We start from the raw sequence: 55,770 nt of genomic DNA on the forward strand, positions 1-55,770 counted from the left end.
TCTGCTTGAAACGATGGAAGAGGCATTTCCTTTTCCGTTAACCGAAACGGCCAGACTCGATGCACAATACATGAATGAGCGGTTTGTAAAACCGCAGAATACGGTCATAATCGGTGCTTACATCGACGGGGTCATTGCAGGCACGATAGCCGTCAGGCCGTATGATGATAGAATTGCTTCCATAAAAGGCAGGTATTATTTGGAGGAAACATGCGAAATTATTAAATGCTATGTGGATCCTTCCATGCGCAAAAAAGGGATAGGCACTGCGCTATTAACCGAGCTTCTTCATTTTTGCAGCCGGCAGCATTACCATATGCTTTACCTGCATACTCAGTTGTTTCTGGAAGGCGGCCTTTCTTTTTGGAAAAAGCATGGTTTTGAAGTAACAGCAGAAGAAAAGGATGAGTGGGAAACGGTACACATGGAAGGGAAACGGATGGAAGTAGCCCGGATATTAAAAGAAGCAGACATGAATGCAGCAGGAAGATAAAGAGCACCGTCTATTTTGCTTTTGATACATAAGCTTTTCCGGATGATACTGGAAGCGTTCGTCCGGCCCTTTATGCAAATGCTCGAAACCGTGTCTGTCTCAAAGCTGCTTCTGACTATGCAGAAGAAAAGAACCCATATGGCTGTTCTTCTGAATGAGTGTGGCGGAACAGCTGGACTTGTGACGGTTGAAGACATTATTGAAAAAATCGTTGGAGAAATTCAGGATGAATTTAATATCGAAATCAGAAAAGCGGACTCTGCTACAGAAACCTTTGCTTCCCATAAAAACAACAGCAGGTTGTGAACTTTTTTTTACAATTTCAGTGAAAATCGCTTGATTTTTTTTAGGAAGGGAGTATGATAATCTCAATAAGGAGATGATTACATGATTGCAGCACATTTTCTACAAAGCTTCCGCTTTGTCATGATGGGAGCAATGGGGCTTACAGCATTAAGTCTGGTCACTTTCCAGTGCGTTGAATTGTATCACGCATTGATGACAATGTTTCACAAATAAGCAGTACGTATATAAAAAACCGTTCTCTATGGCAGAGAACGGTTTTTTGAATAGGGAGAGACGGTTTTTTCTTACGAATAAACAGAACAAAACCGATGGCACGTGAACCATCGGTTTTAGTCGTTCATTTCCCACGCTACTTTCAGGGAATCTGTAATATACTCTGCAACTTCTTCTTCATTAAGCTGATCTGTAGACATCTTGGAACTGTGGTCAGCATAGATCATTTTCCGTTTGTTAAACAGCTCTTCGATTTCTTCCAGACTGCGGCCCTGGAGAACCGGCCGGTTATCAACAATCATGTGCAGGCGTTCTTTCCAGGAGTCCCACGAAATATCCAGATAAAAAACAATACAGTTGGCCATACAGGCTTCGCGGACTTCTTCCTGCATAAAAGCGCCTCCGCCCACAGAAATAACCTTTAATTTCTGCCGGGCATAATGCTGGATCAGCTGCTTTTCTTTTTCGCGGAATTCTTTCTCCCCGATGGTTTTGAAAATTTCCGGCACCGGCATCTGGTATTCCTGTTCGATGACTTCATCAATATCTATGAAAGACCGGTACAGCTTCTTTGCTACAAGCTTGCCTATAGTTGTTTTGCCAACGCCCATAAAGCCGATAAACACGATGCTTTTTTCTCTGAGTGCCCGTTCGTTTGTCTGCATAAAAAGCTCTCTTTCCTTTATAAGAATGTCATTTCCAGCTTATCTTCTAAAATGAATTGTACCACATCCGGGTCCGGACACGCCAAAGCCTTCCTCTGGAAAACCGGTGATTATTCCATGCAGAAAAGTGGAATAGGTGGAAGAAGACATACATAAGAGAGAGGGGCTGTCAGATATGATGGACAAGACTGAAGCAATTATAGAACATTCTCTGTATTCATTAATGGAAAATAAAAAATTTCTTCCTGATTTACAGGAAGAAGACAGAACTAAAGCTTTTTCTTCCCTGCTTTCTATACTTTCTACTCCAAACCACATTCATAAATCCTTTCTCCGGGTGACGCTCCGAGATGGAAAGGTAGTGCGGATTCCTGCTTTCCGGGTCCAGCACAACAATACGCTGGGTGCTTACAAAGGAGGCATTCGTTTTCATGAAAGCGTAAATGAAGAAGAGACGGTTACTCTTGCTTCGTTAATGTCTCTTAAAAATGCCCTTCATGATGTACCGTTCGGCGGTGCCAAAGGCGGCATCTCCATCAATCCGAGAGATTATAATAAAAAAGAGCTGAATCTTATCTGCAAAAAATACGTGCAGTATTTTGCTGATATTCTCGGGACGGATAAGGATGTGCCGGCACCCGATGTGGGATCAAGCGAAAGGGAAATGGACTGGATGATGGCTGAATTTAAAAATATTCATCCCGGGCAGTCCTACCGCGGAAGCTTTACTGGAAAAAGCGTTTTGAATGGAGGATCGCTTGGGCGTAAAGAAGCAACGGGAAAAGGCGTTTACTTTACCTTTCGCTATATTCTTCATGACTTTCTTAAAGAACATAAGAGCGATTATCCGGACAGCACAAACGCTTTTTTGAAAACAGCCGTACGCTATACGGACAAGCCGTTAAAAATTGCGGTGCAGGGATTTGGAAATGTTGGTTCCGTTGCTGCGCTGGAGGCATATTACTGCTCTCATTTAAACAATAAAGTGGTCGCCGTTAGCGATAGAAATGTAACACTTTATAATGAGAATGGTCTGGCTGTACCTGAACTTGCCGCCTTTACGAAGGAAAACGAAGGAGATCTTCCCCAAACTTCCGAGGAAATCAAGGAGCTGGGCATAAAAGCTGATATTATGGAACGCGACGACATCATTACAATGGATGTTGATGCTTTATTTTTTGCAGCACTTGGTAATGTAGTAGATGCAGCCAATATGAAAGACATTAAAGCGGAGCTGCTTGTTGAAGGAGCCAACACACCTATTACAGCAGAAGCGGACAAGTACCTAAGCGATAAGGGCACTGTGATTATTCCGGACATACTGGCTAATGCCGGCGGTGTTATTGTTTCCTATTTGGAGTGGCTGCAGGGAAGAGAGACGACGATGTATACGGAAGAAGAAGTATTTAAGCAGCTGATCGATAAAATGCAGTATACGATGGATACGATTCTTCCGCAGTTCTTCGGCGATCCTTTTTCCCTTCGCCAAAACTGCTTTATTCACTCTGTCACCAAGCTCTCCACTATTTTGTATATCCGGGGAAAGCTTTACTGACAGAGAAGCAGATTCATTTTCTCCCTATTTGATTGGGCGTATAATAGATGTACACCAAGAGAAAAGGGGGCAGAACAATGGATATTTCCTTATATAAAGATGTCATTAAAGATGAGCGCGGCAATTATTACAGAGCGATAGCCTACCGTAAGAAAAAATTAGTGCTCGTTCACGCGTTTATCGATCTTTCGTTTGATACTATTCTGGAGTTTACGAAGAGCTTTCAGGAAAAGTATGGCGCATACGAGCACCAGTTTTTGGGCAAACAGCCGATGGACAGACTGCGTCATGACTATATGTTTGCCCTTGAAAATCGGGATGGGATGCGGCTGTACACCCTCGAAGAAGTTGAAGAATATTATGATATCGAATTTATAGATGCTATTGAGTTTTTCCGCCATACTCAGGCGGGAAGGCCTGCTCTGTAATGAAGAAGCTGGGAGAATGGCAGAAAAACACCCGGAGCCTTTTCGGGGCTCCGGGTGTTTACATACAACGTAATAAGTGGGGTGAAACAAAAAAGCAGTATAACGCCGGCCTAATGCTGCGCTGTATTATTTCTTTTTGGCATAAGCTCCGTTCAGGCGCAGGATATTATCAATCTTTTTCGTGTTCGGCCCTACGACACTTAGCGTTTTATCTTTAATGCTGATAACGGTATACGGAACAAATTTCTGGCCCGCTTCCCCGAATTCCTTATTTGCTGCCGGATTGTTCACGATATCTTTTTCGGTATAGGAAATCTTCTGCTCCTGCAGCCACGTTTTGACTTTCAGGCAGGATTCACAGTTTGGCTGGGTAAATACATCAATAGAATAACTCATTGATCTTCCTCCTTCGTTTATTTAGAAGATTCATTTTTGTTGGCGTTGGCTTCCTTAATAGCATTCCATTCTTTTACGATAAGAATGCAGGGAATGACAGAAGCTAATAAAAAAGCGATCATCCAAACCGTATCGCCTTCCTGAAAATGATTATAGGCAAAAAACAGCCCAAATCCAATAAACAATCCTAAATACAGCATTTTGCCGATTTGTACAATAGAAATTTCCATGCGGACACCTTTTCCTTCCGGATATTTTTCCCTCAGGCATTTTATTTTAATACTTGTAAGTATACCAAACAACCCGTATGGGAGCGACACTCCTGTTCTTTGATCCGGTTGATTGGTCCGGGGGGTTTCAAGGAGGCGGAAAAAGGATACATAGAATAAAGATAGATTAAATATGCCGGTGAGGTCCAACCACATAACATTGGCATAAAGATGGAGGAGAAGTTATGAAAAATATTTCAAACTGTACCTGGAGCCTGATCGCGGTTTTTGCTGCTGTAGCAGCGGTCGTGCTGGCAGCCAGCCGCAAAAACAACCAAAAAGAACTGCCGCAGCGCTCAGAAGAAGAAACAATAAGCAATTCCCCCAAAATAGATAAAAGAGAAAGTGTGGACGCTGAAACAGATCCTTCAGAAGAAGGTCTCTCCCAGCTTGATTCTGCCCATAAATCAGAATGGCAGGCCAACGGCTTTCCTCAAACCCATAAAGGGCTGAAAGAACTGGAAGAAGCTGAAAACAAAAACAAGTAACAGCGTGAAGCCGTCCTGGAGAAGGATGGCTTTTTTTGATGGCGCCGTTTTTTATAAAAGAGGTGTTAGCGCTCTTCGTTTTGGGAATACAAAAGTCATGAACGATAAAAGGAGAGATAAGTAAATGGAAAGAGTATATGTAACAAACGCTTCGACTGCAGAAAGAAACCTGGCCTTTACGAAAGCGGTGCTTGAAAGTGGAGACGCCCACAACACAACAGACCAGCTTCTTCACATAGATGGTCTCCTTGATCCAGAAGATTTGGAAGGAAAAGAATTTCAGCTGACGTTTAAGACAGACAAAAATGAAGAATTAACAAAAAAAGTAAAACACGATACATCATTTCAGCCTAACTATGGCCAGACGACATTTATTATTCAACCGTAACAAACAGAGAAGCTGCCCCTTTCCGGCAGCTTCTTTTTTCGTTGGATGACTTATAATTGTCAATTTTACTATGATTTCCTGTGATTTAGATCACACTGTTATGTACAAAGACCTATTATACTAAAGGTAGATAGAAAACTACCTTTGAAAGGGGTAATGATCAATGGAAAACTACCAAAAAATTCTGGCAGCCGTGGACGGATCGGAAGAGTCTAAAAATGCTTTCAAAAAAGCAGTCGCTTTGGCTAAAAAAGAAGATGCGGAGCTTATTATCTGCCATGTCGTCGATACCAGCTCCTATAACAGAATTGAACATTACAGCTCCGCCTTTATTGCAGGTCTCGAAGACTATGCCAAAGAACTTCTTGATGACTATGAGAAGCAGGCCAACGAAGCCGGAGTGAGAAAAGTAACACCGGTACTCGAGCACGGTTCCCCTAAAGTGAAGATTCCAAAAGAAACAGCCGGAAAGCACGAAGCAGACCTCATTGTGGCAGGCGCTACCGGTCTCGGAGCAGTAGAACGGTTTATTATAGGAAGTGTTTCCGAACAAATTGCAAGACGGGCCAAATGTGATGTCCTGATTGTTCGAATGACTGAACAGGATAGTTAACAGAATTTTCCCAATTTACAGCATACAAAGGAGTACCGTACCTGTTATGATTAGGGTAAATAGTAAGGGGGAGTGATAACCATGACCTTTGCTTCTTCCATTGAAAGCCGGGCGCGATTGAAGAACAGCCAGGCCGTTCGTGATTTTTTGTATGATGATCCATTCCGCCGGCTGCAAAGCCGGATGCAGCGGCCGGTGATTCATAAGTGCCGCGGGAGCTATCTTTTTTTCGAAGGCGATCGAGCTGACGAATTTTACTTTATTCGAAAAGGGAAGGTCAAGCTCCAAAAAACGACCTCAGACGGCCGGGAAATTATCTATTCCGTCATTAATGAAGGAGACCTGATCGGGGAGTATTATGGCGAAATCGACGGTTCTTACAGTTATGGCGCGGTAGCTTTGGAGAAAGTAGAGGCTTTGGTTATCTCTGCCGGCTCTTTAGAAGATTTGATGCGGGAATCGGGTGAATTTGCGGTTGAGTTTTCAAAATGGATCGGCAGAAAGCAGTATTTGTACCAGAAAAGATGCCGGGACCTGTTATTGTATGGAAAAAAGGAAGCACTTGCCTCAACGCTTCTGGAGCTCGATGCCTCTTTTGGCACTCCCTGTCCGGAAGGAAGAAGGCTGTCTGTCAGGCTGACGAATACGGAAATAGGTGCGTTAATCGGTCTGACCAGAGAAAGTGTGAACCGTTTTTTAAACAGCTGGAAGCAGGAAGGCGTGATTGATTTTCAGGAAAACCGTATTGTTATAAAAAATATTCATCATCTGCAGGCGTTGATGTCCAAATAGAGATGCATACTATATCAGAAAAACCGGTGATGTTGTCTTCACCGGTTTTTTTGCTATACTAAAGAATATGGAATAAAAAGGAACAAAGGGGTAATCAATGAAGCCGTTACTAATGAGAACAGCGGGACTGATCCTGTTTTTCATGGGATTTTTTCCTATTGCCGGAATTACCGGATATTATTTTTTCATGCCGGCCCAGCCTGTAGCTTTAGCGGCTACAGTAATGGGAAGTGCATTACTTATTCTGTCGTCGGTGTTCCGTCCAGCCCGGGAAGAATAAGCGCAAGCTGTTGAATAAAGAAAAGTTGTCAAAAATAGAGGAACTCTATACAATAGTACAGTGTAAGAAAATCGTATGTGTACTAAGCCTTACGAGTTTATATCTTGCAAATATAAAACAATAGGTGATAAAAGATGGAAGAAAAACAACAGTATCGGGTGTTATTATACTATCATTATGTAACGATCGAAGATCCGGAAACAAAAGCCGCTGCCCATTTGAACTACTGTAAGCATATTGGCTTAAAGGGGCGCGTCTTTATAGCGTCGGAAGGCATCAACGGCACCGTTTCCGGAACGGTGGAACAGACCGAAAAATATATACGCGCCATGCGCCATGATGAACATTTCGCAGACACTATTTTTAAAATAGATGAAGTGGAAGGCCATGTATTCAAAAAAATGCATGTCCGTCCCAAGCGTGAACTCGTTTCCTTAAGGCTGGAAGATGATATTGATCCTAAAGAGCAGACAGGGGATTATTTAAGCCCGAAAGAATTCTATGAAGCGATGCAGCGTGAAGATACGATTGTCCTGGACGCACGTAACGATTATGAGTACGATATCGGTCATTTTGAAGGGGCTGTACGCCCGGACATCCGCTCTTTTAAAGAACTGCCGGACTGGATAGAAGAGAATAAAGAACAGTTTGAAGGAAAGCAGATTCTGACGTATTGTACCGGCGGTATCCGCTGCGAAAAATTTTCCGGATGGCTTAAAGAAGAAGGATTTGAAAATGTGTCTCAGCTTCACGGGGGCATTGTTACCTATGGAAAAGATGAAGAAGTAAAAGGCGCCGGCTGGAACGGGAAATGTTATGTATTCGATGAGCGCCTGAGTGTGCCCGTAAATCAGCTCGAGCATGTTATAGTCGGGCGCGACCACTTTGACGGGCAGCCCTGCGAACGCTACGTTAACTGCGGCAACCCTGAATGCAATAAGCAGATCCTCTGTTCGGAAGAAAATGAAGCGAAATATATGAGAGGCTGCACGCATGAATGCCGTGTCACTCCGAGAAACCGTTATATTATTCAACATGAACTGTCTAAAGCAGAAGTGGATGAACGACTTGAACTCATCCGCCGGGAGAACGTCCAGCACGCATAGGAGCATAGGAGCATAATAGCATGAAGCCGAATGTCCGCCCGGCCTCATGCTTTCTTTCTATCATTAATAACTACATAGGAGTGGAATGGATGAATCAGGCATCTAACGAGCAGTCAAAGATAAATCAGATGGATAAACAAATAAAGCAGTCAGGCAGCGGGTATTCAAAAACGGTACTCGAAACGGTAAACGATGTATTTAACATAGATTTAATAGAAATTTCCGACCGCGGAGAAGGCAGGTACAATGAGCGTTACAGCGACCCGGTGATGGAGGCGGCAGGGAAAAATCGTCAGCCTATCACCGATATAGAGATTATGAAGCTGTCTAAATGGGACGTGCTGCAGGACTGCCTGGAGCAGGAAGCGTACCTGGACGGAGAAAAGGCACGGATGTGGATAGATGAGGTGTTTGGCATCAACCTTAAAGGTGTGGCATCATTGGAAGAAGCAAGGATTTCTGTTTATTCTAAAGGGATCTGGGTGTCCCGTCAGCCGGAAGACTTAATTGTTATTGATACAGGCAGAGGAGATATCGACGTGCACGTCTATCCTTCTCCTGCTTATACAGCAGCAAAAGGAACGTCAGAACTTCCCTCTTCCCTTCGGCAGGCCCTGCTGTCTCTCGGGTATATTCATTTAGAAGAGAGCCATTCGTTTTATTATAAAAATGAAAACAATGAAAGTGTGTCGACGTCTTTTAAGGGACGGACAATGGCTGTAATTTCGGAAGCTACGGCTTTTATGGCATAATAAAAGCCTCTGCACGTGGCAGAGGCGGATACTTTATGCTTTTTCTACAATATAGGCTTTTTTCTCAATATACTTTTTGCCGCCGATTTCTTTTGAGTGATCGAAGTAGCCCTGCACTTCGTGAATTACCTTGTATTGGCGTTTAGGATCGCTGAATAAGTAGTTTTCATTTGTAGCGATCAATGTCACGTGCGTATTTTCCACGAAGCTGTCCAGCTCTTTCGCTGTATAGTTGGCTCCTATTTTTAGTGATTGTCCTGCTTGGCTTCCCATAAAAAAATCCTCCTCATAATATCTTCTATTACTGCGCATTACCCGTTCTCCGGAAAAGTATGCAGATTTACCGGAATTTCTAAAAGGAGGAATAGAATGAATATAAGAAAAATGACCGAAGCAGATATACCAAATGTACAGGAGACAGCGGAAGCCTCCTGGCGCGAAGCCTATGAAGGCCTGGTCGAAAAAGAGGCGCAGGATCGTTTCCTCGAGTATGCCTACTCTTCCCAGATGCTGAAAATGAGGCTTAAGCGTTCCGCCTTTTTTGTAGCAGAAGAAAATGACCTCATCGCCGGATTTATTAACGTTACGTACCCAAACGGCGATCGGGAGAGCGTGCTGGCCGCTCTTTACGTGCGTCCTGAGTACCAGCGTAAAGGTATCGGAGAAGCCCTGTTCAGAGCCTGCTTTGATGTGCTCGAAGAGGCAGAGGTCCTTACGTTACATGTGGAGGCGGAAAACAAGAAAGGAACGGCGTTTTATAAAAAACATGGATTTGTTGAAGTAGAAAGAATGGAAGAAACGCTCGGTGATGATACGTTTCAATCTATTCTCATGAAAAAGTCTTTTTTATCATAAATAATGATCAGCCAGACGCAGCATGTGGCTGATTAAAGACAGCGCACCAAGTACAGCGAGCGTGAGCAGCAGTTTATTCTTCTGCCGGCGGCGTCTCTGATCCAAAAAAATAAATACAATACCGGCAAACAAAAGAGCCGGAAGAGCAAAACGGATCCATTCCATATGCAGGCTCCTTTCTATTTCTATTATAGGGAGAAACGATAGGGTCTGTAAATTCAGGCACGTTTTCTGCATAATCCGCTTTTTCTTCGGGAAAGGGAAAGCAAACAGGGTAAAGGGGCGGTCTAAGTGTATATTTTTTCTGAAGGAGACATCCGCAGCTGCGTAGAGCTCGATGAGAACATGCTTCACGTTATTGAAGAGGGGTTTGGAAAACTTGATAACGGCGAAGTGACGATGCCGCCTGTACTGCGGGTGGATATTCCTGAAAATAACGGAGAAGTGGACGTGAAAACAGCGTACGTGAAAGGATGGAGTCAGTTTGCTCTAAAGGCGTCCTCCGGATTTTTTAATAATCCCGAAAAGGGACTTCCGAGCTTAAGTGGTATGATGCTGTTGTTCAGTACGGAAACAGGCATGCTGGATGCGTTTCTTCAGGATAACGGCTATCTAACAGATATACGGACGGCATTAGCCGGAGCTGCAGCCGCCAAATATCTTTCTAAACAAGGGCCGGTCCGTGCCGGAATAGTCGGCACCGGCGCTCAGGCCCGCTTCCAGCTGCGTGCCCTTGCGCTTGTAAGGGAGATTGAAGAAGTACGTGTTTACGGACGGAAGGAAGAGCGGGTCCAGGCTTATATCGGAGAGATGGAAGAAGAGCTGAACATTCCGGTACAAGCCGCTGTTTCTATAGAAGAGACGGTCCGGAAAAGCGATATAGTCATTACAACGACTCCTGCCAAAGCACCGCTCATAAAAAAAGAATGGCTCCACCCGGGCCTGCATATTACTGCAATGGGGTCCGACGCAGAAGAAAAAAATGAAATAGCGCCGGACGCACTGGCAGCGGCAGATATCAAGGTGTGTGATTCCAAAGCCCAGGTGTTTCGTCTCGGCGAGTTCCATCATGCAGAATCGGCCGGACTGCTGGGTCCTGATGATCCTTCGATTGTAGAACTTGGCACGATTATTAACGGAAAAGCCCCCGGCCGGACGACCGGTGAACAAATCACGATTTGTGATTTAACGGGCACCGGTGTTCAGGATACGGCCATTGCGGTCCAGGCTTTCAAAAAGCTGCGGGCCGAAAACAAAGGCACCGTGTTTGGAGAGTAGAAGCAAGCAGGATGCGATGTCAGCCGATATCGCATCTTTTTATGTGTGTTTTCAAGGAAAGCCTCCGCTGTTTTGTGGATTGTGCTTGCAACGCCTGAAGTGACACGCTACACTTTATCATATTGGACGAAAAGGCAGAGTAACAGAGGAAGGGAGGAGAGCAATGGAACCTACCGCCAAAACACCAGTGAACGTGGAGATGGTAACAAAAATAACCCAGGACGGGGAAAAAGATGAAATTCGTCTTTCCACAAAAGGCAGCCTCGTTCACAAAAACGACTGGGTGTATGTACTTTTTACGGAAACAATGGAAGGCGTGGGAGAGGTGAACACCACGCTTAAAATAGGTACATCGGAAATGCTTATTCTCCGGTCCGGATCTGTTTCGATGCGCCAGGTATATATTTATGGGCAGATGACAGAAGGCACGTATGAAATGTCTTTTGGGAAATTTGCGACAGAAGTCCAAACCCATCACCTTGCCGCTTTATGGGAAGACAGCGGCAGAGCAGGCAGGATCAAGTTCGGCTATGACCTGAAGCTGCAGGGAGAAGAAGCAGGACGGTACGACATCACAATTGCGATAGAGGAGGAAAAATAAGTACATGAACATTGCAGAACAGATAAAAGATACGTTAAAGCAGGAAATTATAAAAGCAGTAGAAAAAGCCGGGCTCGCCTCGGGAGCAGATATTCCCGAGGTGGTGCTGGAAACGCCTAAAGATAAAGCACACGGGGACTTTGCTACCAATATGGCCATGAAGCTGGCGAAAATAGCCAAAAAGGCGCCGCGTCAAATTGCAGAAGACCTGGCAGCAGAGATAAATAAAGAAGCGGCTTCCATTAAGACAATAGATATTGCAGGCCCCGGATTTATTAACTTTTTCCTCGACAACAGCTACTTAAAAGAAATTATCCCGGCTGTGCTTCAGGAAAGAGAAGACTACGGCTGGACAAATCACGGAAACGGCAAAAAGGTGCAGGTGGAGTTTGTCTCCGCCAATCCGACAGGAGACCTTCATCTCGGCCATGCACGTGGAGCGGCTGTCGGCGACTCGATCTGCAACATTCTGGCTAAAGCAGGCTATGACGTATCCAGAGAGTATTATATTAACGACGCCGGCAATCAGATTAACAACCTGGCCTATTCCATTGAAGCCCGCTATCTGGAAGCGCTCGGCATGGAAAGCACAATGCCGGAAGGCGGCTATCAGGGAGCGGACGTCAAGGGTTTCGGCGAGGACCTTGCAAAGGAACACGGCGATAAATATATCAGTATAGACGAAGCAGAAAGACTCGCTTTTTTCCGGGAATACGGCTTGAAGCGTGAAATGGAAAAGCTGAAAGAAGCCCTGCAGGAGTTCCGGGTGGAATTTGACGTATGGTTTTCGGAAACATCTCTTTATGAAAACGGGAAAGTGAAAGCGATTCTGGACTTTCTTAAAGAAAAAGGCGAAACGTATGAAGAAGGCGGTGCTGTCTGGTTCCGTTCCACTGAATATGGAGACGATAAAGACCGCGTGCTTGTGAAAAACGATGGCAGCTTTACGTACCTCCTGCCGGATATTGCGTATCATAACGATAAGTTTGAACGCGGCTTTGAACAGTTGATTAACGTATGGGGCGCCGATCATCACGGGTATATCCCGAGAATGAGAGCTGCCGTGCAGGCGATCGGCTACGATAAAGACCAGCTTGCTGTAGAGATTATTCAAATGGTGAATTTATATGAAAACGGCGAACGTATCAAAATGAGCAAACGAACGGGAAAAGCTGTCACGCTCAAAGATTTGATGGAAGAGGTAGGCAGAGACGCCACCCGCTACTTCTTTGCGATGAGAAGCCCGGATACGCATCTTGATTTTGATTTGAGTCTCGCTAAATCAGAGTCCAACGAAAATCCGGTGTACTATTCCCAGTATGCCCATGCGAGAATTTCGAGCATTCTGCGTTCTGCAGAACAAAAAGGCATCCCGTATAATCCGGAAGCGGAAATTGATGGCATCGGCACCGAAAAAGAAATGGAGCTCTTAAAGAAAATCGGGGAGTTTCCAGAGACGGTCGTGTTTGCAGCAGAAAAGCGGGCGCCTCACCGCATCACGAACTACCTGCATGAACTGGCTTCTTCGTTCCACAGCTTCTACAACGCAAATCGTGTCGTAGATCCGGAAAACGTACCGCTTTCCCAGGCCCGCATGAAGCTGGCCGCTTCTGCGCAGTATGCCCTGAAAAACGGTATGAAGCTGATCGGTGTTCATGCTCCGGAAGAAATGTAAGATACTAAAAAAAGAAAATGACATGCTGAAGGTTTCGGTTCCCCATTCGTGGGAACCGGCCTTTTTTATTGGCGGCGGAAGCGTTTGAACAGCGGAAGCTTCCATAAAAAGGAGCGGGCCGGCTTCTGCTGTGGTTCCTGCTGTTCCTGATACGTTTCAAAAAACAAGTCTTTCACAGGGGTGGACGGGGGCACGGGCGGATCGAGTGTAACGAGATCGCCTTCTGTCATGTGAATCAGCTCCGTATGACATTCGGGCAGTTCTTTCACAAGGTCTGCCTGAAAAGCAAGCGCCCGCTGGAGGGTGGGAAATGAGGCTTCCAATATACCTGTGTCCTCCTCTGTAGACGGTGTCCGGGCTGCGGTTGTTTCAATCAGCGTTACTTTATAATGAGAGGGCATATTCATTCCTGCCTTTCCGATCGCTCAAGCGTTCTTTCTCCTACAATACCCGGAAAAGCAGATAGATAAGCCAATCGTCTCTCCGGCGGGTTTTTAAAGATTTTATTACAAAAAATTCAGGAGACTCGGCTACATTTTCATTTATGATACATTGAAAAAAGAAAAAGGGGGAGAGGACATTGGCAAAGAGAAAAACGAGCCTGTTGTCTATTTTTATTATATCGCTTCGTCTCGGCCTGACGTCATTTGGAGGACCTATTGCCCATCTGGCTTTTTTCAGGCAGGAATATGTAGAGCGCAGGCGCTGGCTGCAGGAAAAAGAATATGCAGACCTCGTCGCTTTGGCGCAGTTTATTCCCGGGCCGGCAAGCAGCCAGGTCGGAATGGGAATCGGGCTCATGCGGGGAGGGCTGGCCGGTGCATTCGTCTCGTTTCTGGGATTTACGCTTCCGTCCGTCGTTGTCCTTATGGTATTTGCTCTTGCTTTGCAAAGCTACGGGCTGGCAGACGCCGGCTGGATTCAAGGGTTGAAAGTCGTCGCCGTAGCGATTGTAGCCCAGGCGCTGATTGGAATGGGCAGAAACCTGGCGCCTGACCGGGAGCGGGCGACGATCGCGGTACTGACGATAATTGTCCTGCTTCTCTGGCAGACAGTATTCAGCCAGGTTGTTTTAATTGCAGCCGCAGGTGCTGTAGGTTACATATTGTACAAAGGAAAAACAAATGAACGTACCAGCCCCATGCCGGTACCTCTATCGAAAAAAACGGGTACGGCCTTTTTAGCCGTCTTTTCCGGCCTGCTCGTTATGCTTCCGCTTCTCCGCCCGGTAGTGAATACGTGGTGGTTTGATATGTGGGACAGCTTTTACCGGGCGGGAGCGCTTGTGTTTGGCGGAGGCCACGTGATGCTGCCTTTACTAGAGCGGGAAGTTGTGCCGGCAGGGCTGGTCACCGCCGATGAGTTTCTGGCAGGATACGGGATGGCGCAGGCAGTACCGGGTCCATTGTTTACTTTTGCTTCTTATTTAGGAACGGTGGCCTCCGGTATTCCCGGCGGAATAACAGCCACGGCGGCTATTTTTCTGCCTGCCTTTCTGCTGATTGCCGGGGTACTTCCTTTTTGGAATGCAGCAAGGCAGAGCCGGTCGATGCAGGGAGCGCTGTACGGCATTAATGCCTGCGTAGTCGGTATACTAGCTGCTGCATTCTATGACCCTATTTTCACAAGCGCAGTTCAAACCTCTATAGAGGCCGCGCTTGCAGTCCTGTTATTTGGGCTTTTGGTTTTCTGGAAAGCAAAGCCGTGGGTGGTTGTGCTGGCCGGCGCTGTACTCGGCCAATTATTACTTTAGAAAAGAGGGATAACAATGCATGCAGAACACATATTAAAAAAGTTATTTTTATGCGGCGAAACAGAAGCCGAAGAGGCGGCGCAGCAGATGCATCCCGACTATGTGATTGATCTGCGGGCAGAGGCGGAACTGCCTCTGCAGGGAGCGGTTTCCAAAGAAGGAACGGTGTCTTTTTCGCTGGTGAACGGCGGGCCGACACCGCTGGAAGAAATGCAGCGGGCGATTGCTTTTACAGCAGAAACGGTAAAAAATAACAAAAGCGCAGTGCTGCACTGAAAAGGCGGAAAAAGCCGCACAGGTAGTGTGGCCGCAGGTGTGTTATTGGAACTGGGGATTACGGAAAAAGTGCAGGAAGCAGAAGCGCTCGTACGGGGAGCCAGGCCGGAAGCGGTTCTGGATGTACATGCAAAAGAAACGCTGCGCAGGCTGTATGAATAGACAAAGGACCGGCCGCGGCCGGTCCTTTGTTATCGATTGGACATAAATTTAATCATTTCCGCCAGATCGCCGAGTATTTTTTCAAGCCGTTCAATTCGTTTTTCAAACCGCATCAGCAGATACATCGAAATCATAATAGGGAAACCGAAGTTGGCCAGCAGGTGGACAAACAATGGAATATCATACAGGCTGTTCATTAGAAGTCCTTTCCAGGCAGCGCTTGAGCTTGATAAGAGCCTGACGGTTGATTTTGGAAACGCCCTGCTGGGTAATAGCGAGACGGGCGGCTGCTTCCTTTGTTGTCAGGCCTTTATCGTATAAAAGCTGAAGCACTTCGATCTGTCTGGGCGTCAGGGATGACATCCCTTCGTAGAGCTTCCCATTTTCTATTTTTTCCCCAAGATGCGGTTTTTTCTCTACTACCTGCGTTTCCAAAGACTCTTCTTTGCCGTCTGCCGTTTCGGAAAAAAAGCTTTCTTCATAGTCTGATCCGCTGTCGCGGTAGACATGTTTGTCGGTATACTTCCGTTGCTTTTTATCAAACTGTACTGCTTCCCAGCGGATGGTTTTACTGACATACTGAAGCAGCCGGATACTGCTGAGAAAAGAATGAAAGGCGCGGTCGAGTTCTTGTTTTGCTTCAGATGAAGACTGGCAGACATGGTCAATAAACAGCCGCCGATGCGTCTCCTCCTTCAGAAATGACTGAATAAGCGGGTGATCCAGAACAGCACGCTGCTCCTTCAGGCAGGCTTCCATAGCAGGGCATGGGCAGTAATCACTAACGGTGAGATTTTCTATAAAATGGCAGGTCATGTTGATCCCCTCCTTACTCTATAAAGGGGAAAAACGACAGAAATAACAACCGGAATAAGAACACTTGTTCGTTTTTATGATTTATCTTTATAAAAAACGTGTTCCGCTCTTATTTCGTTATCATCCAAATGGAGGACGCCGAAGGAATAATAAGGCAGTTTTCTTTTGTCTGTCACCGATCCGGGATTAAACAACAGTGTTTTATTTACATAACGAAGCAGAGGCAGGTGGGAGTGGCCGAAAAGAATACAGTCCGGTGCTTTTTCTATATCAGCGAACGCTGCCACAGCCCTTTTTTCTGTCGTCTGCCTGTCACCGTGTCCGTGAACGAGGCCGAATGTCTGACCGCCGGCGGAAAAAATATCCCGTTCCGGGAGGCGGGTTCGTTCGTTTTCCCCGTCTGTATTTCCAGCTACTGCTTTCACAGGCGCAAAGCGTTCCAGTTCCTGTAAAAAAGAAAGCTCCTGAATGTCTCCTGTATGCACAATCAGGTCGCAGTTTTCTATTTCCTGCATTAATCTGGATGGAAAGCGGCTTCCTTTTTTAGGCATATGGGTGTCCCCTAATACGACAATTTTCATAAAAGCGGCTCCTCTCTTTAATAAAATACAGAAGTGAATAAAAAGTGTAGCAGGAAAGGGCGGGAAAATGAACTATACAGCGGCATTTGACCTGGGCACCACGTCCATTAAAGGGATTTTAATCAGTAAAGATGGTGTAATAAAGCATACAGCAGAACGAAAGGTTCATACGTATTACCCTGAAAAGGGGTACGTGGAACAAGATCCGCAGGAATGGTGGAAGCATTTTTGTTCCATCCTGAACGAATGGAACAGCAGTGGTGTATCCGCTGCGGACATTCTGGCTCTTTCTTTCAGCGGTCAGATGCAGGATTGTATTCCAATAGATGCAGAAGGCCGGCCGCTGCGACGGGCTGTTTTATACAGCGATGCAAGAGCGGGAAAGGAAGCAGAAGAGCTCTCCGATCTGTTTGCGACAGCAGAAAGCAATCCGTTTAATGGTACGATGCTGCCGCCCAAACTGCTGTGGATCAACCGACACGAGCCGGAAGTGGTTGAAAAAACAGCGTATTACCTGGTCGGGGCAAAGGATTATATTATTTTCAAACTGACTGGACAGGCCTGCACGGACCCTACGACAGCTTCCACGACAGGAATGTTTGATCTGTCGGAAAAAAACTGGATGACAAAAGAATTAACGGCATGCAGTCTCCCGGCAGATAAACTGCCGCGTCTTTGTGCAGCGCACGAGCCCGCAGGTGTCGTGCAGGCAGAAGCCGCCGAGGCATGCGGTCTTCTATCCGGTCTGCCCGTTTTATGCGGAAGCGGGGACGCAGGAGCTACTACGATTGGAGCAGGAGCGGCCGCCGCCTCCCAGATGTATCTATATATGGGAACGACCGGCTGGATGGCCTATGTCAGTGCAACGCTGGAAAAGCAGCGCGAGGGGGTCTTTCAATTACTGCACCCTTCACAGCATGCCTATATTGTTATCGCGCCAATGCTTAATGCTGGTAATGTGCTGGAGTGGGCGGCAGAAACGTGGTATGGAGAGGAAGCAGACCCATACGGAAAGATGAAGGAAGAAGCAGCTCTTGTGCACGAACCTTTCCCGGGGCTGCTGTTTCTGCCTTACCTGCAGGGAGAGCGGTTTCCCGTCCAGGATATGGAGGCATGCGGGGTATTTACCGGAATAAAAAAAGAAACCGGACGAAAAGAACTCGTACGGGCCGTTTACGAGGGGCTTGCCTTTCATGTGCGGCAGGCGTTGGAGCAGTTTCCGCGCGGCCATAAAAAAGAAATGGTGATTCCGCTGATTGGAGGAGCGGCTCAAAACGAGGAATGGTGCAGGGTATTAGCTGAGGTGACCGGAGAACGCTGGACCGTTCCGACGGCCATGGATTTTCTGCCTTGTCTCGGAGCGGCCGCACCGGCTTTTATTTATCTAGGCTGGTCGTCCGGTTATGACGCTTATGCTGCACAGGTACTGGTCCGGCACGAAAAAAGCAGATACGTTTCGGGTGTATCTGAAACCTATGAGATGCTTTATGACAGCTACAAAAAGCTTTATCGGTTGTCAGCAGCCTTGTAAATAAAGGCACGGCCGGAGGGGAAGAGCCTGCGGCCGATCTTTTTTATACGTGCCTGTAGTTTGGGGGTTATTTTTTCGGGGTACTTGTTTTTTAACAATGTTTCTATCTTATTCATTTTTTGTAAGCGCTTAACAAATAATGAGGAGGTAAGACGATGGCCAATATGAACCACCCGAAGCCGAAACTGTATGTGATGGACAATGGCCGAATGAAAATGGACAAAAATTTTATGATCGCGATGCATAACCCGGCAACCGCAGATAACCCGAATGCTCCTGCAGAATTTGTTGAATTTCCCATTTATACGGTGTTGATCGATCATCCTGAAGGGAAGATTTTATTTGATACAGCGTGTAATCCAAACTCAATGGGACCGGAAGGCAGATGGATGGAAGCCACGCAGAAAACGTTCCCGTGGGAAGCGGGGGAGGAATGCTATCTGCACAACCGGCTGGAGCAATTAAATGTCAGGCCGGAAGATATTAAATATGTCGTGGCATCCCATCTTCATCTAGATCACGCCGGCTGTCTGGAAATGTTCACGAACGCCGAAGTAATTGTCCATGAGGATGAATTAAATGGTGCCCTGCAGAGCTACGCGAGACACAAGCAGGCAGGTGCCTACATCTGGGCGGATATAGATGCATGGATCAAAAATGGCCTGCAGTGGAAAACCGTCCGCAAAAACGAGGATTTTCTTAAGCTGGCGGACGGCGTTACGCTGCTGAATTTCGGAAGCGGTCACGCCTGGGGAATGCTGGGCCTGCATATAAACATGCCTGAGCAGGGTGGTATTATTCTGGCTTCGGATGCGATTTATACAGCGGAAAGCTACGGACCGCCGATTAAGCCTCCCGGTATAATTTACGACTCGGTCGGATTTGTCCGAACCGTGGAAAAGATAAAAAAACTCGCAGATGAAACCGGGTCGCAGATCTGGTATGGACATGATTCGGATCAGTTTAAACAATTCCGCAAGTCGACGGAAGGCTACTATGAATAAGCACTAAAAAGGAGAAGTGAAAGCATGAGTAATGCAAAACTGGTATTTACCCCGTTATCCTATACGGGCTGGGGATCTCTTTCCCACCTGCCGGGGGAAGTGGAAAAGCACAGCCCGAAGCGGATATTAGTCGTGACCGATCCCGTACTACAGGACATCGGCGTGGTAGAAAAAATAATCTCTCCTTTAAAGGAGCAGGGATATGACACAGACGTATATACAGAAGTAGTGCCCGAGCCGCCGATTGAGGTTGGAGAAAGTCTGGTGGAGTATATTAGAAAAGGCGGGTATGAATTGGTTATCGGGCTCGGTGGCGGCAGTGCTCTTGACATGGCTAAAGCAGCGGCTGTGCTGGCGACCCATGAAGGAACTGCAGAGAGTTATTTGAATTTAAGCGGCAGCCGGGAGCTCAGCAGCAGAGGGCTGCCCAAAATTCTAATTCCAACCACCGCAGGAACCGGCTCAGAAGTAACCAATATCGCCGTATTCAGTCTGGAAAGTACGAAAGATGTGATCACACACGATTATCTGCTGGCAGATGCAGCCATTGTAGATCCGGAGATTACGATGAGTGTGCCTACGAAAGTAACGGCAGCAACCGGAGTGGACGCTTTAACGCATGCGATGGAAGCTTATATTTCCAAGTTTGCAAGCCCGGCAACGGATGCTCTGGCACTGCATGCAATAAAGCTGATCGGGCGTTCGCTCGTAACAGCTGTGAAGGATGGAAACAATAAAGAAGCCCGGTCGGATATGAGCCACGGCAGCTACATTGCGGGGCTGGCTTTCTTTAATGCCGGAGTGGCCGGCGTTCATGCACTGGCTTACCCGCTGGGCGGCCAGTTTCACATTGCCCACGGGGACTCCAACGCTGTGCTGCTGCCTTACGTTATGAGCTATATCCGCAAAAGCAGTGAAACCCGCATGAAAGATATGTATGAAGCCCTTGGCTTTGATGGCAGAGACCTCACAGCGGAAGAAGGGTCCAAAAAACTGATTGCCGCATTGGAAGGCCTTGTAGAAGAAGTCGGGATTCCTAAAACCCTGCAGGGCTTTAATGTGCCTGAATCAGCACTCGATTCCCTGACCGACGATGGCGTGAAGCAGAAGCGGATTCTGGCAAGAAGTCCGCTCACGCTCGAAAGAGAAGATATCCGGAAGATCTACCAATCGGCGTTTTCCGGCAGAGCTATAGAAGCATAAGATTTATTTCAAACAAGAAGCCCAGTCTGCATAAGCAGGCTGGTTTTTGGCGTGAAAGCAGCTGGAAACAGATGATCTGCCTGTTTGAAAAAGCAATAATCGGTAAAAAAATGAAATAATTTATATGACTGAATGTTCATTCATTACGTTTTTTGTTATACTGTAATTAATAAACGATAAAAAACGTCGAGTGATTCTTTATACAAAATGAAGAATCACATTTTGAGAGGAGCGATACATCTTATGGAAACATTCATCATCGTTAACTGGATTGCCTTTATTCTTGTAACCGCTTACGCATTATTTCTGTTCGGACAGCTCGTTTATACCCGCTACACGTATATAAAACTCGGGAAAAAAGCGGAATTTGACCGCAGTACCAAAGAGCGCTGGAACGATATCATGGTCAACGTGTTCGGTCAGAAGAAATTATTGAAAGATAAAAAAAGCGGTATTATTCATCTTATGTTTTTTTACGGATTTCTGCTCGTGCAGTTCAGCGCGATTGATATTATCTGGAAAGGGCTTGCGGTAGGCTCCCACCTGCCTCTTGGGCCACTGTATCCGGTATTCACGCTGTTTCAGGAAGCCGTTGTGTTAATGATACTTATTGCAGTGGTGTGGGCATTCCACCGCCGCTACGTGGAAAAACTTGTCCGCCTGAAAAGAAACTGGAAAGCAGGGCTCGTGCTCATTTTTATCGGCGGCCTGATGGTATCGAAAATGCTTGCCAAAGGCATGGAATTTATTTGGCTCGATAAATCATTAACCGGTTTTGAACCGATGGCCTCTGCGATTGCGTTTGTGGCCTCTCCACTGGGCGCAGGAGCCGCAGGACTATTGTTTTACGTGTTCTGGTGGGCCCACCTGCTGTTTCTGCTTACGTTTCTTGTGTACGTGCCGCAGTCCAAGCATGCGCATTTGCTGGCCGGTCCTGCCAACGTATGGCTTGGCCGCACGGAGCCGGTCGGAAAGCTGTCCTCGATTGATTTTGAAGATGAAACAAAAGAAGAGTTCGGCGTTGGAAAGATTGAAGACTTCAATCAAAAGCAGCTTTTGGACCTGTACGCCTGTGTAGAATGCGGACGCTGCACGAATATGTGTCCGGCTACGGGAACGGGCAAGATGCTGTCACCGATGGATCTGCTTCTTAAAATGCGTGATCATTTAACTGAAAAAGGGGCCGCTGTAACCTCGCGGTCGCCATGGATGCCGGCCTATGCGTTCAGCGGAACGAAGGGGAACCAGCTGGCTGCCCAGGGGCCTGAAGCTGCAATGGATGCTTATCATCCAAGCCTGATCGGCGACGTGATTACAGAAGATGAGATCTGGGCCTGTACGACCTGCCGGAACTGCGAAGACCAGTGCCCGGTGATGAACGAGCATGTAGATAAAATTATCGATCTCCGCCGTTACCTTGTACTGACCGAAGGAAAGATGGACCCGGATGCCCAGCGCGCCATGACGAACATTGAGCGGCAGGGAAATCCTTGGGGGATTAACCGCAAGGAACGGGAAAACTGGCGCGAGACGCGTGAAGATATTGACGTGCCGACGGTAAAAGAAATGAATAAAAAAGGCGAAGAATTTGAGTACTTGTTCTTTGTAGGCTCGATGGGATCCTATGACAAGAGAAGCCAGAAGATTGCCCAGTCCTTTGCGAAGCTGTTAAACGAAGCGGGCGTCAGCTTTGCCATTCTTGGAAACAAAGAAAAAAATTCAGGTGACACACCGCGCCGGATTGGAAACGAATTTTTATTCCAGGAGCTTGCGGCTGCCAACATCAGTGAATTTCAGAAAAACGACATCAAGAAGATTGTGACGATTGACCCGCACGCGTACAACATGTTCAAAAATGAATACCCGGAATTCGGCCTTGAAGATGTAGAAGTGTTTCACCACACCGAGCTTCTTGCTGACCTGGTAAAAGAAGGAAAGCTGAAGCCATCACATGAAGTAAAAGAAACGATCACGTACCATGACTCCTGCTATCTCGGGCGCTATAACGAAGTATATGATCCACCAAGAGACATTCTGGAAGCAATACCGGGTCTTATAGTAACGGAAATGGAACGAAACCGCCAGGACGGCATGTGCTGCGGCGCAGGCGGCGGCATGATGTGGATGGAGGAAGACAAAGGAGAACGTGTCAACGTGGCCAGGACGGAACAGGCGATGGACGTCAATCCTTCCATGATCGGAAGTGCCTGCCCTTACTGCCTGACGATGCTTTCCGACGGAACGAAAGCAAAAGAAGTAGAAGAGGATATTCAAACGATGGATATTGCAGAAATACTGGAATTATCGGTAGTAGGAAAAAAACAGGCAGTATAAGGAAAAGAGGGCTCTATTTTTAAAAAGGAGCCCTTTTTCTCCATTTTTTCTGCATGAAAGAAAGGCGCAGGCTCTTGCCTTTTAACCAGGATTCTTATACATTTATAATAAAGAAAACGCTTTCAAATACAACGAGTGAGCGTTCGCTCAATAAAAAGCGAGGAGACAGCTAAAATGGAAAAAACAGCAATTATAGCAGGGGCAAGAACTCCCTTCGGAAAATTTGGCGGAACATTGCAGCCACTTTCCGCGAGTGCCCTGGGGGGAGAAGCGATTAAAGGAGCCCTGAAGCATGCGGGAATAGACGGACAGAGTGTAGAAGAAGTGCTGATGGGAAATGTGCTGCAGGGAGGCCAGGGCCAGCTCCCTTCCCGACAGGCAGCGAGGTATGCAGGCCTTCCTTGGGAAACAGAGACGGAAACGATAAATAAAGTCTGTGCCTCCGGCATGCGCAGCCTCACGCTTGGAGACCAGATGATACGGGCCGGTGATAAAAGCCTCATCATCAGCGGCGGCATGGAATCAATGAGCAATGCTCCTTATTTTTCCGACACGGCCCGGTGGGGAACGCGGATGGGAAACGCCGCACTTAAGGACATGATGGTTCATGACGGGCTGACCTGTTCTTTTCAAAACGTTCATATGGGCGTTTACGGCGGGGAAGTCGCTGAGAGCTTTGGCATTGCGCGAGAGCGGCAGGATGAGTGGGCCCTTAGAAGTCATATGCGGGCGGCGCAGGCAATAGATAAGGGCTGGCTCGCCGAAGAAATAACAGCGGTTGAGGTGCCGCAGCGAAAGCAGGACCCTTTAACGGTTCTGCACGATGAAGCGCCGCGGCGCAATACGACGCTGGAAGGACTGCAGCAATTGCCGCCAATTTTTGCGAAAAGCGGCACGATCACAGCCGGCAATGCTCCCGGCGTAAACGACGGTGCCTGTGCCATGGTGTTAATGAATGGAAGAGAAGCGGAGGCCGGACAGAAGCAGCCGCTCGCCTGGATTGAAGCACATACGGCGCTCGCTGTGGAAGCGGAGCTGTTCCCGAAAACACCGGGCCTTGTCATACAAAAGCTGCTCCAGAAAACAGGCTATAAGCCGGAAGACATTGATTTATTTGAAATTAACGAAGCATTTGCCGCCGTGGCACTTGTCAGCAGCGATATAGCCGGATTGGATGAAAGCAAGATAAACATCAACGGCGGAGCGGTGGCGCTCGGGCATCCGATTGGCGCCAGCGGAGCCCGTATTATCCTTACTCTTGCCCATGCGTTGAAGCGCCGGGGCGGCGGGCTCGGTATTGCAGCCATATGCAGCGGCGGCGGCCAGGGGGATGCTGTTTTAATCAAAGTAGACTAGCAGGAGGTTCATATGAAAATTAAAACAATAGCCGTCATCGGCGCAGGACAGATGGGAACAGGTATTGCTCAGGTTCACGCGGAGGCCGGATACGAAGTATATTTGTACGATATTAATGAAAAACAGGTCGAGAGCGGCCTGGCATCGATTCAAAAACGACTGGAGCGGAACGTCGAAAAAGGCAGAATGACAGCTGAAAATCAACAGCAGACGATGAAAAGCCTGCATGCTTCTCATGTTCTGAGTGATGTAGCGAGGGCTGAATTAATAATCGAAGCCGCTTCTGAAAAAATGGAAGTCAAAAAAGCGATTTTTACCCAGCTGAATGACGAAGCAAAGGAAGGCGCTATTCTTGCTACCAACACATCCTCGCTTCCTATCACGGAAATAGCCGCTGTAACGACAAGAACCGAACAGGTTATCGGCATGCACTTTATGAATCCGGTCCCGGTGATGAAGCTTGTTGAAGTAATCCGCGGACTGGCTACAAATGATGAAACAACCAAAGCGGTAATGGACGTCATCGAAACGCTTCAAAAAACAGCGGTGGAGGTTCAGGATTCCCCGGGCTTTGCGGCGAACCGTATTTTAATGCCGATGATCAATGAAGCGGTGTTTACGCTGCATGAAGGAACGGCTGATGTAAAAGGAATTGATAACGTCATGAAACTCGGCATGAATCATCCGATGGGGCCGCTGGAGCTTGCTGATTTTATCGGACTGGATACGTGCCTGTATATTATGGAAATTCTGCATCAAGGTCTGGGCGAGGACAAATACCGGCCATGCCCTCTGCTGCGTAAATATGTAAAGGCCGGCTGGCTCGGCAAAAAGACAGGACGCGGTTTTTATGAATACACCTAAAGAATAGGGGCGGGAAAATGAATCTCCGATGGACGGACGAACAGCAGATGATGCGGAAAACAGCCAGACAGTTCGCTGAAAAGGAAGTAGCTCCCGAAGTAGCACGTATGGAAGAAGAAGACCGCTTTCCGGTGGAACTTGTGCAGAAAATGGCCGGATTGGGCTTTATGGGCATCCCGATCGACGAAGAGTGGGGAGGAACTGGAATGGACTTTTCTTCCTATATTTTGGCGATCCATGAAATATCGAAAAAAAGTGCGGCGCTCGGCGTTATTTTATCGGTCCACACGTCTGTGGGAACGATGCCGATCGTTCACTTTGGTACAGAGAAACAGAAAGCACATTATCTTCCAAAGCTTGCCTCAGGGGAGTACCTCGGAGCGTTTGCTCTTACGGAAGCAGGCTCCGGCAGTGACGCGTCCAGCCTGAAGACAACAGCGGAAAAGAAGGACGGGCGTTACGTGCTGAACGGATCGAAAGTGTTCATTACGAATGCGGGAGCGGCGGACACCTATATTGTGTTTGCGTCGACCACTCCAGGAACCGGTGCAAAAGGCATCAGTGCATTTATTGTAGAAAAAAACTTTCCGGGCTTTTTCGTAGGGAAAAAAGAACGGAAGATGGGCATGCACGGGTCCAACACCTGCGAAATTATCCTGGATCAATGCGAAGTGCCTGTTGAAAACCTGCTCGGCAGGGAAGGTGAAGGATTTTCAATTGCCTTATCCAATCTGTATGCAGGGCGGATCGGTATCGCCGCCCAGTCTCTGGGCATAGCGGAAGCCGCACTGGAAGCGGCTGTCGCTTACGCCAAAGAACGCAGACAGTTCGGAAAGCCGATCGGCTCGATGCAGGGAATCAGCTTTAAACTAGCTGATATGGCCACAAAAGTGGAAGCAGCCCGGCTTTTTGTGTATCAGGCAGCAGACGCCTATGAAAAAGGAAAAGCGACCGCTCAATCGACCTCCATGACCAAACTGTTTGCCTCAAAAACGGCAATGGACGTAGCGGTTGAGGCAGTCCAGGTATTCGGCGGCTACGGCTATACAAAAGAATATCCGGTGGAACGTTTTTTCCGTGATGCAAAAGTGTGCGAAATTTATGAAGGAACAAGTGAGATACAGCGGATTGTAATTGGAAAAAGCCTGATGGCGTAAAAAGGAGAGAGACATATGGATTTTGGACTAACGGATGAACAGCAGATGATAAGAAAAATGGTACGCGACTTTGCCAACAAGGAAGTGGCACCGACCGCGGAAGAACGGGACGAAGAAGAACGGTTTGACCGCAGTATTTTTAACAAAATGGCAGAGCTGGGACTTACCGGAATACCGTGGCCGGAAGAGTACGGAGGCATAGGCGGCGACTACGTAAGCTACGTCATTGCTGTAGAAGAGCTTTCCAGAGTATGTGCATCAACGGGCGTAACCTTGTCTGCGCACCTTTCCTTAGCAGGCTGGCCGGTTTATACTTATGGAACAGAGGAACAAAAACAAAAATATTTAACCGCGATGGCTTCCGGTGAAATGATGGGCGCTTACGGCCTCACAGAGCCCGGATCAGGTTCTGATGCTGCCGCCATGAAAACAACAGCAAAAAAAGAAAACGGGGAGTACATTCTGAATGGATCGAAAATATTTATTACCAACGGAGGCGAAGCCGATGTCTATATCGTATTTGCCGTAACAGATCCCGCCTTAAAGCATAAAGGGGTAAGCGCATTTATTGTAGAAAAAAACTTCCCCGGGTTTTCGGTAGGAAAGAAAGAAAAAAAGCTCGGCATCCGCTCGTCTCCTACAACGGAAATTATTTTTGAAGACTGCCGCGTGCCGGAAGAAAACCTGCTCGGAAGCGAAGGACAGGGATTTGCTATTGCCATGAAAACACTTGACGGCGGACGCAACGGCATTGCCGCCCAGGCGGTGGGCATTGCCCAGGGCGCGCTTGATGCTGCAGTTGACTACGCGAAGGAACGAAAGCAGTTCGGAAAGCCGATTGCCAGCATGCAGGGGATCAGCTTTAAACTGGCCGATATGGCCGTGAAGGTGGAAGCCTCCCGTCTGCTGACCTATCAGGCGGCCTGGAACGAAAGTGCCGGAATCGCATATGGAAAAGAGTCTGCTATGTCGAAGCTGTTTGCAGGTGATTCAGCGATGGATGTTACGATAGAAGCAGTTCAGGTATTCGGCGGCTACGGATACACGAAAGATTATCCAGTCGAGCGGTACATGCGGGATGCTAAAATCACCCAGATTTACGAAGGGACAAATGAAGTCCAGCGTCTCGTTATCGGTAAAATGCTGCTCAACGACTGATGAATACAGGAGGAGAAGCATGCAGAAGAAAAAAGTGCCTTCCATGGTAAAAGACGAGCAGCTCATACAAATCAGAAGAGAACAGTTAATAAAAGGAGCGGTAAAGCTTTTCAAAGAAAAAGGCTTTCACCGGACGACGACGCGCGAAATGGCAAAAGAAGCCGGCTTCAGCATCGGTACGCTGTATGAGTACATCGGCTCCAAAGAAGACGTTCTCTATTTGGTCTGTGATTCGATATACGAAGAAGTAAGAACCCGCCTGGATGCCCATCTTGCAAAACAGGAAGCGGGAATGGACCGGCTTAAACAAGTCATTGCCTCGCTTTTTAAAGTAATGGACGAAATGCAGGACGAGGTGCTTATTATGTACCAGGAAGCCAAATCTCTTCCGAAAGAATCGTTGTCCTATGTATTGAAAAAAGAAGCGGAAATGACCGGACTTGTAGAAAGTGCTGTTCGGGAAGCGTCAGAAGCAGGCAGCATCGGCCCGTTAAACCCGATGGAAATGGAAATACTGGCCAATAACATTATGATTGCCGGACAGATGTGGACATTCCGCCGCTGGACCGTGCAGAGAGCCTGCACACTGGAAGAATATACGGCTGTCCAGAGCAAACTGCTGCTTTCGAGTCTGGTCGCTGAAACAAAGTAGGATACAAAAGGGAGGAATGCAGGATGGCAGTACAGGAAATGCATACGTTGAAAAACCCGGTACGGTTTGTGACTGCTTCCAGCCTGTTTGATGGACATGACGCCTCGATTAATATTATGAGGCGTCTGCTTCAGGCAGGAGGAGCGGAAGTTATTCATTTAGGACATAATCGTTCTGTTGAAGAAATTGTAAACGCTTCCATACAAGAAGACGTTCAGGGCATCGCAATTTCTTCTTATCAGGGCGGCCATATGGAATATTTTAAATACTGCTACGACCTTCTCCAGGAAAAAGGAGCCGGCCATATCCGCATATACGGAGGCGGGGGTGGAGTAATCAATCCCCCTGAAATTAAAGAGCTTCATGCATACGGGATTGCCCATATTTTTTCTCCTGACGACGGAAGAACCTTCGGCCTGCGCGGCATGATCAGCCAAATGCTTGAAGAGTGTGACTTTCCGGTAAAGTCGGATCAGGTATTTTCGCTCAAAGATATTAAAGAAAAAAACGATCAGGCGGTAGCCCGCTTTATGACAGTAGCGGAAAATGAAAACCTGCGGACGGGTCCGTGGAAAGAAGCGCTCCTCTCGATCCAGCGCACCGAGGAGACATACCCGGTGCTTGGTATTACAGGAACAGGGGGCGCCGGAAAAAGCTCATTAACCGATGAACTGGTGCGCCGTTTCCTGCGGGAATTTACCGATAAAACCGTTGCGGTGCTGTCTATTGATCCGACTAAGCAGAAAACAGGCGGCGCCCTGCTCGGGGACCGGATCCGGATGAATGCTATCCATCACCCGCGGGTTTTCATGAGAAGCCTTGCCACCAGAAGCTCCAAAACAGAAACGTCCAGCAGCCTCCGCGATGCTATTCAGGTAGCTAAAGCGGCAGAGTTCGATTTAATTATTGTAGAAACAAGCGGCATCGGCCAGGGGGATGCGGAAATTGCCGAGATTGCCGACGTGTCGCTTTATGTCATGACGAGTGAATTCGGGGCACCATCCCAGCTGGAAAAAATCGATATGATTGATTTTGCCGACGTTATTTCCATCAATAAATTTGACCGTAAAGGCTCAGAGGATGCGCTCCGGGACGTAAGAAAACAGTACCAGCGCAGCCGGGAGTGGTTCGACAGACCGACAGAAGAAATGCCTGTTTACGGTACGATAGCAAGCCAGTTTAACGACCCCGGCACGAATATCCTTTTTTCCGAAATCATTCAGGCTATTGAAAAAAAGTGCGGCGTAGACTGGGAAACAACGATTAATACAGACGAAGAAACCGGTAAAAAAGATATGATTATACCTGCAGACCGGACCCCGTATTTACGGGAAATCGTTCAGACGGTGCGGGGATACAAAGAACATGCAGCCGAGCAGGCGGAAACTGCACGGAAGCTTTTTCAAATTGACGGCACGATGCGTCTTCTCGAACAGAGCGAAGGCGGCCCGGGCACGCTCAAGGAGCTTGAAGGCATAAAAGAGCAGATAGAAAAGCAGCTCGATCCGGAAGCGAAGGGGCTTCTTGACGGCTGGGAAGAGTTAAAAGAAGCGTACAACGGCGATACCTTTACCTCGGAATCCCGGGGCAGGGAAATTGTCACGGAACTAAATGTAGAAACGCTTTCCGGTTTAAAAGTAAAGCGTGTGGCGCTTCCCCGTTTCAAAGATTGGGGAGCGATCATAGAATGGCAGATGCTTGAAAACATTCCGGGATCCTATCCATTTACGGCCGGTGTGTTTCCGTTTAAACGCAAAGGCGAGGACCCCAAACGGCAGTTTGCCGGAGAAGGCACGCCTGCCCGGACCAATCGGAGATTTCATTATCTTTCCAAGGATGATGAAGCAAAAAGGCTGAGCACCGCTTTTGATTCGGTCACTTTATATGGAGAAGACCCGGACGAGCGTCCGGATATTTACGGAAAAGTCGGGGAAAGCGGAGTAAGCATCTGTACACTTGAAGACATGAAAAAGCTCTACGAGGGGTTCGATCTGATTTCACCGACCACTTCTGTTTCCATGACTATAAACGGGCCGGCGCCTATTATTCTGGCTATGTTTATGAATACCGCCGTTGATCAGCAGCTGGATTTATTTGCGGAAAAAGAAGGACGGCCGGCTTCGGAAGAAGAAAAGCAGGAAATCAAGGCAGAAACACTGGCCACGGTTCGTGGAACGGTCCAGGCTGATATTTTAAAAGAAGACCAGGGACAGAATACGTGTATTTTTTCAACGGAGTTTGCTCTCCGGATGATGGGGGATATTCAACAGTACTTTATTGATAACAAAGTGCGTAACTACTATTCGGTGTCGATTTCGGGCTATCATATCGCGGAAGCGGGAGCCAATCCGATCAGTCAGGTCGCTTTTACGCTCTCCAATGCGTTTACGTATGTAGAGTATTATTTAAGCCGCGGCATGGATATTGATGAATTTGCAGCCAACCTGTCCTTCTTTTTCAGCAACGGACTCGATGCAGAATACGCCGTGATCGGCCGGGTAGCCCGCAGAATCTGGGCTGTGGTGATGAAAGAAAAGTACGGCGGCAATGAACGAAGCCAGAAGCTGAAGTATCATGTACAGACGTCAGGCCGGTCCCTGCACGCCCAGGAAGTGGACTTTAATGACATCCGTACTACGCTCCAGGCGCTTCTGGCTATCTACGACAACTGTAATTCGCTTCATACGAATGCGTATGACGAAGCGGTAACCACACCGACGGAAAGCTCAGTCCGACGGGCCATGGCCATTCAGATGATTATTACAAAAGAGCTCGGCCTTGCCAAAAACGAAAATTCCACTCAGGGGTCTTTCATTTTAGAAGAACTGACGGAACTGGTGGAAGAAGCGGTGCTTCAGGAAATGAGCCGCATCGACGACAGGGGCGGCGTGCTCGGCGCGATGGAAACCCAGTATCAGCGTGGAAAGATTCAGGAAGAATCGATGTATTATGAAATGAAGAAGCATACGGGTGAACTGCCGATCATCGGTGTAAATACGTACCTGGCGCCTGAACAAGATGAAACCGTGTTTGATATGGAGCTGGCCCGTGCAGATAAAGAAGAAAAAGACAGCCAGATTGCAGCCCTCCGTCAGTTTCAGCAGAAGCATGAAAAAGAAGGCCCGGAGTCGTTGAGACGTCTGCAGGAAACGGCTGTATCCGGAGGCAATGTATTCGAAGAGCTTATGGAAACGGTGCGGACGGCAAGTCTCGGCCAGATTACGCACGCTTTGTATGAAGTAGGCGGCCAATACCGGAGAAATATGTAATTTTAAAGATTCCTTGTCAAATAACTAGTAAATTAAAAGAAAATATGTTTATAATGGAAAGTATGATTTTAACGGTGCAGATAGGATAATGAAGAATCTGACCCGGCAGCAAGAATACTTTCTGAAAGGATGTGCGGCCAGTGAGCATCCGCGATTTTACGGAAGAACAAATCGTCGAAATGTCCGCTATTGAGGTGGCTTTTGTATTATTGAACGAGGAAAAAAAGCCATATGATTACCAGCAGTTATTCAATCGCATTGTTGATCTGAAAGGGTTGAATCACGAAGAAACAAGCCGCCGCCGAACAAAGCTGTTTACAGCTTTTAACCTGGATGGCCGGTTTATTCATTTAGGCGAGAATCACTGGGGCCTTAGAGAATGGTATTCTCTTGACCAGAGTGATGAAGAGCTTAGTGATACCGTGAAACCAAAAAAACCTTCAGACGATGATTTTGAATTAGAAGAAGAAGCGGAGTCTGACGACGATCTTGAAGATATCAAAGATGAGTTGGATGATTTTTCCGCAAAGGAAGACGCTGACGAAGACGAAGACAACTTAGAAGGATTCGGAAACGTAAAGAAACCAAAAGTGCCGGACGAGATCGAAGAATAGAATTACGGGAGGCAGCTCCTTGACTTTTATTCAAAGGCTAGGTAAAATCATTTTTGGGCTTTACAAGAACGTATCAATTCATTCATAACGTTGACGTTAATGACGAACAAGCAAAAGGGCGCCCCTCCCGAGGGTGAGGTGTCGCTTTTGCTTTTTTTTTGTTTTCATGCCCCTTTTACCGGTACCGCATGAAATCATTTATAGCAGGAAATAAGCAGGAAGTTAACATACAAAGGAGTAGATCGAGGGATGGCGAGCAAATATATTTTTGTAACAGGTGGCGTTGTATCTTCGCTTGGAAAAGGAATCACGGCAGCATCATTAGGAAGGCTGCTGAAAAACCGTGGACTAAGCGTAACAATTCAAAAGTTTGACCCGTATATTAACGTAGATCCCGGCACAATGAGCCCGTATCAGCACGGAGAAGTATTCGTGACCGATGACGGCGCGGAGACAGATCTCGACCTTGGGCACTACGAACGTTTTATTGACATTAACCTAAGCCAGAACAGCAATGTGACAACCGGGAAAATATATTCTTCTGTTATCCGGAAGGAACGCCGCGGGGACTACCTGGGCGGAACGGTTCAGGTTATCCCTCATGTAACGAATGAAATAAAAGAACGCGTGTATAGAGCAAGCCGGGAAACCAATGCAGATGTAGTTATTACAGAAATCGGGGGCACGGTCGGGGATATTGAAAGCCTTCCTTTTCTGGAAGCCATCCGCCAGATCAAAAGTGACGTTGGCGTGGAAAACGTGCTGTATCTTCACTGTACGTTGATTCCCTACCTTTCTGCAGCAGGGGAAATGAAATCCAAGCCGACCCAGCACAGTGTGAAAGAGCTGAGAAGCCTTGGCATTCAGCCAAACATCATTGTAGTCCGTACAGAAAAACCAGTGCCGCAGGAAATGAAAGAAAAGATTGCACTTTTCTGCGATATTAACAAAAACGCTGTAATTGAATGCCAGGACGCGGATACGCTTTACAAAGTACCGCTCGAGCTTCAGGCACAGAACCTCGACCAGATTGTGTGCGACTACCTGCATTTGGATGCAAAGGAAGCAGACATGACGGAATGGAAAGAATTAGTGAACCGCGTCCAGAACCTTTCCGGCACCGTAAATATTGCGCTTGTTGGTAAGTATGTAGCTCTTCCGGATGCGTATCTTTCGGTAGCAGAATCATTAAAGCACGCCGGGTATGCGTTTGATGCCGATGTAAAAATCAGCTGGATTAACTCGGAGAATATTACGCGTGAAAATGCAGCGGAAACTCTTTCCGGAGTTGACGGGATTCTTGTACCGGGTGGATTCGGCGACCGGGGCATTGATGGAAAAATCTTTGCTATTCAACATGCACGTGAAAACAATGTGCCATTCTTTGGTATCTGCCTTGGCATGCAGCTGGCTTCTGTCGAATTTGCCCGTAATGTTGCAGGTCTTCCGGAAGCAGGGTCTGCGGAACTGCATCCTCATGCAAAAGACCCAGTCATTGATCTGCTGCCGGAGCAGAAAGACGTGGAAGACCTTGGCGGAACCCTTCGTCTCGGCCTGTATCCATGTAAACTGAAAGAAGGCACGAAAGCGAAGGAAGCATATGGAGAAGAAGTGGTGTATGAACGCCACCGCCACCGCTATGAATTCAGCAACTCCTACCGGGAAGTACTGGAGTCTGCCGGCTTTATCTTCAGTGGTACGAGTCCGGACGGACGCCTGGTGGAAATTATTGAGCTTGCCGACCATCCTTACTTCGTGGCTTCTCAGTTCCATCCTGAATTTGTATCAAGACCTACGCGCCCTCAGCCGTTATTCAGGGACTTTATTAAAGCATCTCTGAAAAAACAATAAATACAAAAAAAGGAGCAGCCCCTGCGGGCGGCTCCTTTTTTAGAGTGATAATTCCTCGAGCATTTCCTGCATATACAAAAACAAAAGCTGGCCGGTAAAAAGGGCAGCAAGGGCTGTTGGATCCCCATGCTTTTCGCCGGTGTCTGATGGAACGATTCCGCCGCGCACAAAGGTGGACAGCCATACATCAAGCGGGTCGGGTTCTATATGCTCCTGCCCGGAAGCAGGGCCGATAATAACGGTGGAAGCAGAGGCCTGAACTACTGCTTTATGCCATGAAGATATGGCGTTAGTATCTTTAGAATCCGCAAGCAGCAGCAGACGGTCTGTTTCCTGGATATCGTCGGGAAGGACGTCGATGTAAACGACTCCTTCCGGCGCATCCGGGTGGCTGCAGAGCGAGAGGGCTGTCCCTTTAAGAGCCGGAACAGCAGCTATGTAAAGCGTACCTGTACCTGACCCGGCCTGCAGCAGCAGCCTGGATGCATCTTCAAATGCTTCTTCCTGTTTGGACGCAATGGACTGGAAGATTCCCTGCAGCTGGGTGGCAAATATCTTCATCCTATCTCTCCTTTTTAATACAATCAGACTTCTATTGTGCAGGATGGGACCCGAAAAGAAAAGCGGGACGTTTAACGAAGCGGCTCTAGGTGAAAAGACATGTATACGCAATAGTAAGGAGTTAGTTCAAATGAAAAAAATTTTAATTGTAGATGATCAATACGGTATACGAGTGCTCCTCAATGAAGTATTGAAAAAAGATGGCTTTGAGATCTTTCAGTCTGCTAATGGAGAAGGGGCCCTGGAACTTGTGCAGGAGGAGAAGCCTGATCTTATGCTTCTCGACATGCGGATACCGGGCATGAACGGCCTGGAGATTATGAGGGAAATCAAAAAACGCGGAACGGATAATGGGATGAAGGTTATTCTAATGACGGCCTTCGGCGAAGAACAGATGATGCTCGAAGCAAAAGAGCTGGGCATTACAGATCATTGTGCGAAGCCTTTTGACATTTCCACTATCCGCGAAAAGGTGAAGCTGCATTTAGATTCCTAGCCTAAGAGCGGTTTTGATCTTTTTTTTAAGAAGTAACCGTTCTCATTTAAGGTGGGCAGATGAATTTTTATTATGATGTGCTATAATACAAACAGAAACCATTAGAACAGCTTTTTTCACGTTTCTTTCACAAAAGAAACAGCTGTTTTACTGGAAATATTGTTCAAATGGAAGAGGGAGGACCAACATGCCTTTAGTATCAATGAAAGAAATGCTCGAAACAGCTAAAGCAGAAAATTATGCAGTAGGTCAATTTAATTTAAACAACATGGAATTCACACAAGCCATCCTTCAGGCTGCAGAAGAGGAAAAATCTCCGGTAATCTGTGGTGTATCCGAGGGCGCTGCCCGTTACATGGGAGGATTTGAGTTTGTTGTAGATATGGTGAAAGCTTACATCAAAGCATACAACGTTACGGTTCCCGTAGCTATTCACTTGGACCACGGTTCCAGCTTTGAAAGCTGCGTCCAGGCAATTAAAGCAGGCTTTACGTCTGTTATGATTGACGGATCCCATCACCCGCTTGAAGAAAATATCGCTATTACAAAGCGTGTCGTAGATGTAGCCCACTCTGTAGGCGTATCTGTTGAAGCTGAACTTGGCCGCGTTGGCGGACAGGAAGATGATTTGATCGTTGATGATGCAGAAGCAGCTTATGCTATTCCTGCTGAGTGTAAAGAGCTTGTAGAACAGACCGGCGTTGACTGCCTTGCAGCTGCTCTTGGATCTGTACACGGCCCTTATAAAGGCGAGCCGAACCTTGGCTTTGACCGTATGGAAGAAATCAATCAGATGATCGGCGGCATTCCGCTTGTTCTTCACGGTGGTACTGGTATTCCAACAGATGACGTGAAAAAAGCAATCCGTTTCGGTCACGCTAAAGTGAACGTAAACACAGAAAGCCAGATCACTTCTGCACAGGCAGTACGTGATACTCTTGCAGCTCAGCCTGAGCAGTATGACCCACGTAAATATCTTGGTCCTGCACGTGATGCGATCAAGACAACTGTTAAAGGAAAAATGCAGGAATTTGGTTCTTCTAACAAAGGTTAATTAGATAATAGGAAGAAGAGCTGACTAGTAAAAGGCATCAGCATAATACTTGGCGTCTTTTACTGTTAGCTCTTTTCTTTTTTACCAAATCCAGGTATTATTTTAAAGAAGGTTTCTTTTTATACGTAATTATGACAGCGCTATTATATCTGTATTATTAGAATTATCAATCGAATGGAGGAGTCATTTTATGAAGTTTTTCATTGACACAGCAAATTTAGATCAAATAAAAGAAGCCAACGACCTTGGCATACTAGCAGGGGTTACAACAAATCCAACCCTGGTTGCAAAAGAAGGCGTGGACTTTCACAGCAGGCTGAAAGAAATCACGAGCCTCGTGGACGGATCTGTCAGCGCAGAAGTAGTTGCTCTTGATGCGGAAGGAATGATTGAAGAAGGGCTTGAGCTTTCTAAAATCGCTCCTAACATTACAGTAAAAGTACCAATGACGCTGGAAGGTTTGAAAGCGGTTAAAGCGTTCTCCGATAAAGGCATCAAAACAAACGTAACACTCATTTTCTCAGGCGTGCAGGCTCTTCTGGCAGCCAGAGCCGGAGCAACCTATGTATCGCCGTTTCTTGGACGCCTTGATGATATCGGCCAGGACGGCCTTCATTTAATTGATGAAATCTCCGACATCTTTGTGGTTCACGATATTCCTACAGAAATTATTGCGGCTTCAATCAGACATCCGATCCACGTATCAGAAGCAGCACGAAGAGGAGCGCACATTGCAACGCTCCCATCGAAAGTAATCGGGCAGCTTGTAAAGCATCCTCTTACGGATAAAGGAATTGAACAGTTTCTTGCAGACTGGAATAACCGAAGCGAATAATAAAGCTTAAAACAGAGCTGCCCATGCGATCAGAGCAGGGCAGCTTCTGTTCTCTTCTTATACAGGTGCTGGTATATACATCCAATCCACTTAAAGGAGGACACTATCATGGAAAGAAGTCTATCAATGGAACTGGTACGAGTGACAGAAGCTGCTGCACTATCTTCAGCCCGCTGGATGGGCAGAGGCAAAAAAGTAGAAGCAGATGAGGCAGCAACTAGTGCAATGCGCGATGTGTTCGATACGATCCCAATGAAAGGCACTGTAGTGATCGGCGAAGGGGAAATGGACGAAGCACCGATGCTCTATATCGGTGAAAAACTCGGAACCGGATTTGGTCCCCGTGTAGACGTTGCGGTGGATCCATTGGAAGGAACCAACATTGTAGCAAGCGGTGTGTGGAACGCGATTGCTGTTCTGGCCATTGCCGACCATGAAAAACTTCTCCATGCTCCGGATATGTATATGGAAAAACTGGCTGTAGGTCCTGAATCTGTTGGAATGGTGGATATTAAAGCCCCGGTTATTGATAATTTAAGAGCGGTGGCAAAAGCTAAAGGCAAAGACGTGGAAGACGTAGTCGTTACTATGCTTCACCGCGACCGGCATTCCCGTCTGATCCAGGAAGTCCGCGATACGGGAGCGCGCATCAAGCTTATTCCGGATGGAGATGTGGCGGCCGCCATAAATACAGCGTTTGATGAAACAGGCGTTGATATTCTGCTTGGCTCCGGAGGGGCGCCGGAGGGCGTTATTGCCGCCGTAGGACTCAAGTGCCTGGGCGGCGAGCATCAGGGCATTCTGCTGCCACAGGACAATTCCGAACTGGAACGCTGTAAAAGAATGGGGATTGAAGATGTAAATAAAGTATTTTACATGGATGATCTTGTCGGAGGCGACGATGCGATCTTTGCGGCCACCGGAGTAACAGATGGCGAACTGTTAAAAGGCGTCCGCTACAAAGGACCGAAGGCGACGACGCAGTCATTGGTTATGCGTGCCAGGTCGGGCACCGTACGCTTTGTAGACGGCAGCCATAATGTGAAGAAAAAACCGGATTTCGTGTTCCGCTGAAATGAATCCAGAGAGCAGGAGGACATGCCCTCCTGCTCTTTTTTATTTAGGGTTTCCCTGTATACAGCAGACAACTTTCATACGAAAAGTAATGATTTATGATTGCATGCAGAGATCATCCCCGTTACAATTAATAAGAATCCTTGAGCAAGCAAAGCGGAAAGCGATCCGCTCCTTCCCAGACTCTCCCGTCAATGAACAGCCGCTGCCTCCACCTACAGGGCAGGTCTTCTATCTCCGGCTGCTTACACCATCTCTCAAGTAAAACACAGCAGTTAAAACATAAAAATACAAACATAGCCGCATGCCCCAGAATGGACGCATGCGGAAGAAAAGTGGTGACCATCGTTGAGTAGTATTAATTTAGCAGGGTTGGAAAATATGACGCTTAAAGAATTATATCGTTTAGCAAAAGAATATAATGTTTCTTATTACAGCAAGCTGACTAAAAGAGAGCTTATTTTTGCGATTCTAAAAGGACGTGCTGAAAAAGACGGCCTCATGTTTATGGAAGGTGTCCTCGAAATTATTACGACGGAAGGATACGGATTTCTACGTCCTATCAATTTCCTGCCGAGCTCGGAGGATATTTATATTTCCGCTTCGCAGATCCGCCGGTTTGAGCTGAGAAATGGAGATAAAGTCTCTGGAAAAGTAAGGCCGCCGAAAGATTCCGAAAGGTACCACGGCCTGCTGCAGGTCGAAGCCGTCAACGGCGAAAACCCGGAAAGTTCAAAAGAGCGTCCGCATTTCCCTGCTCTGACTGCTTTATACCCGGACCGCCGCATTCATATGGAAAATGCGCCCAACCGTATTTCCTCCCGGATTATTGATTTAATTACACCGGTAGGGTTTGGGCAGAGAGGACTTATTGTCGCGCCTCCTAAAGCAGGAAAAACCTCCCTGCTTAAAGAAATAGCCAACAGCATCACAGAAAACCATCCGGAAGCAGAATTGATCGTGCTGCTAATTGATGAGCGTCCGGAGGAAGTAACAGACATCGAGCGCTCCGTTAAAGGAGATATTGCCAGCTCTACGTTCGACGAAGTTCCGGAAAATCATATTAAAGTAACCGAGCTTGTGCTTGAACGGGCGATGAGGCTCGTAGAGCACAAAAAAGACGTTATTATTCTAATGGACAGCATTACGCGTCTGGCAAGAGCGTATAACCTTGTGATCCCGCCGAGTGGGCGCACGCTGTCCGGTGGTATTGACCCGGCTGCCTTTCACCGCCCTAAGCGTTTCTTTGGAGCGGCAAGAAATATTGAAGAAGGCGGCAGTCTGACGATACTGGCTACCGCCCTGGTGGAAACCGGTTCGCGGATGGACGACGTCATCTATGAAGAGTTTAAAGGCACCGGCAACATGGAGCTTCATCTGGACCGTAAGCTGGCAGAGCGGAGAATTTTCCCGGCAATCGATATCCGCCGTTCCAGTACCAGAAAAGAAGAACTGCTTACCTCAAAAGAGCAGCTTGAAAACTTATGGGCGATCCGTAAAACGATGAATGATTCTCCTGACTTTGTGGATCTTTTTATCCGCAGAATGAAGCAGACAAAAACGAACGATGAGTTTTTTGAAGAAATGGAAAAGGATAAAGCGAAGACAAAAGCAAGGCCGGCTCCAGCAAGAAGATAAAAGTATTTCATTTTTACATTGAAAAAATAGGCTGGGCTTGTTATAATCTCGTTATGTGTGATTACAAATTCTGATTCGAATAGAATTAGGGCAAAGGGAGTGAAATTAATGAAACAGGAAATTCATCCAAATTACCAAAAGGTAGTATTTATGGACACGAGCACAGGCTTTAAGTTTTTGAGCGGCTCTACTAAGGGTTCTGCTGAAACAGTAGAATGGGAAGATGGCAACACTTACCCACTATTGAAAGTAGAAATCAGTGCTGATTCTCATCCGTTCTACACTGGTAAGCAAAAGCTTGCTGATGCCGGCGGACGTATCGATAAATTTAAAAAGAAATACAACATGTAAGACAAATAGAAACAGGCAAGGGAACGCCGCTTGCCTGTTTTTTTATTTGGCCTAAAAGAAGCCCGCTGCGGCGCCTCTGGCTGAAATGAGGCAGAACAGTGACTGAGATTTCCAGTTTTTACGAAAGAGAGCCTCCGAATACACACAAAAATATAGTATACTTTTACATAGAATGAACACCAAACTGCATGAAGCGGATGAAGCATAAGGAGTGGCAAAATGCATATAATGAGAAAAGAAGGCTGGGTGGAGCTGATCTGCGGAAGCATGTTTTCCGGAAAATCAGAAGAACTGATCCGCCGGATTAGAAGAGCCTCTTACGGCAGCTTAAATGTTGTTGTATTTAAGCCTGCTTTGGATAACCGGTACAGCGAAGAAGAAGTCGTATCGCACAACGGATCAAAAGTATGGTCTAAATCTGTTGTCCATTCCCTGGATATTTTAAATGAAGTAGAAGAAGATGCTCACATGGTAGCCGTAGATGAAGTGCAGTTTTTTGATATGAATATTGTAGCGGTAACCGAAGAGCTTGCCAATAAAGGCATTCAAGTAGTAGTCGCCGGTCTGGATCAGGACTTCCGCGGAGAGCCGTTTGGGGCGATTCAAGAACTGATGGCCCTGGCAGAAGATGTAACCAAACTGCAGGCGGTCTGTCCGAAATGCAGCTCTCCTGCTTCGAGAACGCAGCGCCTGATTGATGGAAGGCCGGCGCACTATGACGATGCGATTATATTAGTAGGGGCGGATGAGTCATATGAACCCCGCTGCCGGCACTGTCATGATGTTCCCGGTCGTCCGGACCGGCTTAAAGCCGTTATGGAAGCCTCTGCGGCCGAGTAGAATGTCTTTTTGCTGCGGTGTACATATCGTGAAACTTCCGGGTATAGAAACATGTGTATAAAAAGAAAAAGCCTCTTTCAGTTGAAAGGGGCTTTTTGGTGAATAAATAGAAGCCGGCAGGCTCAGCGTCCGGTCTTTGCCCGGCGAGCTGTCTGCTGGATAGGGTCCCAGACTCCGTTGTAGGGGGGAGCATAGGATAAATCAAGGTCTTCTAATTCATCAATCCCTGCTCCGTAGTACATAGCGGTGGCAAGAACATCAATGCGTTTATCCACACCGGCTTCTCCGATCACCTGGGCCCCGATAAGTTGTCGGGACTCTTCTTGGTATAAAAGTTTAATCGTCAGCTTTTTATGCTCCGGAAAGTATCCGGCGATATGGAAAGACGTGCTCACCGCTGTGCCGAATACTATATTTTCTTCCCGGGCTTCTGCTTCGGACAGTCCGGTTTTAGCCAGCGTTAAATCAAAAAACTGCAGGATGGAAGTGCCGGTAATGCCTTTAAATGTTTTGGAGATTCCTCCCATGTTAAGGCCGGCCAGACGTCCCTGCTTATTGGCGTGGGTGCCAAGTGGAATATAATCGTTTTTTTGTTTCATGCGGTGGAATTGAACCGCGCAGTCTCCGGCGGCATAGATACTGTCTACGCTGGTTTCCATGTGTTTATTAATGACGACTGCGCCATTGTCCAGAAGGTCAACGCCGGTGCCCTGCAGAAAATCAGTGTTTGGCGACAGGCCGGTCGCTACAATAACAAGGTCAGCCGGATAGGTGCCGGTTTCTGTGGAAATAGAAGTAACGCGGTTTCCGCCATTGATGGAAGTGACATTTTCCTCCAAATGAAGCGTCACCCCATGCTTTTCTGCTTCCTCTATGATCATATTCCCCATATCGGGATCAAACATTGATGCCAGACGGCTGTCCCGTTGAATAATGCGGACGTTCTGGCCGTTTCTAATAAAATTCTCCGCCATTTCCAGTCCGATATAGCCGCCGCCGATAATAATAGTTTCCTGCACGTCCGGAAGTTCCTTGGCAATCTTTTCGATGTCAGGAATTGTTTTGACAGTGTGGACACCTTCTTTATCCGTTCCCGGCCAGTCTGGAACCGAAGGACTGCCGCCGGAGGCGACAAGAAGTTTGTCATAGGACACTGTAAAGGGATCCCCGCTGGAAAGGTCGGTGCCGGAAACCGTTTTCTGTGCAGCGTCGACTTTTGTTACATGGTGCAGAATCCGGGCATCAATTCCGTATTTATTCCGAAACGTCTCCACTTTTCTTGCGATCAGATCTTCTGTGCGTGAAACGACTCCGCCGACTATGTAAGGAAGGCCGCACTGGGCATAAGAATAGATAGTGCCCTGCTCCAGGGTGGTGATTTCCGCTTGTTTTGTGTTGCGGACAAGCTGCATCGCTGCGCTCATTCCGGCCGCATCGCCGCCAATAATGACATATTTCATCGTTGCATCGCCTGCTTTCTTCGTTAATAAAGGACATAATATTATTGTCTATTCCCTTTCTGATAATGAAAAAAACAAGAAAGGCGCCTGTCTGAATATCGGAATGAAGGGTGCTTTGACTGCTGATATGGCGTATACTATAATTAGAATGTTATGCAATAGTATAAAGAGGTGAAGTTTGTGATAGATCGATTACAAACGGTAGAGGACAGGTATAATCATTTAAACGAGTTACTCAGTGATCCGGACGTTATCAGCGATACGAAGAAACTAAGAGAGTATTCAAAAGAGCAGGCCGATCTTTCCAAAACAGTGGAAGTATATAGAGAATACAAAACAGTTACGGAAGAGTTAAAGGAAGCCAAATCCATGCAGCAGGAAGCGCTGGACAAAGAAATGGAAGAAATGGTAAAGGTGGAAATCGATGAGCTCTCGGAAAGACAAACAGCAATCGAAGAAAAACTCCATGTGATGCTTCTTCCGAAAGATCCAAATGACGATAAAAACGTTATTGTGGAAATCCGCGGAGCAGCGGGCGGCGATGAGGCTGCTTTGTTTGCCGGGGATTTATTTAAAATGTATTCCCGCTATGCGGAAAAAATGAACTGGAAAACAGAAATAATTGAATCAAGCTCCAGTGATGTCGGTGGATACAAAGAGATTATTTTCATCGTAAACGGAAGCGGTGCGTATTCCAGGCTGAAATATGAAAATGGGGCACACCGTGTCCAAAGAGTCCCGAGCACTGAATCCGGCGGTCGTATTCATACGTCAACCGCTACTGTAGCCATTCTGGCAGAGGCGGAGGAAGTGGAAGTCGATATCCACGACAAAGACATCCGCGTGGATACATTCACCTCAAGCGGCCCCGGCGGCCAGAGTGTTAACACAACCATGTCCGCCGTTCGTTTAACGCATGAGCCTACCGGCGTGGTAGTTTCCTGTCAGGATGAAAAGTCGCAGATTAAAAACAAAGAAAAAGCAATGAAAGTGCTGCGTGCCCGCATTTATGATAAGTATCAGCGTGAAGCGCAGGCAGAGTATGATGAAACGAGAAAGTCAGCCGTGGGTACAGGGGATCGTTCCGAGCGTATCCGTACGTATAATTTTCCACAAAGCAGAGTCACCGATCATCGTATCGGCTTAACGCTTCAAAAGCTGGACCAGATTCTGGCCGGCGAGCTGGATGAAATTATTGATCCGCTTGTAGTAGAAGAACAGGCAGAAATGATGGAAAGAGCAAGCGAAAGATAATGAACATACCTTACGTATATGAGGCCCTTAACTGGGCTTCTTCTTTTTTAGGTGAACACGGACGGGAGCCGCAGGCGGCAGTATGGCTGCTTGCGTACAGAGTAAATACAGATCAGACCTCGCTTCATCTTGACCGGGGCGAACGGCTTACAAAAGAAGTTTGGGACGCATTCCAGACGGATGTAAAAACGCATGCTTCGGGGGTACCGGTGCAGCATATTACAGGAGAAGGTGCTTTTTACGGCAGAATGTTTTCTGTTAATGAACATGTACTGATTCCAAGGCCGGAAACCGAAGAGCTGGCTTATGAAGTTATTCAATGGCTCGGCAGACAGATGCCGGGAGAAGTCCGCCGCGGAGTGGATATCGGGACAGGGAGCGGAGCGCTTGCGGTGACAATTGCGCTGGAAGCAGACCATATTGAAATGACAGCTACAGACTTAATGGCCGGGGCCCTTCAGAAAGCAGAACAAAATGCCCGCATGCTGGGTGCCGCCGTGGAGTTTATCCAGGGGGATCTGGCCCGTCCACTTGAGGGGCGCCTATTTGATGTCATTGTCTCCAATCCTCCTTATATCCCGCAGGACCAGTGGGAGGAGCTGGACGATATCGTGAAAATCCATGAGCCGAGAACGGCACTTGTCGGTGAGGATGCCGATGGGCTTTTCTGTTACAGACAGATGGCGGAAGATATTCCTGCTCTCCTGAAGCGTCCCGGGATCGCAGCGTTTGAGATTGGCATGGATCAGGGAAAAGAAGCGCTGGCCATCTTTAAGAAGGCTTTTCCGGAAGATCACGTCTGGCTGAAACAGGATATCAATAAACGAGATCGCATGATTTTTGTAGAAAAAAAGTAAAAGTTATATACAAGCAGTTATCCACTTATTAAGATATTACTGTGGATAACTTTTTTATTTAAAAAAAACACTAACAAAAACCGTAGAAATCAACTATTTTCTTTACATGGAAAAGAGGGGAAACAATTGAGTTATACACATACAAAGATATGGACTGTGGATAAGTCGAAAAAATCATTGCAGGAAGATCCTTCCATTCTGGAAGCTGCTGACTATATTAAAAGAGGAGAAGTAGTGGCTTTCCCTACTGAGACAGTGTATGGGCTTGGTGCAGATGCTTCCGGAAGCGAAGCAGTTAACAAAATATTTGCTGCGAAGGGAAGACCTGGGGATAACCCGCTTATTGTCCACATTGCAGATTATCCACATCTGGATAACTTACATGTGGAAACGCACGCGGTGGAGCGTCGGTTGATGGAAGCATTTTGGCCGGGACCGCTCACGATCGTCCTGCATGGCAGCTTTCCTGTTGCCTCTAACGTAACAGCTGGGTTAAAGACACTTGCTGTCCGTATGCCGGACCATCCCGTGGCACTGGCATTAATAAAAGCGTCGGGAAAAGCGCTTGCGGCCCCAAGTGCTAATTTATCCGGCAAGCCAAGCCCGACAAAAGCGTCCCACGTAATGTTTGATCTTGACCATAAAATTGCAGGGATACTGGATGGAGGAGAGACGGGATACGGCCTGGAATCAACGGTAGTGGAATACAAAGACGGGGTGTGCTGGATTCTGCGTCCGGGCGGGATTACGAAAGAACAAATGGAAAAGCTGCTTCCAAACACGCCGGTAAAAAATGAGACAGGCGGCAGCGGGGAAGCACCTAAGTCTCCGGGAACTAAATACCGCCACTACGCTCCAGAGACTCCTCTTTTTTTAATAGAAAACGCCCAAATAATACATGAAGTCCGACGCGCTCGAAAACAGGGAAAGAAAACAGGAGTATTGGCGGGAAGTGAAAGCTACCATGACCTGGCAGCGGAGGCTGATTTCTGTCTGGATATGGGGTCGTTTCATACACCATCCGTATTTTCCTCGAGGCTTTACAGCGCACTGAGAGAAGCGGACGAACATCAGCTGGATGTTCTTTTCTGCCCTGTATTTGAAGAAACGGATATGGGAGCCGCACTGATGAACAGGCTTAGAAAAGCAGCCGGAGCTGAAGCGGAGTAATAAAGCCGGGAAGATACGAGACAAAAAGAATCTATGATAAAATAGAAGGAAGCTTTATGTGAAAGATTAGCAGAAAGGAATGGCTGCGTAATGAAGCATGTCTTATTTGTATGTACAGGCAATACGTGCAGAAGCCCTTTGGCAGAAGCGATGCTGCTTCATAAAAATGATGAAGAGATTGAAGTGAAATCTGCCGGGGTATATGCAGCAGATGGTGTTCCGCCGTCGCAGGAAACGATGGAAGTATTAAAAGAAAAGAATATTCCCTACGAGCAAACGTCCAGCCTTTTAACAAAAAGTATGGTGGACTGGGCCGATATCATTCTCACGATGACCGTATCCCATAAGCAGATGTCTGTTTCGATGTATCCTTATGCGGCGGACAAAATATACACTCTCCATGAATTTGCCATCGATGATAAGGGTCGGGACATTATCGATCCGATCGGCGCAGAAACGGAAGTGTACAGGCAGACTGCTGCGGAAATTGAGCGTCTGATGGATCATGCTTTACCAAAAATAAAGAGCTTGTAACAAACATATATGAGGAGAGTGCTGGAATGAAGGTAGCAATTGGTTCAGATCATGGTGGATACAATTTAAAAGAGGAAATTAAAACAATGCTTGCTGAAAAAGGAATAGATGTAGATGACGTAGGGTGCGACTGCGCAGATTCAGTCGATTACGCGGACTATGCTGTTCCTGTAGCTGAAAAAGTAGCAGCAGGAGAAGCGGACCGGGGAATTTTGATCTGTGGCACAGGTATCGGTATGTCAATCGCCGCCAATAAAGTCAAAGGCATCCGCTGCGCGCTCGTTCATGACTTGTTCAGTGCAAAAGCAACACGGGCGCATAACGACAGCAATGTGCTCGCTATGGGAGAAAGAGTTATCGGACCGGGAGTTGCGCTTGAAATTGCAGAAACCTGGCTTGATACGGATTTTGAAGGCGGCAGACACAAAAAGCGGATCGATAAAGTATCAGCTATTGAAAAATAAATGAGGTGAAAAGCATGAAGAACACAGCGCATTGGAGAGAATCTCTCCCTGTATTTTTAGATGCTTTGTACCAGAAGAAAGCTCTTGATCACCGGCATGTGCTGATTATTGGAGCGAGCACGAGCGAAGTGATCGGCAAAAACATCGGCTCCGCCGGATCGGAAGAAGTAGCAGAGGACCTGTTTCAGGAGTTTGCGTCTTTTCGGGACAAAACAGGCGTGCACCTGGCCTTTCAAGGATGCGAGCATATTAACAGGGCCGTTACAGTAGAACGGGAGACAGCGGAGTGGCTGCAGTTGGAGCCTGTAAACGCCGTTCCCCATCCGCGTGCCGGAGGAGCAATGGCTTCCAGGGCCTATCGGAAAATGAAGGACCCGGTAGTAGTAGAGCATATCCAGGCAGATGCGGGAATTGACATTGGTGATACATTTATCGGTATGCATATGAAGCATGTGGCTGTGCCCGTTAGAACGTCAATTGATGCCATTGGTTCTGCCCATGTTACAATGGCCGTCTCCAGACCTAAGTTAATTGGGGGAGAACGCGCCAAATATTCTGCGGAGTAAAACTTAATATTTTTTAATATTTTATTCATAAAATACGGAAATAGACGATTTGAAATGTTATAATAGCTTCGGATATTCAGAAAAACAGCTAAATCACGAATAATAAAAGGATTGAGAGAGAAGGGAGCACTACAAATGTTAGAAACAGTAAAGAAAAAAGATGCCGCAGTATTTGAAGCAATGGAAAAAGAACTGCAGCGCCAGCGCGACAAGATTGAGCTGATTGCTTCAGAAAACTTTACAAGCGAAGCGGTAATGGAAGCACAGGGATCTGTCCTGACGAATAAATACGCAGAAGGTTATCCCGGCAAAAGGTTCTACGGTGGATGCGAGCACGTGGATACGGTAGAAGATCTTGCACGCGACCGCGCGAAACAGATTTTTAAAGCAGAGCATGCAAACGTACAGCCGCACTCCGGTGCCCAGGCTAATATGGCCGTATACTTTACTATATTAGAGCATGGCGATACGGTGCTTGGCATGAATTTATCCCATGGCGGTCACTTAACCCACGGAAGCCCGGTAAACTTCAGCGGCATTCAGTATAACTTTGTGGAGTATGGTGTAACAGAAGATAAACAGGTAATTGATTATGAAGAAGTTAGAAAAGCGGCATTAGAGCATAAGCCCAAGCTGATTGTAGCTGGAGCAAGCGCCTACCCGCGTGAAATAGACTTTAAAAAATTCCGTGAAATTGCAGATGAAGTCGGTGCCTACCTGATGGTTGATATGGCACACATTGCAGGCCTGGTTGCAGCAGGACAGCATCAAAACCCGGTTCCGCATGCCCATTTTGTAACAACCACTACGCACAAGACACTCCGCGGTCCACGCGGCGGACTTATTCTCTGCGAAGAGCGCTTTGCTAAAAAAATCGACAAAACGGTCTTCCCGGGTATGCAGGGCGGCCCGCTTATGCACGTTATTGCAGCCAAGGCAGTAGCTTTCGGCGAAGCACTTGAGCCTGAATTCGTTGACTATTCCAAGCAGATTATTGTCAATGCGGTTCGTTTGGGAGAATCCCTTGTAAACGAAGGCATTGATCTTGTGTCCGGCGGAACGGACAATCACCTTCTTCTTTTGGATCTCCGCAAGATCGGCATCACCGGTAAAGTAGCTGAAAAGGCGCTGGACGAAGCCGGTTTGACTACAAACAAAAATGCGATTCCGTACGATCCGGAAAAGCCGTTTGTAACAAGCGGAATCCGTTTAGGTACTTCTGCTGTAACTACGAGAGGATTCAAAGAAACAGAGATGGATGAGCTCGGAAAAATCATCGCTCTTGTTCTGAAAAATACAGAAAATGACGATAAACTGAAGGAAGCAGCTGATCGAGTAGATCAATTGACGGCTAAATTCCCAATGTATCCGAACCTGTAACATTTGATTATTTGAGAACCGCGGCCTGGTGCAGGCTGCGGTTTTTTTATGAAAATAGAGGCTTTATTTGTCTGAATCATTGCTATTTTCCCGGAAACCTTGATTGAAGGGGAATTATTCGGTAGAATTTCAAAAGAAGTGTGCGCACATTGAAACGTTTAGTACAGGTGACCGATATTCATTCGATTATATAAAAGAGGAGCTGCATGTATGTCAAAAGTACACGTTTTAGATCATCCATTAATTCAGCATAAATTAACATTTATCCGCGATGTATCCACAGGAACGAAAGAATTCAGGGAATTAGTAGAAGAAGTTTCCATGCTGATGGCCTTTGAAATTACTAGAGACCTTCAGCTGCAGGAAGTAACGGTGGAAACGCCGGTCGGCCCGGCAAAAGGACATACGCTTGCCGGTAAAAAGCTGGGTATTGTTCCTATTTTAAGAGCAGGCCTTGGAATGTCCGACGGAATTCTATCTCTTATTCCTGCGGCAAAAGTAGGGCACGTTGGATTGTATCGTGATCCTAAAACGTTGAAGCCGATTGAATATTACGTAAAGCTTCCAAGCGACGTAGCAGAACGTGAGTTTATCGTTATCGATCCTATGCTTGCTACTGGAGGATCTGCTGTTGAAGCGTTAAACAGCCTGAAAAAGCGCGGGGCCAAGAACATGAAGCTTATGTGCCTTGTTGCAGCCCCTGAAGGAGTGGCGGCCGTGCAGGAAGCCCATCCGGAAGTGGAAATATACCTGGGAGCCCTTGACGAGAAGCTGAATGAAAAAGGATATATTGTTCCGGGTCTTGGTGATGCCGGAGACCGTCTGTTTGGAACAAAATAATTATGGAAACCGTGTCGAATGAAGACACGGTTTTTTATTTCAAAAAAACAATATGCGTGTAACAGTAAATTTACAATCAAATTGTCATCTAATAGTCACATTTGCCAAGAGCGCTCAAACCCTTATATTGCAAGGTTTTTTTCCTCATTATGGATTGACAGAAAACTCTCCCTATTGTACGATTACAAAGGATATATGATAGGGTTTTCATGTTCATGAACAGATGAGTTCAAATCAGGATCTAGTTAAGCAAATGCTTAAGCTTCTCCTTTGAACCTTCCTAAGCAGTTATACATAGGAATACCATTCGTGCAGACAGTCTTCTTGTCACAGAAAGTCTATGAAGCTTAGGACGGCAGTATCTTAATGCTTTGATTCGGGGTGACGGACTAGTCCGTCTGCTGAAAAAAAGAAGGAGAAGGTCAGATGTCTTCCTTTCAGGAAATGTACAAGCGCTATTTTATGCTGAGTGTAGCAGTCATTTTTATCTACGCAGTATGCGCAGCACTGACGTCACACAGCCTGTTTTTCTTGAGCCTGGCTACTGGATCTCTGCTGGGATTGTTTAATTTATGGAGCATGTATCGTGATACGCAGGCGGCCACTGATTTTGAACGTTCGAACAAAGTGGCGTTTGCGTTAAGGATGCCTGCCAGAATAGCATCCGGCATCATCATCGCCCTGCTGTTTCTGCAGTTTCCGGAATACTTCGGTATAGTGCCGCTGGCAGTTGGTTTAATGACTCCATACCTTATCATTCTTTTTTCTTTAGTATTTTTTGCTTTTTCGTCCGATTGATGGGGTAACACAGTCACTTGCTAAACTATAGGAAAAGGGGTGAATTTAACCATGGATCACGAATTTCCGATAGCCTACGATGTGTTTGGCATTCCGGGTTTTCATGCGAACCTGTCGAATATTCTTATGCTGGCAGTAGCGGCAGTTATCGTACTTATTATAGGAATGGTCAGCGCGCGGTCAATAAAAATGAAACCGACAGGAATGCAGAATGTGTTTGAATGGCTTATTGATTTTATTAAAAATATTATTTCCAACACAATGAGCTGGAAAACCGGCGAACGGTTTTTTGGATTAGGAATTACTATTTTCTTATTTATATTAGTAGCTAATCTTCTGGGTGTTCCTTTTATGCTCTTTACAGAAGAAACGCACACCGTCTGGTGGAGGTCACCTACAGCAGATCCAATTATTACGATGACTTTTGCTATTATGGTACTTTTTATCTGCCACTATTACGGCATTAGACTTAGGGGCGGAAAAGAATACGTGAAGGATTTCTTCCGGCCGATTCCTTTCTTATTCCCATTTAAAGTGCTGGAAGAGTTTACAAACACTATCACATTGGGAATGCGGCTTTTCGGTAACTTGTATGCAAAGGAAATCCTGCTTACAATGCTTGCCGCGGCAGGTGGAGCCAGTGTACTGGGTGCGCTTGGTGCAAGTGTGCCGATGATTGCCTGGCAGGCGTTCAGCTTGTTTATAGGAGGCATTCAGGCTTTTGTTTTCTTAATGCTTACCATGGTGTATCTGGCTCATAAAGTTGAGGAAGAACACTAGAAGTTCAATATCAGAAACAGCAGATTTTATATAAATTACAATACTAGGAGGATTTTTATTATGGGAGCTTTAGCAGCAGGAATCGCGGCAGGACTAGCCGCACTAGGTGCAGGTTTTGGTGTATCACAGATCGTACGTGGAACAATTGACGGTGTAGCTCGTCAGCCGGAATTAAAAGGTACATTACAGACGCTTATGTTTATCGGTGTGGCACTCGTTGAGGCACTTCCAATCATCGCGATAGTCATTGCCTTTCTCTTAATGGGTCAATAAACGGCGGAAATATGCATGCCGGAATAAAATGGCGAAGTCCTTCAACCGATGCTTCGCCATTCCTTTTGTAAAAATGTAGAAAGGAGTGAAAGAAATGCCAGAAACACTAACGTTAGCGGATCCGTTATTCGCAATAGTCACGTTCACTATCCTTCTCCTTCTTCTCCGGAAGTTTGCATGGGGACCGATGATGAACATGATGCAGGAACGGGAAGAAAAGGTAGCCAGCGATATTGATGCAGCGGAAAACAACCGTCTGGAATCAGAAAAGTATTTAGAACAGCAGAAGCTTGAAATAGATCGTGCCCGTGAAGAGGCACAGTCCATTATAGAATCAGCCAAGAAAACAGGAGAACAGCAGGGCCGGGATATTGTAGAACAGTCCCGTAAAGAATCCGAACAGGTGAAAGAAAATGCCCTCATTCAGATCCAAAGCGAAAAAGAACAGGCTGTGGCAGAATTAAGAGAGCAGGTAGCTACGCTTTCTGTCATGATTGCAACGAAAATTATCGAGAAGGAACTCGATGAGGCGGAGCAGGAAAAGCTTATTGAAGAATATCTTCAAGAGGCAGGCGGAAACCTATGAGCAATCCAGCAGCAGCAAGAAGATACGCCGTAGCCTTATTTGAACTAGCCAGTGAAAAAGGAATGCTTGAAGAAATTAATAATGAGCTTCAAATAGTGAAAGAAACCTTTGTTCAGAACGCTGCATATGTAGATTTTCTGGAAAATCCCAGAATTACGCAGGAAAAGAAGACAGCTTCTATAGAGGAAGCTTTTCTTTCAGCGAACGATATGATCCGCAGTACCCTGCAGCTTTTGTTAAAAAGAAGACGCATCGATTCGATCGTACTTATCGCTGACCAGTATAAAAAACTAGCAGATGACCAGCAAAAGCGCGGCTATGCGAAAGTATATACGGTAAAGCCTTTAAGCGAGCTGGAAAAAACGAGAATTTCAGAAGTATTTGCAAAAAGAGTCGGAAAAGACACCATATTTATTGAAAACATCATTGATTCATCTCTTATCGGCGGTATGAAAATACGCATTGGGGATACAATCTTTGATGGAAGCGTAAGAAATCAACTAAATCGTCTGGAACATCAGCTGATTTCCGGAAAAGACCTTAGATAGGGGGGAACACAATGAGCATCAGACCAGATGAGATAAGCTCTCTCATTAAGCAGCAGATTGAAGGATTTGAATCCGACGTCCAGGCAAGCGAAGTTGGTACTGTCATTCAAATTGGTGATGGTATCGCCCGCGCCCACGGCCTTGAAAACGCAATGGCCGGTGAACTGCTGGAGTTTTCTACGGGAGTAATGGGCATGGCCCAGAACCTGGAAGAAAACAATATCGGTATTATTATTTTAGGACCTTACTCCGACATTCGTGAAGGAGATGAAGTAAAACGTACAGGACGCATCATGGAAGTTCCTGTAGGTGAAGAAATTCTTGGACGCGTAGTAAACCCGCTTGGACAGCCTTTGGATGGAAACGGTGCTATCGGCACCACTAAAACACGTCCGATTGAAAGCCCGGCACCAGGTGTTATGGATAGAAAATCCGTACATGAGCCGCTTCAGACGGGAATTAAAGCAATTGACTCCATGATTCCTATCGGACGCGGTCAGCGTGAGCTTATCATCGGTGACCGTCAGATCGGTAAGACATCTATTGCAATTGATACGATCATCAACCAAAAAGATGAAGACATTATTTGTATTTATGTAGCAATCGGCCAGAAGGAATCAACTGTTGCAAACGTAGTGGAAACGCTTCGCCAGAAAGGCGCGCTTGATTATACTATTATTGTAAACGCAGGTGCTTCTGATCCCGCTCCGCTTCTTTACCTGGCACCATATGCCGGCGTATCCATGGGTGAAGAATTCATGTATAACGGAAAGCATGTTCTTGTCGTATTTGACGACTTGACCAAGCAGGCAGCAGCCTACCGTGAACTTTCACTGCTTCTTCGCCGTCCGCCGGGCCGTGAGGCATTCCCTGGTGATGTATTCTATATTCATTCCCGTTTACTGGAACGTTCCGCAAAATTAAGTGATGCGAAAGGCTCCGGTTCAATGACGGCACTGCCGTTCGTTGAAACACAGGCCGGCGACGTATCCTCTTATATTCCAACCAACGTTATTTCTATCACAGACGGACAGATTTTCCTTCAGTCCGACCTGTTTTATTCCGGTGTTCGTCCCGCTGTTAACCCGGGTATCTCCGTATCCCGTGTAGGTGGTTCCGCCCAGATTAAAGCAATGAAAAAAGTAGCCGGTACCCTCCGTCTTGATCTTGCAGCATTCCGGGAGCTCGAAGCGTTCTCCCAGTTTGGTTCAGATCTTGATGAAGCCACCCAGGCGAAGTTAAACCGTGGTGCACGTACCGTAGAAATGCTTAAGCAGGACTTGAATAAGCCGCTTCGCGTAGAAAAGCAGGTAGCGATTATTTATGCTCTGACCCAGGGTTATCTTGATGATGTTCCTGTAGTAGATATTCAGCGTTTTGAATCAGAGCTTATGGGCTACCTCGATGCAGAAGAAAAAGCTCTTCTTGACGGAATCCGTGAAACAGGAAACCTTCCTGAAAAAGAAGCTTTTAACCGTGCGATCGAAGGATTCAAGCGTACATTCAACCCTACAAAGTAATATAAGATAATCACCCTAAAGAAGAAGGTGGTGAGATAGTATGGCCTCTTTACGTGACATTAAAAACCGAATTAATTCGGTGAAAAAAACGAAACAGATCACTAAAGCAATGCAGATGGTATCGGCTTCAAAACTGAACCGCGCTCAGCGGCATTCCCAGTCCTATGAGCCGTATACCAGAAAGATAAAAGAGGTAGTGGCAAGTATTGCCGCGAGTAATACGGATATAACCCATCCTATGCTTGAAGAACGACCGGTTAAAAAAACAGCGTATATTATGATATTTTCCGATCAGGGACTGGCAGGCGGTTATAATGCCAGCCTGTTCAGAAATTTCATACAGACAGTGGAAGAGCGTCACGCTTCGAAAGAAGAGTACGGAGTAATCGTTATCGGCAGAATCGGGAGAGATCTTCTTAAACGAAAAGAGGTTACCATTTTTGAGGAAGTAACCGGTCTTTCTGATCAGCCAAGTTTCGAAGATATCAAAAATATCACAAGACTTGCTGTAGATATGTACAAAGATCAGGAAATAGATGAGCTCAACATCTGGTACAACCATTTCGTGAACCCAATTCAACAGGACGTTACGGAGAAAAAAATTCTTCCGCTTACTAATTTAGCAGAAGAAGATAAAAGTAACCAATCCTATGAATATGAGCCTTCCGAGGGGGCAATACTGGAACAGCTTCTGCCTCAGTATGCAGAAAGCCTGATTTATGGTGCATTGCTTGATGCGAAAGCAAGTGAGTTCGGTGCCCGAATGACAGCGATGAGCTCAGCAACGGATAACGCAACCGGCATCATCGATGATCAGACCATTATCTACAACCGTGCAAGACAGGCCGCAGTTACGCAGGAAATTACCGAAATTGTCGGCGGCGCTGCAGCTCTTGAATAAAAGCCTTTAAAGTAACAGTGAGGAGGGAAATGAATGAACAACGGACATATTACTCAGATTATGGGACCGGTTGTGGATGTAAGATTTCCAAGCGGCCACCTTCCTGAGTTGAATAACGCACTGACTATATCGCAGTCAAGTACGGCTGAAGGAACATCCGAGGTGCATGTAACTCTTGAAGTAGCACTTCACCTTGGCGATGACGCGGTTCGCACCATTTCCATGGGTTCTACAGATGGACTCGTACGGGGAACAGAAGTAGTAAATACCGGCGGACCTATTTCCGTGCCTGTCGGTGAACAAACGCTGGGCCGTGTATTTAATGTACTTGGAGATACCATTGACTTAGATGAAAAGCTGGATGAAGGCGCTGTAAAAAGCCCGATTCACAGACTTCCTCCTAAGTTTGATGAACTATCCACGCAGGCAGAGATTCTTGAAACCGGCATTAAAGTAGTTGACCTGCTGGCACCATACGTTAAGGGTGGAAAGATCGGTCTTTTCGGAGGCGCTGGTGTTGGTAAAACGGTTCTAATCCAGGAGCTTATCAACAACATCGCGCAGGAGCACGGCGGTATTTCTGTATTTGCCGGTGTTGGCGAGCGTACGCGTGAAGGAAATGACCTTTACTTTGAAATGACCGAATCCGGCGTTATTAAAAAGACCGCCATGGTATTCGGTCAAATGAACGAGCCGCCTGGTGCACGTATGCGTGTAGCCTTGACAGGTTTGACTATGGCAGAGCACTTCCGTGATAAGGAAGGGGCAGACGTTCTGCTCTTTATCGATAATATCTACCGCTTTACCCAGGCAGGTTCTGAAGTATCCGCCCTGTTGGGACGTATGCCTTCAGCGGTTGGTTACCAGCCGACCCTGGCAACAGAAATGGGCCAGCTGCAGGAACGTATCACTTCAACTAAAACTGGTTCCGTAACGTCGATCCAGGCGATTTATGTACCGGCCGATGACTATACTGACCCGGCACCGGCTACAACATTTGCCCACTTAGATGCAACAACAAACCTGGAGCGTAAATTAACAGAGCAGGGTATTTATCCGGCTGTGGATCCGCTTGCTTCCACGTCCCGTGCTCTTTCTCCGGAAATTGTTGGAGAAGAGCATTATCAAGTGGCTCAGGAAGTTCAGCAGACGCTTCAGAAGTATAAAGAACTGCAGGATATCATTGCTATCCTGGGTATGGATGAGCTCTCGGAAGAAGATAAACTTATTGTGCACCGCGCAAGACGTGTCCAGTT

64 protein-coding genes and 1 pseudogene (2 of these 65 only partly in view) are annotated in these 55,770 nt (G+C 46.8%); 54 read left to right on the top strand and 11 right to left on the bottom strand.

The window, feature by feature from the left end:
- The 3 genes and pseudogenes from AC5W14_RS10560 to AC5W14_RS10570 all read left to right on the top strand — a co-directional run.
- Positions 1–493: the 3' portion of a GNAT family N-acetyltransferase gene (locus AC5W14_RS10560; RefSeq protein ID WP_496194363.1), read on the top strand. 53 nt of this gene lie to the left of the window's left edge; the window shows 493 of its 546 coding nt (coding positions 54–546); its start codon lies off the left edge, out of view; its stop codon occupies positions 491–493.
- A 48-nt stretch (positions 494–541) separates the two neighbouring features.
- Positions 542–736 (top strand): annotated as a pseudogene (locus AC5W14_RS10565) (hypothetical protein); the annotation flags it as partial.
- Between the two features lie 144 nt (positions 737–880).
- Positions 881–1,012 (top strand): hypothetical protein, encoded by a 132-nt coding sequence (locus tag AC5W14_RS10570; protein WP_256497878.1) that lies wholly within the window; start codon positions 881–883, stop codon positions 1,010–1,012.
- A gap of 116 nt (positions 1,013–1,128) precedes the next feature.
- On the opposite strand, the gene AC5W14_RS10575 is transcribed toward AC5W14_RS10570, so the two are convergent.
- Positions 1,129–1,677, bottom strand: coding sequence for a shikimate kinase (locus AC5W14_RS10575; protein WP_496194364.1), 549 nt, complete (start codon positions 1,675–1,677; stop codon positions 1,129–1,131).
- A 175-nt stretch (positions 1,678–1,852) separates the two neighbouring features.
- Between AC5W14_RS10575 and AC5W14_RS10580 the strand changes: the two genes are divergently transcribed.
- Both AC5W14_RS10580 and AC5W14_RS10585 read left to right on the top strand, forming a co-directional pair.
- Positions 1,853–3,232 (top strand): Glu/Leu/Phe/Val family dehydrogenase, encoded by a 1,380-nt coding sequence (locus tag AC5W14_RS10580; RefSeq protein WP_496194365.1) that lies wholly within the window; start codon positions 1,853–1,855, stop codon positions 3,230–3,232.
- 77 nt (positions 3,233–3,309) lie between these two features.
- Positions 3,310–3,660, top strand: a complete 351-nt coding sequence (locus tag AC5W14_RS10585) for a hypothetical protein (RefSeq protein WP_496057951.1) — start codon at positions 3,310–3,312, stop codon at positions 3,658–3,660.
- Between the two features lie 126 nt (positions 3,661–3,786).
- Here the strand turns inward: AC5W14_RS10585 and AC5W14_RS10590 are convergent, their stop codons facing one another.
- The gene (locus AC5W14_RS10590; RefSeq protein ID WP_496057950.1) at positions 3,787–4,056 is read right to left on the bottom strand and encodes a glutaredoxin family protein; all 270 of its coding nucleotides are present in this window, start codon (positions 4,054–4,056) and stop codon (positions 3,787–3,789) included.
- Positions 4,057–4,073: 17 nt separating this feature from the next.
- On the bottom strand, positions 4,074–4,286 hold the full coding sequence (locus tag AC5W14_RS10595; RefSeq protein WP_496057949.1) for a hypothetical protein: 213 nt from the start codon (positions 4,284–4,286) through the stop codon (positions 4,074–4,076).
- Between the two features lie 224 nt (positions 4,287–4,510).
- On the opposite strand from AC5W14_RS10595, the gene AC5W14_RS10600 reads away from it, so the two are divergent.
- The 7 genes from AC5W14_RS10600 (at position 4,511) to AC5W14_RS10630 (ending at position 8,744) form a co-directional block, all read left to right on the top strand.
- On the top strand, positions 4,511–4,813 hold the full coding sequence (locus tag AC5W14_RS10600; RefSeq protein ID WP_496057948.1) for a hypothetical protein: 303 nt from the start codon (positions 4,511–4,513) through the stop codon (positions 4,811–4,813).
- A 124-nt stretch (positions 4,814–4,937) separates the two neighbouring features.
- On the top strand, positions 4,938–5,201 hold the full coding sequence (locus AC5W14_RS10605; RefSeq protein WP_496057947.1) for a hypothetical protein: 264 nt from the start codon (positions 4,938–4,940) through the stop codon (positions 5,199–5,201).
- Between the two features lie 163 nt (positions 5,202–5,364).
- The gene (locus tag AC5W14_RS10610) at positions 5,365–5,814 is read left to right on the top strand and encodes a universal stress protein (RefSeq protein ID WP_496057946.1); all 450 of its coding nucleotides are present in this window, start codon (positions 5,365–5,367) and stop codon (positions 5,812–5,814) included.
- 81 nt (positions 5,815–5,895) lie between these two features.
- A complete protein-coding gene (locus AC5W14_RS10615) occupies positions 5,896–6,606 on the top strand; it encodes a Crp/Fnr family transcriptional regulator (RefSeq protein ID WP_496194366.1) in 711 nt (236 codons plus the stop codon).
- A gap of 97 nt (positions 6,607–6,703) precedes the next feature.
- Positions 6,704–6,886: a hypothetical protein gene (locus AC5W14_RS10620; protein ID WP_496057944.1), complete on the top strand. Its 183-nt coding sequence runs from the start codon at positions 6,704–6,706 to the stop codon at positions 6,884–6,886.
- Between the two features lie 134 nt (positions 6,887–7,020).
- A complete protein-coding gene (gene trhO / locus AC5W14_RS10625) occupies positions 7,021–7,992 on the top strand; it encodes an oxygen-dependent tRNA uridine(34) hydroxylase TrhO (protein ID WP_496057943.1) in 972 nt (323 codons plus the stop codon).
- 20 nt (positions 7,993–8,012) lie between these two features.
- A complete protein-coding gene (locus tag AC5W14_RS10630) occupies positions 8,013–8,744 on the top strand; it encodes a hypothetical protein (RefSeq protein ID WP_496194367.1) in 732 nt (243 codons plus the stop codon).
- A gap of 33 nt (positions 8,745–8,777) precedes the next feature.
- On the opposite strand, the gene AC5W14_RS10635 is transcribed toward AC5W14_RS10630, so the two are convergent.
- Positions 8,778–9,017: a hypothetical protein gene (locus AC5W14_RS10635; RefSeq protein WP_496057941.1), complete on the bottom strand. Its 240-nt coding sequence runs from the start codon at positions 9,015–9,017 to the stop codon at positions 8,778–8,780.
- Between the two features lie 96 nt (positions 9,018–9,113).
- On the opposite strand from AC5W14_RS10635, the gene AC5W14_RS10640 reads away from it, so the two are divergent.
- On the top strand, positions 9,114–9,599 hold the full coding sequence (locus AC5W14_RS10640; protein WP_496194368.1) for a GNAT family N-acetyltransferase: 486 nt from the start codon (positions 9,114–9,116) through the stop codon (positions 9,597–9,599).
- Here the strand turns inward: AC5W14_RS10640 and AC5W14_RS10645 are convergent.
- Positions 9,594–9,764: a hypothetical protein gene (locus AC5W14_RS10645; RefSeq protein ID WP_496057939.1), complete on the bottom strand. Its 171-nt coding sequence runs from the start codon at positions 9,762–9,764 to the stop codon at positions 9,594–9,596. The genes AC5W14_RS10640 and AC5W14_RS10645 overlap by 6 nt on opposite strands.
- A gap of 126 nt (positions 9,765–9,890) precedes the next feature.
- On the opposite strand from AC5W14_RS10645, the gene AC5W14_RS10650 reads away from it, so the two are divergent.
- The 3 genes from AC5W14_RS10650 to argS all read left to right on the top strand — a co-directional run bounded on the left by AC5W14_RS10650 (position 9,891) and on the right by argS (position 13,153).
- Entirely contained in the window at positions 9,891–10,877 is a 987-nt protein-coding gene (locus AC5W14_RS10650; protein WP_496194369.1) for a cyclodeaminase, read from the top strand.
- A 163-nt stretch (positions 10,878–11,040) separates the two neighbouring features.
- Entirely contained in the window at positions 11,041–11,478 is a 438-nt protein-coding gene (locus AC5W14_RS10655; protein WP_496057937.1) for a YwiB family protein, read from the top strand.
- A 4-nt stretch (positions 11,479–11,482) separates the two neighbouring features.
- Positions 11,483–13,153, top strand: coding sequence for an arginine--tRNA ligase (gene argS / locus AC5W14_RS10660; protein ID WP_496057936.1), 1,671 nt, complete (start codon positions 11,483–11,485; stop codon positions 13,151–13,153).
- Between the two features lie 65 nt (positions 13,154–13,218).
- Here the strand turns inward: argS and AC5W14_RS10665 are convergent, their stop codons facing one another.
- Positions 13,219–13,560: a hypothetical protein gene (locus AC5W14_RS10665; protein WP_496194370.1), complete on the bottom strand. Its 342-nt coding sequence runs from the start codon at positions 13,558–13,560 to the stop codon at positions 13,219–13,221.
- A gap of 173 nt (positions 13,561–13,733) precedes the next feature.
- On the opposite strand from AC5W14_RS10665, the gene chrA reads away from it, so the two are divergent.
- The 3 genes from chrA to AC5W14_RS10680 are packed head-to-tail and all read left to right on the top strand — an operon-like array spanning position 13,734 to position 15,344.
- Positions 13,734–14,906: a chromate efflux transporter gene (gene chrA / locus AC5W14_RS10670; protein WP_496194371.1), complete on the top strand. Its 1,173-nt coding sequence runs from the start codon at positions 13,734–13,736 to the stop codon at positions 14,904–14,906.
- A gap of 15 nt (positions 14,907–14,921) precedes the next feature.
- The gene (locus tag AC5W14_RS10675; protein WP_496194372.1) at positions 14,922–15,182 is read left to right on the top strand and encodes a hypothetical protein; all 261 of its coding nucleotides are present in this window, start codon (positions 14,922–14,924) and stop codon (positions 15,180–15,182) included.
- A 27-nt stretch (positions 15,183–15,209) separates the two neighbouring features.
- Positions 15,210–15,344, top strand: a complete 135-nt coding sequence (locus tag AC5W14_RS10680; protein WP_496057932.1) for a hypothetical protein — start codon at positions 15,210–15,212, stop codon at positions 15,342–15,344.
- A gap of 29 nt (positions 15,345–15,373) precedes the next feature.
- On the opposite strand, the gene AC5W14_RS10685 is transcribed toward AC5W14_RS10680, so the two are convergent.
- The 3 genes from AC5W14_RS10685 to AC5W14_RS10695 form a co-directional block, all read right to left on the bottom strand.
- Positions 15,374–15,541 (bottom strand): YvrJ family protein, encoded by a 168-nt coding sequence (locus AC5W14_RS10685; protein ID WP_496057931.1) that lies wholly within the window; start codon positions 15,539–15,541, stop codon positions 15,374–15,376.
- On the bottom strand, positions 15,525–16,160 hold the full coding sequence (locus tag AC5W14_RS10690) for a sigma-70 family RNA polymerase sigma factor (protein WP_496194373.1): 636 nt from the start codon (positions 16,158–16,160) through the stop codon (positions 15,525–15,527). The genes AC5W14_RS10685 and AC5W14_RS10690 overlap by 17 nt, the downstream gene beginning before the upstream one ends.
- A gap of 74 nt (positions 16,161–16,234) precedes the next feature.
- Positions 16,235–16,741: a metallophosphoesterase family protein gene (locus AC5W14_RS10695; protein ID WP_496194374.1), complete on the bottom strand. Its 507-nt coding sequence runs from the start codon at positions 16,739–16,741 to the stop codon at positions 16,235–16,237.
- A 67-nt stretch (positions 16,742–16,808) separates the two neighbouring features.
- Here AC5W14_RS10695 and AC5W14_RS10700 point away from each other — a divergent pair, with 67 nt between their 5' ends.
- The 12 genes from AC5W14_RS10700 to pyrG all read left to right on the top strand — a co-directional run bounded on the left by AC5W14_RS10700 (position 16,809) and on the right by pyrG (position 33,734).
- Positions 16,809–18,272 carry a xylulokinase gene (locus AC5W14_RS10700; RefSeq protein ID WP_496194375.1) on the top strand — a complete coding sequence of 488 codons (1,464 nt, stop codon included), beginning with the start codon at positions 16,809–16,811 and terminating at the stop codon, positions 18,270–18,272.
- Positions 18,273–18,427: 155 nt separating this feature from the next.
- Entirely contained in the window at positions 18,428–19,276 is an 849-nt protein-coding gene (gene ahlS / locus AC5W14_RS10705; RefSeq protein ID WP_496194376.1) for an AhlS family quorum-quenching N-acyl homoserine lactonase, read from the top strand.
- A 24-nt stretch (positions 19,277–19,300) separates the two neighbouring features.
- Positions 19,301–20,479 (top strand): iron-containing alcohol dehydrogenase, encoded by a 1,179-nt coding sequence (locus AC5W14_RS10710; RefSeq protein ID WP_496194377.1) that lies wholly within the window; start codon positions 19,301–19,303, stop codon positions 20,477–20,479.
- Between the two features lie 243 nt (positions 20,480–20,722).
- On the top strand, positions 20,723–22,813 hold the full coding sequence (locus AC5W14_RS10715; RefSeq protein WP_496057925.1) for a heterodisulfide reductase-related iron-sulfur binding cluster: 2,091 nt from the start codon (positions 20,723–20,725) through the stop codon (positions 22,811–22,813).
- 174 nt (positions 22,814–22,987) lie between these two features.
- Positions 22,988–24,169 (top strand): acetyl-CoA C-acetyltransferase, encoded by a 1,182-nt coding sequence (locus tag AC5W14_RS10720; protein WP_496057924.1) that lies wholly within the window; start codon positions 22,988–22,990, stop codon positions 24,167–24,169.
- A gap of 12 nt (positions 24,170–24,181) precedes the next feature.
- On the top strand, positions 24,182–25,033 hold the full coding sequence (locus tag AC5W14_RS10725) for a 3-hydroxybutyryl-CoA dehydrogenase (protein WP_496057923.1): 852 nt from the start codon (positions 24,182–24,184) through the stop codon (positions 25,031–25,033).
- Positions 25,034–25,050: 17 nt separating this feature from the next.
- Positions 25,051–26,190: an acyl-CoA dehydrogenase gene (locus tag AC5W14_RS10730; protein WP_496057922.1), complete on the top strand. Its 1,140-nt coding sequence runs from the start codon at positions 25,051–25,053 to the stop codon at positions 26,188–26,190.
- Positions 26,191–26,205: 15 nt separating this feature from the next.
- Positions 26,206–27,348 (top strand): acyl-CoA dehydrogenase, encoded by a 1,143-nt coding sequence (locus AC5W14_RS10735; RefSeq protein WP_496057921.1) that lies wholly within the window; start codon positions 26,206–26,208, stop codon positions 27,346–27,348.
- A 19-nt stretch (positions 27,349–27,367) separates the two neighbouring features.
- On the top strand, positions 27,368–28,000 hold the full coding sequence (locus tag AC5W14_RS10740; protein ID WP_496057920.1) for a TetR/AcrR family transcriptional regulator: 633 nt from the start codon (positions 27,368–27,370) through the stop codon (positions 27,998–28,000).
- A gap of 23 nt (positions 28,001–28,023) precedes the next feature.
- A complete protein-coding gene (gene icmF, locus AC5W14_RS10745) occupies positions 28,024–31,269 on the top strand; it encodes a fused isobutyryl-CoA mutase/GTPase IcmF (RefSeq protein ID WP_496194378.1) in 3,246 nt (1,081 codons plus the stop codon).
- Positions 31,270–31,409: 140 nt separating this feature from the next.
- On the top strand, positions 31,410–31,883 hold the full coding sequence (gene rpoE, locus AC5W14_RS10750; protein ID WP_496057918.1) for a DNA-directed RNA polymerase subunit delta: 474 nt from the start codon (positions 31,410–31,412) through the stop codon (positions 31,881–31,883).
- 249 nt (positions 31,884–32,132) lie between these two features.
- Positions 32,133–33,734: a CTP synthase gene (pyrG, locus tag AC5W14_RS10755; RefSeq protein WP_496057917.1), complete on the top strand. Its 1,602-nt coding sequence runs from the start codon at positions 32,133–32,135 to the stop codon at positions 33,732–33,734.
- A gap of 39 nt (positions 33,735–33,773) precedes the next feature.
- Here the strand turns inward: pyrG and AC5W14_RS10760 are convergent, their stop codons facing one another.
- The gene (locus tag AC5W14_RS10760; RefSeq protein ID WP_496194379.1) at positions 33,774–34,295 is read right to left on the bottom strand and encodes a DUF2529 family protein; all 522 of its coding nucleotides are present in this window, start codon (positions 34,293–34,295) and stop codon (positions 33,774–33,776) included.
- 130 nt (positions 34,296–34,425) lie between these two features.
- On the opposite strand from AC5W14_RS10760, the gene AC5W14_RS10765 reads away from it, so the two are divergent.
- From AC5W14_RS10765 to AC5W14_RS10795, 7 genes are all read left to right on the top strand, one after another.
- Positions 34,426–34,791, top strand: coding sequence for a response regulator (locus AC5W14_RS10765; protein WP_496057915.1), 366 nt, complete (start codon positions 34,426–34,428; stop codon positions 34,789–34,791).
- A 187-nt stretch (positions 34,792–34,978) separates the two neighbouring features.
- Positions 34,979–35,845 (top strand): class II fructose-1,6-bisphosphate aldolase, encoded by an 867-nt coding sequence (gene fba / locus AC5W14_RS10770; protein ID WP_496057914.1) that lies wholly within the window; start codon positions 34,979–34,981, stop codon positions 35,843–35,845.
- A 190-nt stretch (positions 35,846–36,035) separates the two neighbouring features.
- Complete coding sequence (fsa, locus tag AC5W14_RS10775) at positions 36,036–36,680, top strand: fructose-6-phosphate aldolase (RefSeq protein ID WP_496057913.1); 645 nt, start codon at positions 36,036–36,038, stop codon at positions 36,678–36,680.
- A gap of 108 nt (positions 36,681–36,788) precedes the next feature.
- Entirely contained in the window at positions 36,789–37,754 is a 966-nt protein-coding gene (gene glpX, locus AC5W14_RS10780; RefSeq protein WP_496057912.1) for a class II fructose-bisphosphatase, read from the top strand.
- 348 nt (positions 37,755–38,102) lie between these two features.
- Complete coding sequence (gene rho / locus AC5W14_RS10785) at positions 38,103–39,392, top strand: transcription termination factor Rho (RefSeq protein WP_496194380.1); 1,290 nt, start codon at positions 38,103–38,105, stop codon at positions 39,390–39,392.
- A gap of 108 nt (positions 39,393–39,500) precedes the next feature.
- Complete coding sequence (locus tag AC5W14_RS10790) at positions 39,501–39,743, top strand: type B 50S ribosomal protein L31 (protein ID WP_496057910.1); 243 nt, start codon at positions 39,501–39,503, stop codon at positions 39,741–39,743.
- Between the two features lie 219 nt (positions 39,744–39,962).
- On the top strand, positions 39,963–40,583 hold the full coding sequence (locus AC5W14_RS10795; protein WP_496194381.1) for a thymidine kinase: 621 nt from the start codon (positions 39,963–39,965) through the stop codon (positions 40,581–40,583).
- 122 nt (positions 40,584–40,705) lie between these two features.
- Here the strand turns inward: AC5W14_RS10795 and AC5W14_RS10800 are convergent, their stop codons facing one another.
- Positions 40,706–42,043, bottom strand: coding sequence for an FAD-dependent oxidoreductase (locus AC5W14_RS10800; protein WP_496194382.1), 1,338 nt, complete (start codon positions 42,041–42,043; stop codon positions 40,706–40,708).
- Positions 42,044–42,223: 180 nt separating this feature from the next.
- Between AC5W14_RS10800 and prfA the strand changes: the two genes are divergently transcribed.
- The 16 genes from prfA to atpD form a co-directional block, all read left to right on the top strand.
- Positions 42,224–43,297: a peptide chain release factor 1 gene (gene prfA / locus AC5W14_RS10805; RefSeq protein ID WP_496057907.1), complete on the top strand. Its 1,074-nt coding sequence runs from the start codon at positions 42,224–42,226 to the stop codon at positions 43,295–43,297.
- Complete coding sequence (prmC, locus tag AC5W14_RS10810) at positions 43,297–44,154, top strand: peptide chain release factor N(5)-glutamine methyltransferase (protein WP_496194383.1); 858 nt, start codon at positions 43,297–43,299, stop codon at positions 44,152–44,154. Before prfA ends, prmC begins: the two co-directional genes overlap by 1 nt.
- A 126-nt stretch (positions 44,155–44,280) precedes the next feature.
- Positions 44,281–45,324, top strand: a complete 1,044-nt coding sequence (locus tag AC5W14_RS10815; RefSeq protein WP_496194384.1) for an L-threonylcarbamoyladenylate synthase — start codon at positions 44,281–44,283, stop codon at positions 45,322–45,324.
- Between the two features lie 90 nt (positions 45,325–45,414).
- A complete protein-coding gene (locus tag AC5W14_RS10820) occupies positions 45,415–45,858 on the top strand; it encodes a low molecular weight protein arginine phosphatase (protein ID WP_496194385.1) in 444 nt (147 codons plus the stop codon).
- Positions 45,859–45,884: 26 nt separating this feature from the next.
- Complete coding sequence (rpiB, locus tag AC5W14_RS10825; RefSeq protein WP_496057903.1) at positions 45,885–46,322, top strand: ribose 5-phosphate isomerase B; 438 nt, start codon at positions 45,885–45,887, stop codon at positions 46,320–46,322.
- 14 nt (positions 46,323–46,336) lie between these two features.
- On the top strand, positions 46,337–46,888 hold the full coding sequence (locus AC5W14_RS10830; protein ID WP_496057902.1) for a TIGR01440 family protein: 552 nt from the start codon (positions 46,337–46,339) through the stop codon (positions 46,886–46,888).
- Positions 46,889–47,023: 135 nt separating this feature from the next.
- Positions 47,024–48,268 carry a serine hydroxymethyltransferase gene (glyA, locus tag AC5W14_RS10835; protein ID WP_496194386.1) on the top strand — a complete coding sequence of 415 codons (1,245 nt, stop codon included), beginning with the start codon at positions 47,024–47,026 and terminating at the stop codon, positions 48,266–48,268.
- Between the two features lie 210 nt (positions 48,269–48,478).
- A complete protein-coding gene (gene upp, locus AC5W14_RS10840) occupies positions 48,479–49,108 on the top strand; it encodes a uracil phosphoribosyltransferase (protein ID WP_496057900.1) in 630 nt (209 codons plus the stop codon).
- 426 nt (positions 49,109–49,534) lie between these two features.
- Positions 49,535–49,906 (top strand): ATP synthase subunit I, encoded by a 372-nt coding sequence (locus AC5W14_RS10845; protein WP_496057899.1) that lies wholly within the window; start codon positions 49,535–49,537, stop codon positions 49,904–49,906.
- A 51-nt stretch (positions 49,907–49,957) separates the two neighbouring features.
- Entirely contained in the window at positions 49,958–50,686 is a 729-nt protein-coding gene (gene atpB / locus AC5W14_RS10850; RefSeq protein WP_496057898.1) for a F0F1 ATP synthase subunit A, read from the top strand.
- A 60-nt stretch (positions 50,687–50,746) separates the two neighbouring features.
- Positions 50,747–50,959, top strand: coding sequence for a F0F1 ATP synthase subunit C (gene atpE / locus AC5W14_RS10855; RefSeq protein WP_496057897.1), 213 nt, complete (start codon positions 50,747–50,749; stop codon positions 50,957–50,959).
- A gap of 94 nt (positions 50,960–51,053) precedes the next feature.
- Positions 51,054–51,545 (top strand): F0F1 ATP synthase subunit B, encoded by a 492-nt coding sequence (gene atpF, locus AC5W14_RS10860; RefSeq protein ID WP_496057896.1) that lies wholly within the window; start codon positions 51,054–51,056, stop codon positions 51,543–51,545.
- Positions 51,542–52,093, top strand: a complete 552-nt coding sequence (locus AC5W14_RS10865) for a F0F1 ATP synthase subunit delta (protein ID WP_496057895.1) — start codon at positions 51,542–51,544, stop codon at positions 52,091–52,093. The genes atpF and AC5W14_RS10865 overlap by 4 nt, the downstream gene beginning before the upstream one ends.
- Positions 52,094–52,104: 11 nt before the next feature.
- Positions 52,105–53,613: a F0F1 ATP synthase subunit alpha gene (gene atpA, locus AC5W14_RS10870; RefSeq protein WP_496057894.1), complete on the top strand. Its 1,509-nt coding sequence runs from the start codon at positions 52,105–52,107 to the stop codon at positions 53,611–53,613.
- Positions 53,614–53,653: 40 nt separating this feature from the next.
- The gene (gene atpG / locus AC5W14_RS10875; RefSeq protein WP_496057893.1) at positions 53,654–54,514 is read left to right on the top strand and encodes an ATP synthase F1 subunit gamma; all 861 of its coding nucleotides are present in this window, start codon (positions 53,654–53,656) and stop codon (positions 54,512–54,514) included.
- A gap of 33 nt (positions 54,515–54,547) precedes the next feature.
- A protein-coding gene (gene atpD / locus AC5W14_RS10880; RefSeq protein ID WP_496057892.1) for a F0F1 ATP synthase subunit beta crosses the window boundary here: on the top strand, positions 54,548–55,770 show its 5' portion. Its footprint extends 190 nt past the window's final position; the window shows 1,223 of its 1,413 coding nt (coding positions 1–1,223); its start codon is at positions 54,548–54,550; its stop codon lies off the right edge, out of view.

It is taken from the genome of Sinobaca sp. TMA16-18 (assembly GCF_059510535.1).

Bases quoted from the DNA above. Each gene is read 5' to 3' on its own strand.
- ahlS (WP_496194376.1), top strand. From the start codon at position 18,428: ATGGCCAATATGAACCACCCGAAGCCGAAACTGTATGTGATGGACAAT.
- atpG (WP_496057893.1), top strand. From the start codon at position 53,654: ATGGCCTCTTTACGTGACATTAAAAACCGAATTAATTCGGTGAAAAAA.
- fba (WP_496057914.1), top strand. From the start codon at position 34,979: ATGCCTTTAGTATCAATGAAAGAAATGCTCGAAACAGCTAAAGCAGAA.
- rpiB (WP_496057903.1), top strand. From the start codon at position 45,885: ATGAAGGTAGCAATTGGTTCAGATCATGGTGGATACAATTTAAAAGAG.
- AC5W14_RS10710 (WP_496194377.1), top strand. From the start codon at position 19,301: ATGAGTAATGCAAAACTGGTATTTACCCCGTTATCCTATACGGGCTGG.
- AC5W14_RS10675 (WP_496194372.1), top strand. From the start codon at position 14,922: ATGCATGCAGAACACATATTAAAAAAGTTATTTTTATGCGGCGAAACA.
- AC5W14_RS10800 (WP_496194382.1), bottom strand. From the start codon at position 42,043: ATGAAATATGTCATTATTGGCGGCGATGCGGCCGGAATGAGCGCAGCG.
- AC5W14_RS10695 (WP_496194374.1), bottom strand. From the start codon at position 16,741: ATGAAAATTGTCGTATTAGGGGACACCCATATGCCTAAAAAAGGAAGC.
- AC5W14_RS10595 (WP_496057949.1), bottom strand. From the start codon at position 4,286: ATGGAAATTTCTATTGTACAAATCGGCAAAATGCTGTATTTAGGATTG.
- AC5W14_RS10645 (WP_496057939.1), bottom strand. From the start codon at position 9,764: ATGGAATGGATCCGTTTTGCTCTTCCGGCTCTTTTGTTTGCCGGTATT.
- argS (WP_496057936.1), top strand. From the start codon at position 11,483: ATGAACATTGCAGAACAGATAAAAGATACGTTAAAGCAGGAAATTATA.
- AC5W14_RS10640 (WP_496194368.1), top strand. From the start codon at position 9,114: ATGAATATAAGAAAAATGACCGAAGCAGATATACCAAATGTACAGGAG.
- atpF (WP_496057896.1), top strand. From the start codon at position 51,054: ATGCCAGAAACACTAACGTTAGCGGATCCGTTATTCGCAATAGTCACG.
- AC5W14_RS10730 (WP_496057922.1), top strand. From the start codon at position 25,051: ATGAATCTCCGATGGACGGACGAACAGCAGATGATGCGGAAAACAGCC.
- AC5W14_RS10580 (WP_496194365.1), top strand. From the start codon at position 1,853: ATGATGGACAAGACTGAAGCAATTATAGAACATTCTCTGTATTCATTA.
- icmF (WP_496194378.1), top strand. From the start codon at position 28,024: ATGGCAGTACAGGAAATGCATACGTTGAAAAACCCGGTACGGTTTGTG.
- upp (WP_496057900.1), top strand. From the start codon at position 48,479: ATGTCAAAAGTACACGTTTTAGATCATCCATTAATTCAGCATAAATTA.
- atpA (WP_496057894.1), top strand. From the start codon at position 52,105: ATGAGCATCAGACCAGATGAGATAAGCTCTCTCATTAAGCAGCAGATT.
- AC5W14_RS10620 (WP_496057944.1), top strand. From the start codon at position 6,704: ATGAAGCCGTTACTAATGAGAACAGCGGGACTGATCCTGTTTTTCATG.
- AC5W14_RS10735 (WP_496057921.1), top strand. From the start codon at position 26,206: ATGGATTTTGGACTAACGGATGAACAGCAGATGATAAGAAAAATGGTA.
- AC5W14_RS10590 (WP_496057950.1), bottom strand. From the start codon at position 4,056: ATGAGTTATTCTATTGATGTATTTACCCAGCCAAACTGTGAATCCTGC.
- trhO (WP_496057943.1), top strand. From the start codon at position 7,021: ATGGAAGAAAAACAACAGTATCGGGTGTTATTATACTATCATTATGTA.
- prmC (WP_496194383.1), top strand. From the start codon at position 43,297: ATGAACATACCTTACGTATATGAGGCCCTTAACTGGGCTTCTTCTTTT.
- AC5W14_RS10690 (WP_496194373.1), bottom strand. From the start codon at position 16,160: ATGACCTGCCATTTTATAGAAAATCTCACCGTTAGTGATTACTGCCCA.
- AC5W14_RS10700 (WP_496194375.1), top strand. From the start codon at position 16,809: ATGAACTATACAGCGGCATTTGACCTGGGCACCACGTCCATTAAAGGG.
- AC5W14_RS10585 (WP_496057951.1), top strand. From the start codon at position 3,310: ATGGATATTTCCTTATATAAAGATGTCATTAAAGATGAGCGCGGCAAT.
- atpE (WP_496057897.1), top strand. From the start codon at position 50,747: ATGGGAGCTTTAGCAGCAGGAATCGCGGCAGGACTAGCCGCACTAGGT.
- atpB (WP_496057898.1), top strand. From the start codon at position 49,958: ATGGATCACGAATTTCCGATAGCCTACGATGTGTTTGGCATTCCGGGT.
- AC5W14_RS10720 (WP_496057924.1), top strand. From the start codon at position 22,988: ATGGAAAAAACAGCAATTATAGCAGGGGCAAGAACTCCCTTCGGAAAA.
- AC5W14_RS10725 (WP_496057923.1), top strand. From the start codon at position 24,182: ATGAAAATTAAAACAATAGCCGTCATCGGCGCAGGACAGATGGGAACA.
- AC5W14_RS10575 (WP_496194364.1), bottom strand. From the start codon at position 1,677: ATGCAGACAAACGAACGGGCACTCAGAGAAAAAAGCATCGTGTTTATC.
- AC5W14_RS10635 (WP_496057941.1), bottom strand. From the start codon at position 9,017: ATGGGAAGCCAAGCAGGACAATCACTAAAAATAGGAGCCAACTATACA.
- AC5W14_RS10605 (WP_496057947.1), top strand. From the start codon at position 4,938: ATGGAAAGAGTATATGTAACAAACGCTTCGACTGCAGAAAGAAACCTG.
- AC5W14_RS10570 (WP_256497878.1), top strand. From the start codon at position 881: ATGATTGCAGCACATTTTCTACAAAGCTTCCGCTTTGTCATGATGGGA.
- AC5W14_RS10845 (WP_496057899.1), top strand. From the start codon at position 49,535: ATGTCTTCCTTTCAGGAAATGTACAAGCGCTATTTTATGCTGAGTGTA.
- AC5W14_RS10820 (WP_496194385.1), top strand. From the start codon at position 45,415: ATGAAGCATGTCTTATTTGTATGTACAGGCAATACGTGCAGAAGCCCT.
- AC5W14_RS10685 (WP_496057931.1), bottom strand. From the start codon at position 15,541: ATGAACAGCCTGTATGATATTCCATTGTTTGTCCACCTGCTGGCCAAC.
- glyA (WP_496194386.1), top strand. From the start codon at position 47,024: ATGTTAGAAACAGTAAAGAAAAAAGATGCCGCAGTATTTGAAGCAATG.
- AC5W14_RS10600 (WP_496057948.1), top strand. From the start codon at position 4,511: ATGAAAAATATTTCAAACTGTACCTGGAGCCTGATCGCGGTTTTTGCT.
- AC5W14_RS10795 (WP_496194381.1), top strand. From the start codon at position 39,963: ATGCATATAATGAGAAAAGAAGGCTGGGTGGAGCTGATCTGCGGAAGC.
- AC5W14_RS10765 (WP_496057915.1), top strand. From the start codon at position 34,426: ATGAAAAAAATTTTAATTGTAGATGATCAATACGGTATACGAGTGCTC.
- AC5W14_RS10615 (WP_496194366.1), top strand. From the start codon at position 5,896: ATGACCTTTGCTTCTTCCATTGAAAGCCGGGCGCGATTGAAGAACAGC.
- fsa (WP_496057913.1), top strand. From the start codon at position 36,036: ATGAAGTTTTTCATTGACACAGCAAATTTAGATCAAATAAAAGAAGCC.
- AC5W14_RS10610 (WP_496057946.1), top strand. From the start codon at position 5,365: ATGGAAAACTACCAAAAAATTCTGGCAGCCGTGGACGGATCGGAAGAG.
- pyrG (WP_496057917.1), top strand. From the start codon at position 32,133: ATGGCGAGCAAATATATTTTTGTAACAGGTGGCGTTGTATCTTCGCTT.
- AC5W14_RS10665 (WP_496194370.1), bottom strand. From the start codon at position 13,560: ATGAATATGCCCTCTCATTATAAAGTAACGCTGATTGAAACAACCGCA.
- AC5W14_RS10865 (WP_496057895.1), top strand. From the start codon at position 51,542: ATGAGCAATCCAGCAGCAGCAAGAAGATACGCCGTAGCCTTATTTGAA.
- AC5W14_RS10830 (WP_496057902.1), top strand. From the start codon at position 46,337: ATGAAGAACACAGCGCATTGGAGAGAATCTCTCCCTGTATTTTTAGAT.
- AC5W14_RS10715 (WP_496057925.1), top strand. From the start codon at position 20,723: ATGGAAACATTCATCATCGTTAACTGGATTGCCTTTATTCTTGTAACC.
- AC5W14_RS10655 (WP_496057937.1), top strand. From the start codon at position 11,041: ATGGAACCTACCGCCAAAACACCAGTGAACGTGGAGATGGTAACAAAA.
- AC5W14_RS10740 (WP_496057920.1), top strand. From the start codon at position 27,368: ATGCAGAAGAAAAAAGTGCCTTCCATGGTAAAAGACGAGCAGCTCATA.
- AC5W14_RS10630 (WP_496194367.1), top strand. From the start codon at position 8,013: ATGAAGCCGAATGTCCGCCCGGCCTCATGCTTTCTTTCTATCATTAAT.
- glpX (WP_496057912.1), top strand. From the start codon at position 36,789: ATGGAAAGAAGTCTATCAATGGAACTGGTACGAGTGACAGAAGCTGCT.
- AC5W14_RS10760 (WP_496194379.1), bottom strand. From the start codon at position 34,295: ATGAAGATATTTGCCACCCAGCTGCAGGGAATCTTCCAGTCCATTGCG.
- AC5W14_RS10790 (WP_496057910.1), top strand. From the start codon at position 39,501: ATGAAACAGGAAATTCATCCAAATTACCAAAAGGTAGTATTTATGGAC.